Source organism: Pseudoalteromonas sp. BSi20652, from assembly GCF_000239855.1.
Classification (GTDB): Bacteria; Pseudomonadota; Gammaproteobacteria; order Enterobacterales; family Alteromonadaceae; genus Pseudoalteromonas.
On record NZ_BADT01000028.1, the window covers coordinates 1 to 57,671 of the forward strand.

The 57,671-nt window shown below is 38.6% G+C and carries 48 protein-coding genes, 1 tRNA gene and 4 pseudogenes (1 of these 53 running past the window's edge); 31 read left to right on the plus strand and 22 right to left on the minus strand.

Translation table 11 applies throughout. From position 1 onward, the window contains the following. Window positions 1–70: 70 nt before the first annotated feature. Window positions 71–709 carry a tetratricopeptide repeat protein gene (locus tag P20652_RS15435; RefSeq protein WP_008165984.1) on the plus strand — a complete coding sequence of 213 codons (639 nt, stop codon included), beginning with the start codon at window positions 71–73 and terminating at the stop codon, window positions 707–709. A 70-nt stretch (window positions 710–779) separates the two neighbouring features. On the opposite strand, the gene P20652_RS15430 is transcribed toward P20652_RS15435, so the two are convergent. Beyond that, a complete protein-coding gene (locus tag P20652_RS15430) occupies window positions 780–2,627 on the minus strand; it encodes a sodium:proton antiporter (RefSeq protein WP_008165987.1) in 1,848 nt (615 codons plus the stop codon). A gap of 871 nt (window positions 2,628–3,498) precedes the next feature. Between P20652_RS15430 and proB the strand changes: the two genes are divergently transcribed. Then, window positions 3,499–4,605: a glutamate 5-kinase gene (proB, locus tag P20652_RS15425; protein ID WP_008165990.1), complete on the plus strand. Its 1,107-nt coding sequence runs from the start codon at window positions 3,499–3,501 to the stop codon at window positions 4,603–4,605. Next, the gene (locus tag P20652_RS15420) at window positions 4,602–5,849 is read left to right on the plus strand and encodes a glutamate-5-semialdehyde dehydrogenase (RefSeq protein WP_008165991.1); all 1,248 of its coding nucleotides are present in this window, start codon (window positions 4,602–4,604) and stop codon (window positions 5,847–5,849) included. Before proB ends, P20652_RS15420 begins: the two co-directional genes overlap by 4 nt. Window positions 5,850–5,979: 130 nt before the next feature. On the opposite strand, the gene P20652_RS15415 is transcribed toward P20652_RS15420, so the two are convergent. From P20652_RS15415 to P20652_RS15405, 5 genes are all read right to left on the minus strand, one after another. Beyond that, entirely contained in the window at window positions 5,980–8,187 is a 2,208-nt protein-coding gene (locus tag P20652_RS15415; RefSeq protein ID WP_008165994.1) for an EAL domain-containing protein, read from the minus strand. A gap of 59 nt (window positions 8,188–8,246) precedes the next feature. Further along, window positions 8,247–10,583, minus strand: a complete 2,337-nt coding sequence (locus P20652_RS17295; protein ID WP_008165996.1) for an ATP-binding protein — start codon at window positions 10,581–10,583, stop codon at window positions 8,247–8,249. A gap of 74 nt (window positions 10,584–10,657) precedes the next feature. Beyond that, window positions 10,658–11,311, minus strand: coding sequence for a hypothetical protein (locus P20652_RS20675; RefSeq protein WP_237707089.1), 654 nt, complete (start codon window positions 11,309–11,311; stop codon window positions 10,658–10,660). Window positions 11,312–11,463: 152 nt separating this feature from the next. Continuing rightward, complete coding sequence (locus P20652_RS15410) at window positions 11,464–12,726, minus strand: PotD/PotF family extracellular solute-binding protein (protein ID WP_008166000.1); 1,263 nt, start codon at window positions 12,724–12,726, stop codon at window positions 11,464–11,466. Between the two features lie 171 nt (window positions 12,727–12,897). Next, window positions 12,898–12,973 (minus strand) — tRNA-Ala (locus tag P20652_RS15405). A gap of 166 nt (window positions 12,974–13,139) precedes the next feature. Here P20652_RS15405 and P20652_RS15400 point away from each other — a divergent pair. Then, on the plus strand, window positions 13,140–13,535 hold the full coding sequence (locus P20652_RS15400) for a hypothetical protein (protein WP_033017008.1): 396 nt from the start codon (window positions 13,140–13,142) through the stop codon (window positions 13,533–13,535). A 1-nt stretch (window position 13,536) separates the two neighbouring features. Next, on the plus strand, window positions 13,537–14,037 hold the full coding sequence (locus P20652_RS15395; protein WP_008166004.1) for a prolyl-tRNA synthetase associated domain-containing protein: 501 nt from the start codon (window positions 13,537–13,539) through the stop codon (window positions 14,035–14,037). On the opposite strand, the gene P20652_RS15390 is transcribed toward P20652_RS15395, so the two are convergent. Further along, complete coding sequence (locus tag P20652_RS15390; protein WP_008166006.1) at window positions 14,004–15,152, minus strand: MFS transporter; 1,149 nt, start codon at window positions 15,150–15,152, stop codon at window positions 14,004–14,006. The genes P20652_RS15395 and P20652_RS15390 overlap by 34 nt on opposite strands. A 198-nt stretch (window positions 15,153–15,350) precedes the next feature. On the opposite strand from P20652_RS15390, the gene P20652_RS15385 reads away from it, so the two are divergent. The 4 genes from P20652_RS15385 to P20652_RS15370 all read left to right on the plus strand — a co-directional run bounded on the left by P20652_RS15385 (window position 15,351) and on the right by P20652_RS15370 (window position 18,532). Continuing rightward, complete coding sequence (locus P20652_RS15385) at window positions 15,351–15,890, plus strand: DUF2058 domain-containing protein (protein WP_002957867.1); 540 nt, start codon at window positions 15,351–15,353, stop codon at window positions 15,888–15,890. Window positions 15,891–16,073: 183 nt separating this feature from the next. After that, entirely contained in the window at window positions 16,074–16,397 is a 324-nt protein-coding gene (locus P20652_RS15380) for a c-type cytochrome (RefSeq protein WP_002957866.1), read from the plus strand. Between the two features lie 165 nt (window positions 16,398–16,562). After that, a complete protein-coding gene (locus tag P20652_RS15375; RefSeq protein WP_008166008.1) occupies window positions 16,563–17,330 on the plus strand; it encodes a class II aldolase/adducin family protein in 768 nt (255 codons plus the stop codon). A gap of 26 nt (window positions 17,331–17,356) precedes the next feature. Beyond that, window positions 17,357–18,532 (plus strand): mandelate racemase/muconate lactonizing enzyme family protein, encoded by a 1,176-nt coding sequence (locus P20652_RS15370; RefSeq protein ID WP_008166010.1) that lies wholly within the window; start codon window positions 17,357–17,359, stop codon window positions 18,530–18,532. A gap of 69 nt (window positions 18,533–18,601) precedes the next feature. Here P20652_RS15370 and P20652_RS17300 read toward each other — a convergent pair whose 3' ends face one another. The 9 genes and pseudogenes from P20652_RS17300 to P20652_RS15335 form a co-directional block, all read right to left on the minus strand. Then, a complete protein-coding gene (locus P20652_RS17300) occupies window positions 18,602–19,093 on the minus strand; it encodes a hypothetical protein (protein WP_033017010.1) in 492 nt (163 codons plus the stop codon). A 1-nt stretch (window position 19,094) separates the two neighbouring features. Then, complete coding sequence (locus P20652_RS15365; RefSeq protein ID WP_008166013.1) at window positions 19,095–19,427, minus strand: hypothetical protein; 333 nt, start codon at window positions 19,425–19,427, stop codon at window positions 19,095–19,097. A gap of 99 nt (window positions 19,428–19,526) precedes the next feature. Beyond that, the gene (locus tag P20652_RS15360) at window positions 19,527–20,366 is read right to left on the minus strand and encodes an amidohydrolase (RefSeq protein ID WP_008166016.1); all 840 of its coding nucleotides are present in this window, start codon (window positions 20,364–20,366) and stop codon (window positions 19,527–19,529) included. 10 nt (window positions 20,367–20,376) lie between these two features. Next, entirely contained in the window at window positions 20,377–21,105 is a 729-nt protein-coding gene (locus tag P20652_RS15355; RefSeq protein ID WP_008166017.1) for an SDR family NAD(P)-dependent oxidoreductase, read from the minus strand. Between the two features lie 21 nt (window positions 21,106–21,126). Next, entirely contained in the window at window positions 21,127–21,615 is a 489-nt protein-coding gene (locus P20652_RS15350) for a peptidylprolyl isomerase (protein ID WP_008166019.1), read from the minus strand. Between the two features lie 66 nt (window positions 21,616–21,681). Then, window positions 21,682–23,167: pseudogene (locus tag P20652_RS17305) on the minus strand (LysM peptidoglycan-binding domain-containing protein). A 55-nt stretch (window positions 23,168–23,222) separates the two neighbouring features. Continuing rightward, window positions 23,223–24,245 carry an MBL fold metallo-hydrolase gene (locus P20652_RS15345; protein WP_008166025.1) on the minus strand — a complete coding sequence of 341 codons (1,023 nt, stop codon included), beginning with the start codon at window positions 24,243–24,245 and terminating at the stop codon, window positions 23,223–23,225. Between the two features lie 61 nt (window positions 24,246–24,306). Next, the gene (locus P20652_RS15340; protein ID WP_008166026.1) at window positions 24,307–24,612 is read right to left on the minus strand and encodes a cell division protein ZapA; all 306 of its coding nucleotides are present in this window, start codon (window positions 24,610–24,612) and stop codon (window positions 24,307–24,309) included. Further along, window positions 24,612–24,842: a hypothetical protein gene (locus P20652_RS15335; protein ID WP_008166028.1), complete on the minus strand. Its 231-nt coding sequence runs from the start codon at window positions 24,840–24,842 to the stop codon at window positions 24,612–24,614. The genes P20652_RS15340 and P20652_RS15335 overlap by 1 nt, the downstream gene beginning before the upstream one ends. A 239-nt stretch (window positions 24,843–25,081) precedes the next feature. Between P20652_RS15335 and P20652_RS15330 the strand changes: the two genes are divergently transcribed. Then, window positions 25,082–25,921, plus strand: a complete 840-nt coding sequence (locus tag P20652_RS15330; RefSeq protein ID WP_008166030.1) for a 23S rRNA (adenine(2030)-N(6))-methyltransferase RlmJ — start codon at window positions 25,082–25,084, stop codon at window positions 25,919–25,921. A 103-nt stretch (window positions 25,922–26,024) separates the two neighbouring features. Here the strand turns inward: P20652_RS15330 and P20652_RS15325 are convergent, their stop codons facing one another. Both P20652_RS15325 and P20652_RS15320 read right to left on the minus strand, forming a co-directional pair. After that, a complete protein-coding gene (locus tag P20652_RS15325) occupies window positions 26,025–26,591 on the minus strand; it encodes an alkylphosphonate utilization protein (protein ID WP_008166032.1) in 567 nt (188 codons plus the stop codon). 77 nt (window positions 26,592–26,668) lie between these two features. Beyond that, the gene (locus tag P20652_RS15320; RefSeq protein WP_050548188.1) at window positions 26,669–27,409 is read right to left on the minus strand and encodes an ABC transporter substrate-binding protein; all 741 of its coding nucleotides are present in this window, start codon (window positions 27,407–27,409) and stop codon (window positions 26,669–26,671) included. A gap of 158 nt (window positions 27,410–27,567) precedes the next feature. Between P20652_RS15320 and P20652_RS17310 the strand changes: the two are divergent. The 7 genes and pseudogenes from P20652_RS17310 (at window position 27,568) to P20652_RS15295 (ending at window position 36,874) form a co-directional block, all read left to right on the plus strand. Further along, a pseudogene (locus P20652_RS17310) lies at window positions 27,568–28,831 on the plus strand (EAL and HDOD domain-containing protein). A 2-nt stretch (window positions 28,832–28,833) separates the two neighbouring features. Continuing rightward, window positions 28,834–29,448, plus strand: a complete 615-nt coding sequence (locus P20652_RS15315) for a paraquat-inducible protein A (RefSeq protein ID WP_008166040.1) — start codon at window positions 28,834–28,836, stop codon at window positions 29,446–29,448. A 64-nt stretch (window positions 29,449–29,512) separates the two neighbouring features. Then, window positions 29,513–29,905 (plus strand): hypothetical protein, encoded by a 393-nt coding sequence (locus P20652_RS15310; protein ID WP_370587394.1) that lies wholly within the window; start codon window positions 29,513–29,515, stop codon window positions 29,903–29,905. Between the two features lie 257 nt (window positions 29,906–30,162). After that, the gene (locus P20652_RS15305; protein WP_008166044.1) at window positions 30,163–31,539 is read left to right on the plus strand and encodes a TolC family protein; all 1,377 of its coding nucleotides are present in this window, start codon (window positions 30,163–30,165) and stop codon (window positions 31,537–31,539) included. Beyond that, window positions 31,529–33,090: pseudogene (locus P20652_RS17315) on the plus strand (efflux RND transporter periplasmic adaptor subunit). The gene P20652_RS15305 and the pseudogene P20652_RS17315 overlap by 11 nt, the downstream one beginning before the upstream one ends. 8 nt (window positions 33,091–33,098) lie before the next feature. Further along, entirely contained in the window at window positions 33,099–36,218 is a 3,120-nt protein-coding gene (locus P20652_RS15300) for an efflux RND transporter permease subunit (protein ID WP_008166049.1), read from the plus strand. Window positions 36,219–36,418: 200 nt separating this feature from the next. After that, entirely contained in the window at window positions 36,419–36,874 is a 456-nt protein-coding gene (locus P20652_RS15295) for a hypothetical protein (protein WP_008166052.1), read from the plus strand. Window positions 36,875–37,050: 176 nt separating this feature from the next. On the opposite strand, the gene P20652_RS15290 is transcribed toward P20652_RS15295, so the two are convergent. After that, window positions 37,051–37,557: a glycine cleavage system protein R gene (locus tag P20652_RS15290; RefSeq protein WP_008166053.1), complete on the minus strand. Its 507-nt coding sequence runs from the start codon at window positions 37,555–37,557 to the stop codon at window positions 37,051–37,053. Window positions 37,558–37,934: 377 nt separating this feature from the next. Here P20652_RS15290 and P20652_RS15285 point away from each other — a divergent pair, with 377 nt between their 5' ends. The 7 genes and pseudogenes from P20652_RS15285 to P20652_RS15260 all read left to right on the plus strand — a co-directional run bounded on the left by P20652_RS15285 (window position 37,935) and on the right by P20652_RS15260 (window position 46,574). Continuing rightward, the gene (locus P20652_RS15285; protein WP_033017015.1) at window positions 37,935–40,169 is read left to right on the plus strand and encodes an ABC transporter permease subunit; all 2,235 of its coding nucleotides are present in this window, start codon (window positions 37,935–37,937) and stop codon (window positions 40,167–40,169) included. A 15-nt stretch (window positions 40,170–40,184) separates the two neighbouring features. Then, complete coding sequence (gene pstA / locus P20652_RS15280; protein WP_008166055.1) at window positions 40,185–41,834, plus strand: phosphate ABC transporter permease PstA; 1,650 nt, start codon at window positions 40,185–40,187, stop codon at window positions 41,832–41,834. A 27-nt stretch (window positions 41,835–41,861) separates the two neighbouring features. Continuing rightward, window positions 41,862–42,689 carry a phosphate ABC transporter ATP-binding protein PstB gene (gene pstB, locus P20652_RS15275; protein WP_008166056.1) on the plus strand — a complete coding sequence of 276 codons (828 nt, stop codon included), beginning with the start codon at window positions 41,862–41,864 and terminating at the stop codon, window positions 42,687–42,689. Window positions 42,690–42,735: 46 nt separating this feature from the next. Then, the gene (gene phoU / locus P20652_RS15270) at window positions 42,736–43,437 is read left to right on the plus strand and encodes a phosphate signaling complex protein PhoU (protein ID WP_008166057.1); all 702 of its coding nucleotides are present in this window, start codon (window positions 42,736–42,738) and stop codon (window positions 43,435–43,437) included. A 150-nt stretch (window positions 43,438–43,587) separates the two neighbouring features. Beyond that, a complete protein-coding gene (locus P20652_RS15265) occupies window positions 43,588–44,265 on the plus strand; it encodes a TIGR00153 family protein (protein WP_008166058.1) in 678 nt (225 codons plus the stop codon). A 39-nt stretch (window positions 44,266–44,304) separates the two neighbouring features. Further along, window positions 44,305–45,572 (plus strand): annotated as a pseudogene (locus P20652_RS17320) (inorganic phosphate transporter). Between the two features lie 81 nt (window positions 45,573–45,653). Then, window positions 45,654–46,574: a hydrogen peroxide-inducible genes activator gene (locus P20652_RS15260; RefSeq protein WP_008166061.1), complete on the plus strand. Its 921-nt coding sequence runs from the start codon at window positions 45,654–45,656 to the stop codon at window positions 46,572–46,574. A gap of 21 nt (window positions 46,575–46,595) precedes the next feature. Here P20652_RS15260 and P20652_RS15255 read toward each other — a convergent pair whose 3' ends face one another. Next, the gene (locus tag P20652_RS15255) at window positions 46,596–46,808 is read right to left on the minus strand and encodes a hypothetical protein (RefSeq protein ID WP_008166062.1); all 213 of its coding nucleotides are present in this window, start codon (window positions 46,806–46,808) and stop codon (window positions 46,596–46,598) included. Between the two features lie 204 nt (window positions 46,809–47,012). Beyond that, a complete protein-coding gene (locus P20652_RS15250) occupies window positions 47,013–49,529 on the minus strand; it encodes an EAL domain-containing protein (protein ID WP_008166063.1) in 2,517 nt (838 codons plus the stop codon). 195 nt (window positions 49,530–49,724) lie between these two features. Between P20652_RS15250 and queA the strand changes: the two genes are divergently transcribed. From queA to P20652_RS15220, 6 genes are all read left to right on the plus strand, one after another. Continuing rightward, the gene (queA, locus tag P20652_RS15245; RefSeq protein ID WP_008166064.1) at window positions 49,725–50,756 is read left to right on the plus strand and encodes a tRNA preQ1(34) S-adenosylmethionine ribosyltransferase-isomerase QueA; all 1,032 of its coding nucleotides are present in this window, start codon (window positions 49,725–49,727) and stop codon (window positions 50,754–50,756) included. 184 nt (window positions 50,757–50,940) lie between these two features. Beyond that, the gene (gene tgt / locus P20652_RS15240) at window positions 50,941–52,068 is read left to right on the plus strand and encodes a tRNA guanosine(34) transglycosylase Tgt (protein WP_008166065.1); all 1,128 of its coding nucleotides are present in this window, start codon (window positions 50,941–50,943) and stop codon (window positions 52,066–52,068) included. Between the two features lie 25 nt (window positions 52,069–52,093). Then, window positions 52,094–52,432: a preprotein translocase subunit YajC gene (yajC, locus tag P20652_RS15235; RefSeq protein WP_008166067.1), complete on the plus strand. Its 339-nt coding sequence runs from the start codon at window positions 52,094–52,096 to the stop codon at window positions 52,430–52,432. A 19-nt stretch (window positions 52,433–52,451) separates the two neighbouring features. Beyond that, window positions 52,452–54,311 carry a protein translocase subunit SecD gene (gene secD, locus P20652_RS15230; RefSeq protein ID WP_008166069.1) on the plus strand — a complete coding sequence of 620 codons (1,860 nt, stop codon included), beginning with the start codon at window positions 52,452–52,454 and terminating at the stop codon, window positions 54,309–54,311. A gap of 9 nt (window positions 54,312–54,320) precedes the next feature. Further along, window positions 54,321–55,268 carry a protein translocase subunit SecF gene (gene secF, locus P20652_RS15225; protein WP_008166070.1) on the plus strand — a complete coding sequence of 316 codons (948 nt, stop codon included), beginning with the start codon at window positions 54,321–54,323 and terminating at the stop codon, window positions 55,266–55,268. 259 nt (window positions 55,269–55,527) lie between these two features. Then, entirely contained in the window at window positions 55,528–56,337 is an 810-nt protein-coding gene (locus P20652_RS15220) for an ABC transporter substrate-binding protein (protein ID WP_008166072.1), read from the plus strand. A 44-nt stretch (window positions 56,338–56,381) separates the two neighbouring features. On the opposite strand, the gene suhB is transcribed toward P20652_RS15220, so the two are convergent. Continuing rightward, entirely contained in the window at window positions 56,382–57,185 is an 804-nt protein-coding gene (gene suhB / locus P20652_RS15215; protein ID WP_008166075.1) for an inositol-1-monophosphatase, read from the minus strand. A gap of 243 nt (window positions 57,186–57,428) precedes the next feature. Between suhB and P20652_RS15210 the strand changes: the two genes are divergently transcribed. Continuing rightward, window positions 57,429–57,671, plus strand: the 5' portion of a protein-coding gene (locus P20652_RS15210; RefSeq protein ID WP_008166077.1) for a VOC family protein. The gene runs 174 nt beyond the window's last position; the window shows 243 of its 417 coding nt (coding positions 1–243); the start codon lies at window positions 57,429–57,431; the stop codon falls past the right edge of the window.

A 57,671-nucleotide genomic window follows, 5' to 3' on the forward strand; every position in this document is an offset into this window, starting at 1 on the left:
GTGTCTAAAAATTCACCTTGGAACGATCTTTGTATATCATTAAATAGGTTTATTTTTATAAGTGGTGAACATGCGTTTATTTTCTCATAATTGTGTATTAAAGCTTTCGTTAATTTCGTTATCTTTGTTTATAACAACCAAGAGCTTAGCTACAGAAAGCCCAGCGGCAGTACCGCTGTATACAGAATCCGAGCTAATTGCGTTAATAAATAAAAATACGCATTTAGCGCGTGTAAAGGCAGATGATTGCCAGTTAGTGCAAGATATAGAAGCACGAGCCAATAAAATGGCATTGCCGTCTTATCAATTCTTATATGGCGATATGCTGGCTTATAACGTGTGCGTAGATCGAAATGTAGAGTTAGGTGTGTATTACATGCGAAAAGCGGCTGAGCAAGGCTTAGCGGCTGCATTAGAGCAGTTAGGGCGTTACTACGACACCGGGCGCTTAGTTCAGCAAGATAAAGCAATGGCAATCACGTATTTGCGTGAAGCATCATCGCAAGGTAATTTAAAAGCGCAACTACGTTTAGTTAAATTATTTAATGATGGCTATGGCAGTCCGCGTGATTTTGAAGATGCATACCGTTGGCTATTTAATTCTATGGTGGCAGATAAAGCGACTCATAAAAAAATTGAGCGAGCGCTAACTAAGTTAGCGCAAAAAATGCCAGATAGTGTGGTTGTTCGTGCTCGTCTTCCTATTTAATGGCCTTTAAAAAATAAAACCCTAACTTTTTAAGTTAGGGTTTTTTAGTTTTTACAGGCTGTAAAAGTATTTAACTTTCTTCTTTAGCCTTTGTTTGCGGGTCTTTTAAAACCGACATTTTAGGCGGTTGTAATGCCACGATACGTTCACCTTCTTGTGGTGGTTTTTCCATGCTAATTGTAAAAGGTCTTAGTTTGATTGGTGTATCGTCATCACTGTCTTTATCACCTTTTAGAATAAATAATGGGATAGCTTCAGGGTTCATTTCCTGATATTGCTCCCAACTAAATTCATCAGAAATACGAGTCGCACTCACCTTTCCGCCTTTTGCTATCATACTACTTAAGCGTGCGTATGAGCCTTCATCACCGAACAGTATTTGTCGTGATAAAAACGTAGCGCTATCTTTGTTTGCTTTTGCGTGTGAGGTTGAAGAACGAAGCGAAAATACATTTTTCTCATTAAGTAAATGAGAGAAGTATTGAACGCCCAGCGCGTTATGATGACGGTTTGGCGATAGCGCTAATACACTGCGAATAGTTGTTAGCGGTAAATAACGTTCGGCATGCTCTGATTGCGGATTACCGTAATAGCATGCTAAGCCATCCATACGCGCCATTCTGCAGTTTTCCCATGCAGGATCTGAAAGATGCACTGGAATATTTTGCTCTTTTAAGCCACGTCCAATTGCACGTGATACATGGTTTGCCCCAATAATTAATATTGTGTTTGGTGATGGTTGACGTACGCCTAATAGCTTGGCAACAGGAATGGCCGTTAAGCTTTGAAGCACTACTGTAATGATGATTACTGTAAATATGAGTGGCACCATTTTTTCGGCGTCGGCAACGCCAGCTTCCATCATACTGAGGGCAAATACCGACCCAACAGCTGCGGCAACAATACCTCGAGGAGCAATCCAAGCAAGTACTAAGCGCGACTTCATTGGCAAGTCAGTTCTGAAAGTTGATATCGCAATACACAGCGGACGTGCAATAAATAACACCACAGCTAAAAATATAAATACATCACTATCGAGCATCATTAAATCAGAAAGCTGTAAGCGTGCTGCAAGTAAAATAAATAGCGTTGATATTAATATCATTGATAAGTCTTCTTTAAACTCAAGCACAGAATCTATTTCTAGATCGTCTTGATTTGCAAGCCAAATACCAAATACAGTGACGGCTAATAGGCCTGATTCATGGCTTAAATAGTTTGATACAGAAAAACTAATGAGTACTAGCGCTAAAATACCAAATTTATGTAACTCAAATGGCAGCCATTCGCGGCGCATCAACAATGTTGTTACCCAGCCAGCCGCAACACCAATACTTAAACCAACACCAAGAGTCTTAACCAAAGCAATTATAGTGTGACTAAGTACTTCACCTTGACCTACAAGCATCACTGCTTCAAATACGAGTACAGCAAAAAGAGCACCAATAGGGTCAATTACAATACCTTCCCAGCGAAGTATGCGATCTATGTCTTGAGTTGGGCGCATTGAGTTTAACAGTGGGGCTATGACGGTAGGGCCTGTAACAACAAGCACTGCGCCCAGTACAGCAGCTACACGCCAATTAAGCTCAAGCAGCCAGTAGGCGCTTAAACTAATAACAATACAGGTGGTAAGCATACCGATAGAGCATAGATTTCTAACCACTTTACTAATGCCTTTTAACTCTCGGAAATGCAATGTGAGCGAACCTTCGAATAGGATCACTGCAACACTTAAAGATACAATCGGAAACAGTAAGTCTCCTAAAAGTGCATCTGGGTCTAATACGCCACTAAATGGCCCTAATAACAGTCCCGTAAGCAATAAAAAAAGAATAGCGGGCACTTTAAACGCCCATGCTACCCATTGAGCAAGCACAGAGCAAAGTGCGATACCGGCTATATAAATTGCTGACATAGATTAAGAATTCCTTATTTATGGCGATGTTTTAAAGTATAACTTTTGTTAATAATTAGTACAGGGGTATACACGTGAAACCTAAATATTACTAATGAATTTTAGCTACTTATAAAAGATTAGTGAGCTTTAATTAATACTAGAGTGATAAGGCACCTTGTTAAAGCATATAAAAGGAACTTAATATATTGATTATAAATAATAAAAACCGAAGGTTTGCACAGTATCAGTAATGCAGTTTAAATTTTAGCCTTGATCTTACCCCCCTAAATAACGTATTATACTTCGTGTTCAAACAATTAGTTATCTAAGTATCTTTATTGCTTTAAATGACGGGTTATTAATCTTAGCTTCATATTTAAACTTTATAATCATACAGTAACAGTTAAGTTTGAGCCTAAACACTCAAAATGTTATTTACCGAACTATTTGGTATGGTTTTACTAAACAAGCTTATTTATTTTTTTAAATAAGTAAAGGTTTGAGTTGAACTATTACCTTTCAATATTTGATCCCCATCGTGGCGATTAAATCTCGGTCCTTAGGTCTTCACCCTATCTGTCGGTGTATCAGACTTTAGAGGCTCTATGTATGTTGTTAATAGAAAAGCTTCACACAGCTTTTTACAGCGATACATAAACAACACTTTTTAAATTTTCTGATAATTTAGTTCCACTCAAATTTTTGAGTTGCTGCTATTTTATACTTGAGCTTAAATCTATTACCAATATTTTAGATGCGGCCTTACCGCGTGTGTAAAAAAGTGTTTCTAAATAACAAGACAAATTCGAAGCTATGTTTTAAACCTAGCTACTTAGTTTTAGCTCGTCTAATTAAGATGAGCGCAGATAAAATGGAAAGTTGAGCATTTATGCAAAAGTTAAATTGGCGACGTATCGTACTTAAAGTAGGTAGTGCATTAATTGCACCAGATCAAGATGGCTGCCGGTCGCGTTATATATTAACCATCGCACAGTTTATTGTTCGTTGTCGTGCCCGTGGAATTGAGGTGATTTTAGTATCATCGGGTTCTGTAGCGGCTGGTGCGCATTTATTCCCATCAGACAAACCTCGCTCTGTGGTCATGAAAAAAGCAATGGCAGCAGCAGGTCAAACAGAAATGATCGCTATGTGGGACCGCTTTTTTGACTTTCCATCTGCTCAGCTATTACTAACTCATGGCGATTTACGGGACCATGAGCGCTATCAGAGTATTCGAGAAACCATATTTACTTTGTTAGAACACGGTATATTACCCATCATTAATGAAAATGATGCTGTCACTACCGATGATTTAAAAGTCGGAGATAATGATAATTTATCAGCGATGGTAGCGGCTGCGTCAGATGCAGATGCATTATTAATATTTTCAGATGTTGATGGGCTATACGATAAAAACCCAAATTTACATGACGATGCAGTGCTACTGCCTGAAATAAAATCAATTGATGAATCTATTTATGCTATGGCAGGATGTGCTACAAGCTCAGTAGGCACCGGCGGTATGAAAACCAAAATAGAAGCAGCAGAAAAAGCAACGTCACATGGTATTGCAACATATATTATAAACGGTTTTAAAGAAGAAACATTTACAAGACTATTAGCTGGTGAAAACCCGGGTAGTATATTTTTACCGTATGAAAAACCAATGCAAGATTCTGTACATTGGATGACACACACAGCAAACGAGCAAGGCGAAGTTGTTGTTGATGGGTCGTTTGATAAATCATTAGAAGGTGAAACAGGCTGTATTCGCGGTGATGAAATCATGGAAGTACATGGTGAATTTGCTGTCGGTGATACTATTTTAGTACGAAGTGAAGACGGTACGCGTTTAGCTAAAGCGACCGCAAATTATAGTAGCTGTTTGTTAAACTTTATTGCAGACAACGAACAGAGTGAATTCAGCGAAAAAATGCAGGATTCAATTGGACCAGTTATATCTGAAAAACATATCGCATTATTGGAGAAGTCATGAGTTTAATTACGGACATTTCACGCCAGGCAGCCAAAGCTGCACATACACTTGCTTTACTCGACACCGAGACTAAAAACAAAGTATTAGTTGAAATGGCAGCAGCATTAAGAGAGCAAAAAGCGTTTATAATCAAAGAAAACGAAAGTGACTTAAGCGCAGCACGCGATAATAATTTAGCTGCCTCAATGATCGACCGCTTAACGCTAAACGATGAGCGTATTGAAGCAATGGCAGAAGGCATTGAAGTAATTGTAAGCCTAGATGATCCTGTTGGTCAGCTACGTGATATCACAGAGCGCCCAAATGGGATTAAAATTCGTAAAATGCGCGTACCTCTTGGTGTTGTATGTATGATTTACGAAGCACGCCCAAATGTTACTGCTGATGCTGGCGCATTATGTTTTAAATCGGGTAATAGCGTTATTTTACGTGGTGGTAAAGAAGCACTTAAAAGTTCGCAAGCTATCGCAAGTGTAATGCACAGCGTGCTTGAGAAACACAACTTACCTTTAGCACTTATTTCGGTAATACCAGATCCAGACCGTGCACTATTAATGGAATTAATGCAGCAACGTGAAAGTATTGATTTAATAATTCCACGTGGCGGTGAAGGTTTAATTAACTTTGTTACTGAAAACAGTACTATTCCAGTAATTCAGCATTACAAAGGTGTTTGTCATCTGTATGTAGATAAGGACGCAGATCTTGAAGTTGCAATTAACTTATTACTTAATGGTAAAACTCAGCGCACAGGCGTGTGTAATGCACTAGAAGGCTTGGTCGTTCATCAAGATATTGCAGATGAGTTTTTAAATCTGTGCGCGGTTGTATTACGCCAAGAAGGTGTAAAAATAAATGCAGATAGCCAAGCCGCTAAGTATTTTGATAACGCAACGGTATTAGCTGATGATGAATTTGGTGAAGAATATTTAGACTTAGAAATTGCTATTCGCGTTGTTCCAAACTTTACGGCAGCGGTTGAACACATTGCACAGTTTGGTTCAAACCACACAGAAGTAATTTGCACTAAAAACGCAGCCGCTGCAGAGTTATTTCAACGAAGCGTTGATGCTTCTGTAGTGATGGTTAATACATCTTCACGCTTCTCTGATGGCTCACAACTGGGTTTAGGCGCAGAGATTGGTATAGCCACTTCTAAGCTTCACGCATACGGCCCTATGGGACTTGAGTCACTCACCACTGAGAAGTACTTGGTAAATGGTGAAGGCCAAGTTCGCGAGTAACCGCTAAAGCTTAATTTCATTAAAAAGCCGAGTATGAAAATACTCGGCTTTTTGTTTTTTCAGACTACTCTGTATTTAATTTAATTTAATTTAATTTAATTTAATTTAATTTAATTTAATTTAATTTAATTTAATTTAATTTTTCAAGCCAATCGCTTGCAGGTTCCGGTCTGTGTAAATAATAGCCTTGAAGAATAACTTCTGGGTATTCCTGCAATAAATCAAAGTGGGACTGGTTCTCTACGCCTTCAGCTACAATCTCGAGTTCAAATAAACGGCCTAAGCTTACAATCATATCAATAATTAACTTATCGTTATTATCAGTCGGTGCTTCCAATACAAAAGAACGGTCAATTTTTAGTTCTTGTATGGGTAATTTTTTTAGATAAGTTAGACTCGAATATCCGGTACCAAAATCATCAATTGACACCCTAATGCCCAGCTTTTTGAGAAAATGAACAGCCTCAATAGCCGCTTCCATATGATTAAGCAACGTACCTTCAATTATTTCAATAGTGAGTTGCTGAGGATTAATGCTATGTTGCTTTATTTGTTGGCTAATAAAGCTTAAAAAACGCGCTTCATGAAAGTGTCTACCGCTTATATTAATCGATAAGTTTAACTCAGGGTGGGTTTTACTAAGCTGCGTTAATATTTCAAGTGCATTTGAAGTTACCCAGCAATCTAAATCATAAATTATATCTGACTCTTCGGCTATAGATATAAACTCGCCAGGGCTAATGAAGCCTTTTTGCGGATGTTCCCACCTTAATAAAACCTCAGCGCCTTTAAGGGTTTGGCTTCGGTCAAATTGGGATTGTAAATATAAGGATAACTCATTATTTGAGATAGCTTTACGTAAATCTTGCTCTATTTCAAAACGGCGTTTTGCTTGCTCGCCAAACGAAGTATCAAAAAAGGTAACTCTATTACCGCCTTTTTCTTTTGCTTTGTAACAAGCAGCCTCACAGTTACGAATGGTTTCTATAGCACTTTCCCACTGATCTTTTCGTGGAAAAATATACGTGCCAATACTTACTGTTAAGCTAACGTCTTGTTCATCAACCACAAAGGGGTGATTTACACTTACGAGCAGTTCTTGGGCTTTATTTTCAGCCATAGCTTGGGCTCTAGCTCTGCCCACACCTTTTTCAACTGTACACAGTACTGCAAATTCATCACTGCCTAAGCGAGCAATAACATCTTTTTTACTCACGTGAGAGTGAATTCGTTTAGTTAATTCTTTTAAAATGTTATCGCCAGCGAGTAGGCCTAATCCATCATTTATTGAGTGGAAGCTGTCTATGTCGATAATATAAATATAGGCATAACTATTTTCGGTATTACAAACCTGAAGCTGTTGTTCTAACTGCTTTAAAAAACCATTTCGGTTTGGCAAACCTGTAAGCTCATCATGCCATGTGAGGTAGTGAATTCTTTCTTGCGTTATCTTAACGCTCGATATATCACTAAATACACCAATATAGTGCACGTTAGTATTTTGCTCACCTTTCACCATACTGAGAGTTAGCAGCTCAGGGTAAAGCTCGCCATTTTTTCGTCTAGTTACAAGTTCTCCACTCCAATAGCCTGCTTGGCTAGCATGTTCCCATACTTGGTCAAAGCTAATGCTCGGGTGGTTATTTTGTTTAATATCGTGCAACTGCATTTGCAGAGAGTCAGATTCAGAGTAACCCGTAATGCGGCAAAATGAAGGATTTACGGCAATAATTTTGCCGTTATTGTCGGTAATAACAACGCCATCAGCGGTTCCCGTTAGGGCTTGATAGAATAACTGCTGTTTTGAGGAGAGCTCTTTTAATTCTTCTTCACGCTGGCTTAATTCTTTCGCCAGTGACTCTATTTCAAGTAGTTTGTCGTGTAAGTCAAAGTTTTTTTCTATAAGCCTATCTAGCATGCCTTGAGCGGTAATATGAGTACGTACACGCGCTCGAACTAGTGCTAATTTATACGGCTTATGGATATAATCAATTGCGCCCATAGCAAAGCCTTTTTCTTCAGACTCTTCCTCGGTAAGCGCAGTTACAAATATGACGGGGATCCCTTTAGTTTTTTGTTTCGCTTTAAGTATATTACATACTTCGTAGCCGTCCATGCCAGGCATCATTATGTCTAATAAAATCAAGTCAGGGCGAGTTGACTCAATAAAGATCAAAGCCTGCTCACCACTAGTAGAAATACGTACATCGTAGTCAGTTAAAAGTCCTTCAACTAATACGTGTAAATTACTAGGTTCGTCATCAACAATAAGAATTAAAGGTTTATGCTTTTGTTTAGTGTTTAATTCATTACTGTTTGTGAAATAATTTGAATGCACAATGTATCCTTCTCTGTATTCTTTGCAACACTAGGTCTAGTTTAGGTTAGTGGGTGTCCCTAATTATTATTATCGTTTCTATACTGGTCAATTAACTCAATGACTAACGCATAGTTAAAGTTATCTATAGCTTCTTTGAGCTTAAATAAAGAGTGGTCTTTATCATATTGATTGATTTTTAGCTGTCTAACCAAACTGCTAGCAATTGGGCGAGCCGTTGATGCTAATGAATATATATTATCAATAACCGAGTCTTCGTTTTCTAGTTCATGTATCTGTATGTGTTCTTTTTTAAACTCATTAGCTATTAAATATTGTTTTATAGCACGAAGAGTAAGAGTTAATTGCTGATTAAAATTAGATAAGTTAATACTTTTCCCATCTATCAAGCTTTTCTCAACACTTAGTGCGTTTTGTTGTAGCAGTTCCAAGCCTAATGTGCCGGCCAATCCTTTGAGTGTATGTACTAGTCGAATTAAGCTTTCTAACTCTCCATTTTTGATTAATATATCAGCTTTAACCGAAAAGTCATTGTGATCGTTGACAAACTGAGTAAATAATTTAGTTAATAATTCGTCATTGTTTTCTAGGTTTTCTTTTGCCAGAGACAGGTTTATAGTGTTCAGAGGTTCGCTACTTTGCAGATGCTTTTCTATACATTCGTAAAACGCATCAAAAATAATCGGTTTTACTAAAAAGTCATCCATACCCGATCTAAGCGCGGCTTTTTTATCATTAGGATCTGCGGCTGCCGTAATCGTAATTATGGGCGTTTTGTAGCCTCGCTCTCTTAATATTCTTGTGGCTTCTAGCCCGTCCATAACAGGCATTTGAACGTCCATAAAAATAATATCTATGTCATTTATCTCTACTTTATCTAATGCGTCACGTCCATTTTCGGCAATGATCACGGTCATATCTAATCTTGCTAAAAGGGCGGAGGCTATTTCTTGGTTAATTCTATTATCATCAACAACTAATGCATTAAAACCCGAGAATTTAGGGTGAGGCTTTAATTGCTTTTCTTTAAAATTATTTGGTGAAAGCTCTCTTAAAATTTCTACGTCACTATTTTTATTACCAATAATTATAATGTCTATATTTTCATTTTTTTCAATTGGTGCAGGGGACTCTTCATCGGTGATTAATAATATAAGGGTCAATTTTTCATTAGCGCTTTTATTTTGAGCGTACAGTTGTTGTAAAATAAAGTTATCGTTGATCTCTTTTTGTTCTATCGACATTATTACAATACTAAATGGGTTATTAGACTGAGACATTTTAGCAATGGCTCTTAATGGTTCTTGTGTTGTTTCTGTTGTTATATTTATATCACTTAGCAAGTCCGTTAATTTTTTAATTTGCTCATTATCAGGGCTAATTAATAAGGCGTGTTTTTTAAGCTTTTGTTGTTCAGATAAAGTAAAGGGTAGAGTAAAGAAAAACTCGCTACCTTGATTAATCGTGCTCCTTACTTGTATATCTCCGCCTAGCAATTTAGTTAATTGTTTGCTTATAGTGAGTCCTAAACCGGTCCCCCCGTACTTTCTTGTTGTGCTTGAATCACCTTGCGAGAAAGATTGGAATATAATTTTTGATTGCTCTTGCGTCATCCCAATACCCGTGTCTTTTATACTAAAGCGTAGGTTTATTGTTTTTTCGTGTTGAGATGTCGCTTCTATAATTAATGATATTTCACCATGCTCAGTAAACTTAATTGCGTTACCTACACAGTTATTTATTATTTGGCTTAAGTGCATTGGATCGCCAATAAGTTCAAGTCCTGCATCAACGTGTAAAGTAAAATTTAATAACAAGCCTTTTTGCTTGGCATTTGTTGAGAATAAATTTTGAACGTTAGAAACAATAGTATGTAAGGTAAAAGGGATTCGCTCTAACTGGACTTTTTCCGATTCAAGTTTAGAAAAATCTAGAATATTATTTAGAATATATAATAAATTTTGAGCACTTGAAAAAGCTTTATCTGCATAGTGTTTTTGCCTTGAGGGAAGCTCGCTGCTTTGTAAAAGTTGCAACATACCTAATATGCCATTCATTGGGGTGCGAAGTTCATGGCTCATATTAGCTACAAAATCTATTTTTGTTTTATTGGCTTTATCGGTTTGCTCTATAGCATTTGTTAGATCTGCATTCATTACTTCCATTTGAGAATTTAATACGCGGGTTTCGTTGAGTAGCTCTTTAGTTTGCTTATTTTTTAAATATAAAGCGTTAGCTGCCTCTATTACCGACGCTATTTCAGTTTGATTTTGGCTGTTATTTGAAATAGTTACTGGCTTTTCGTTATTCATATCTTTAAGTAACAAAGTGAGCTGAGTAATCGGTTTTATAACCGATCTAAAAATAAAATAGCTTAAAAATAAAATGATTAACATAATTAAAACGGCAAATATATTTGCCTGTTCTGTATTTTTTGTTAGTTGGGTGCTTAATTGCTCTCTTGTTTTGGTTAGTTCATTTTTTCTATATTTTTAATTTCATTAGTTAAATACAGCAATTCGTTTTCTGTGCCTGTTAGTACTACGTTTACAGAAAAAGTGTAGTTACGGGTGAGTAATACAAGTTGGTTATAAGCTTGTTTTAAGCTTACTGTTTTATTGGAATAGGATTCATCAATTACAGAGTTACTCGTTAGCTTTTTATGTAAGTGATTTAAGTTTTGTTTTACATTTTGTGCTTCATCAAAATTAGGTTTATAGAGGTAGCTAATAATTGCGTGTTTTAAATTACTTATTGTGAGTAAAACATCGTTAAAAATAACTTTATTATCATTGTTTGAAGACTCTTCTAAATCACTAATTTTTACTTGTAGGTCATCAATAGGCTGTTTGAACTGAGTAGTGTAAAGGTGTTCGCGTTTTTGTCTGTTTACGACAACTTGGTCAAATGTATCTTGGTAATTGTTTAAATACTCGCCAAGGCGTATTAGTGAGTTTTTGTACTCAGGGGTGTCGTTTAGCGTGTTTTCTTTTAGTTGCTTAAGATCTAGATTTGCCTTATTTGAATAAAAATTAAATTTGGTAATCGTATTTTCATTTGCATTGTCGATAAATGAAACTGCATGCCCTTGCAAAGAGATAATATCGTTTTCTAAGTTGTTCACAGCTTCACTTTGAATAAGCGCGTTATGCTGCAACTTTTGCAATTTAAGTAAAAACGTTTGCGAATAGTTAAACAAATAGCTTTGTAAAAGAAGTAATCCAATCAGCGAACACAAAGCTAATATTATTTTTGATTTAATTGAATTTATTATCATTATCGGCTAATTAACTCATACCATTTTTGCAGGCTGTAGTCGTAGGTTGGCATAACTGTATTCCATACTGCTACATTGCTAAAGCGTTTGTGGTAACTACCGCCATTACGCTGTTCACCTGCTTTTACTGATACGTCGCCATTTGTGTTGAATAAATCTATGTTAGTTGCTTTTCCGCCGTACCAGTAATCCCATTCAGCCGAAGATAGGAGTAGTTTAGAGCGTTGTGGATTGCTAATGTAATAACCTTGGCGGGCAATAAATGCACCAGGCCAGCCTGAAAGCCACCAATTCATATAATCGTAAGCTGCATCTTTTACGCTATTTTGTGTTTGTGACGATAAACACATAACACCATGCCAGCCTCGGTAGCCTTCTTTTGGGGCTGCAAAACGAACATTTATATTTTGGCTGTTTAACGCAGAGACGGCAGGTGAAAACATACTTTCTATATGGGCTCGCTTACTTTTCATAAACTCAATCGACTCAGGAACCGAGTTCCAATAGCCACTAAAGTGACCTTGGCGTTTAAAGTCGAGTAATATACTAAACAGCCTATCAAGTTCTGGGCGGGTCATCGCGCCTATATCATTAAATTTTATAAGCCCTTTACTTTGTGCAGCTAGGGCTAGGTCAAATAATCCAATGGTAGGCGCATTTACGATAGCTACTTTACCTCTATTGCCCTCATCAAGTAACCAGCTCCAGCTTTCTGTTTCGTATGCTATACCGGGCTTAATAAAATCTGTGTTGTAACCAAAAGAGTCTACATTATGCACGTAAGGTAAAAAGCTAATATGATCGCTTTCTTGTGCGCTTAATGTGCCATCGGGTTGAACATTTAATAATTTATAGGGGGCATCACCTGCACCAATATTTGCAGTTTCGGTTAGTTTTCCGGTTTTAGTAAGTGGGTTTATTTCACTAAAGTAGGTGAGTCGTTTTTTTTCTATTGGCTGTATTGAGCCTGCATTCCAAAGTACATTTATACTATTGGACCATTGCTCGTATAAATCAAAAGAACTTGGGTCCATTGATGCCTTTTGCAAAACAGCAGCGCTGCCTGCTGGAGTAAATTCTATATTAATCCCTAAGTCACTCATCGCTTGCTTGCGGATAGCCTCTTGGAGTGTTACATGTGTACCAAGTACTCTTAATGTGACTTTTTTTCGGGCAAAAACATAAGGCGCATGTGTAATAGCGCTTGCGGTTAAGCCTACAACAGCAAGTTTTTTTAGTGTCGAGCGTTTAAGGTTATCCATTCTAAACCTAAGGTTTTACTTCGTATGGTATTTTATAGCTAAGAAATCGTACAGGCACAAGTGGAATGGATAGTATAAAGGTGTGTGATGTTAATTTTCAAAATTATTATAGATGGATTGAATAAGAGAAAAATGATTAGATAGAGTGGTAATTTTATAGAAGTAGGAAAGTGGTGGAGCTAAGCAGGATCGAACTGCTGACCTCCTGCGTGCAAGGCAGGCGCTCTCCCAGCTGAGCTATAGCCCCACATTCCTAAGTTACATATAATGTAACTGCTTGACTGCTGAGTTCCAAGCGGGACGAACTTTAAGTTTTTTTATAAATTTGGTCAAGTATTTTTTCGTAAATTTTCACTGTTTACGTCAATTTTTGTTAGACTCGGCCTAATTCAAAACTAAAACGATAAAAAACAATGAAAAAATGTGTTCTAGCGCTTATGGTTTTACTCGCTGGCTGTGCGTCAAATGATGGCCCTCCATTTGAAATAAATAATAAACAGTTTCACGAAAAGCAAGATGAGAAAGGCAATAAGCTTTTCGCTTATGTTGTTTCGGTAAAAGCTAAGCATCGTGAAAACTTTAACTTAGATCGTGGTCCTAACAAGAGACCAAGTCGTGGTGAGGTTAAGCAGTATATAGAGAAAGAGCATTTTGAAGAATCGAGCATTTTGAAGTTACAGCTAGAAGACCAAGCAGTTGAATTATTAAATCAAGAGCTAAAAGATCGTAAGTATTGCGATAACAAGCATGAAGTCAATGACGTTATATGGCGAGATTTGAGTGTACAACTAAGAGGGCGTTGTTTGTAATATGTTGGCTGATAAAACTAAGTTAGCAGAGCTTTTGGCGCACCTAGATATTAATTACGATGTAATAGAACACCCGCCGCTTCATACTAGTTTAGCGGCTGATGAGTTTATGGTTGAACGCCCAGGTACTCGCCTTAAAAACCTATTCTTACGCGATAACGAAGGTAAGCGACATTTTTTAGTTATTACAGCACATGACAAGCAACTCGACTTAAAGTCACTATCAAAGCAGCAAGGACTTTCGCGTTTGGGTTTTGCATCGAGTAAGCGCCTAGCAACGTTTTTAAAAGTGGCGCCCGGATGTGTATCAATGTTGGCTCTTTTAAACGATAGGCAAAGCGAAGTGAGCTTATGGGTTGACCAAGATATTTGGGGTGGTGATTTGTTTCATTGTCATCCGTTTGAAAACACCCAAACATGGTTGCTTAGTAAAGCTGACTTAAACACATTTTTTAATCACACAAAGCATCAACCGCGCGTTGTATTTTTACCCTCAAAATAAGCCCATAAAATTAACGATAAACCACATAAGCAAACTGCAAGTAGCGTAAACATAAACGCTGTTTGCCCATGATGTTGGTATACCACACCGGGTAATAACGACCCTAATGCACCACCACTGTAATAAAACGATACATATCCGCCATTGGTTACACTTGGTGGGGCTTTACTTATTTTATTAACGAGTGGCGCTGCAGTTGAATGGATTACAAACATTGCCCCACAAAACAAAGTAAATGCGATTAAAAATAAGCTAAGCTGGTGGCTCATTAATAAAATAATACTCGCACTATAAAAACTAAATACCGCAGTTAATAAATGCCAAGGCGAAGGGACTTTTTTAAGTAACCATGGTGCAGCAATAGAGGCGAGGGCACCAATTAAATAACCACTGTAAACTAAACCTATGTCTCGAGTATTGGTAATTAAAAACGTGTTTTGTAATATAAACGGTAAGTAATTAAGTAGTGCAGCGAAACAAAAAAACATACAAAAAACGGCGCCGTAAACTTTAAGTACAGCGCCTTCTTTAAGTTGTTTAATGTAATCGAGTGGGGAGAGTTGCGACTGTTTAGCTGGGTTTGTAAAGCGAGAATGCTTAATTGTCAAAGCTAAGCAAATAAGCATAAAAGCAATTACGTAATAAAAGCTCTGCCAATTCCATAAGTCGCTAAACAAAGCTGCAAGCATACGACCAAAGTAACCGCCAACTATACTGCTACCAATATAAAGGGTCATATTTTTTTGAAGTGTATCAGCGCTATAACTCATGCTTATATAGCTTGTCATTGCTGTTAAAGCTGCGGGGAGCGTCAACCCCTGTAAAAATCTGACTAATAATAAAAGCTCAAAGCTAGGTACATAAATAAAAAGTAAGCAACTAAAGCCTAAAAGAACCATTGCAATACGTAGAATTAGTAGTGGATTTATTTTTGCTAAAAATAAACCATAAACGAGCGGGGCAATGGCTAAGGGCAACATAGTTGCAGTCATTAAGCTGCCAGCTACCGCAGGTGCTACATTAAATTCGCTCGCAAAAAGGCTAAGTAGGGGTTGTGGGGCATAAAGCACAAAAAATATAAATACCGAGCAAACGAGTAGATGAGGTAAACGCATTCTATGGCTTGTGCATTTGCTGATTGGTTGCGTGGTATTGTATTAAAAATTGCTTTTAATTCATAATTAAAACCATAGTCATTGCGCTATATCGTGGTTTGTTTTAATTAGTTTGTTAGATTAATGTCGATAGCGCTGTTATTTGAACTCGTTGGTGATTAAAATAGCGATAATATTAGTTTTTAGTGGAACAAAGTCATGGGTTCATTACAAGACCAATTGCTTCAAGCAGGATTAACAACATCGCATAATGCTAAAGTTGCTAAATCAGAAAAGCGTAAGCAACAAAAAAAGCAAAAGAAAGGGGCTACTAGCAACCCAAGTGATCTGCAAAAGCATATTCAACAAACCAAGCTAGAGCAGCAAAAAAAAGCTGAAGAGCTTAACCAAACACGCCAAGTGAGCTTAAAGCAACGCGAACAAGAAGCGCGTGTTAAACAAATTTTAGAGCACCACAACCAAGATGCTATTCGTGGTGAGCGCACATTTAATTTTACTTATCAAAACAAAGTAAAAAATATCGACGTGAACGAGAAAACGCAAAAAGCGTTATCGGGCGGTCGTTTAGCTATTTGTGTACTAGAAGGGCAATTTTACGTTTTAGACGACGAACCAGCACGCAAAGTGGCTGAAGTTGACGAAAAGTATATTGTTTTTCATGTAGAGCCAGAAAACAAACCAAAAGATGAAGATGACCCGTACGCAGATTTTGAAGTACCAGATGATATAGTGTGGTAATAAGTTATTAAGGGTAAGCTCATTTTTATTTGCTAAAGTATATAAAAGTGAGACAGAAACGAGTTAGCGTTTTTTGGTTAAGTTGATCGTCTAGCGTCGTTTCGTACGTATGCTTTTTATTTGATTGTTTACTACAATCAATAGAACAGTTTTTCTAACCGTCAAAAAAGAAGAGTAAATACAATGAGCAAGATGAAAACACTACTATTAGGTGCGGGTATTACTTTAGCCGCAAGCTTCTCTTTTAATGCAGCAGCTGCCGATGGCGCTGCGCTTTATACCGCTAAAAATTGTCAAACCTGTCATGGCGCTGAAGGTAAAGCACCAATTATGGGTATGTACCCTAAATTAAATGGTCAAAACAAAGACTATTTAGTAGCGCAAATGAAAGACATTAAGTCAGGTGCACGTAATAACGGTATGACCATGGCAATGAAGGCAATGGTTGCAACGGTAACTGATGAAGAGTTTGAAGCTATTGCAGATTACCTAGCTAACGTAAAATAATGTACGCAGTTATACCATTTTAATGCAATTGGTATTTTAGTTTTATAAACAGCCACACAATAGTGTGGCTGTTTTGTTTGGTGTTTGCTATAAAATAGAGACTGCTTTAGACTTCTAAACATCTGTTCGTACAGGTCAATAATGTACGTTTTTAAAAGGCTTATTATGTTTGATTTACCCCAACTCGATTTAAAAAATAAAGTATCAGCACAAGAGTGGCAACTGCGTATTGATTTAGCCGCGTGTTATAGACTGGTAGAGCACTTTCGTTGGGGGGATTTAATCTATACGCATTTATCGGCACGTTTGCCTGGCACCGATCATTACTTAGTAAATGCCTTTGGTTTAACCTTTGATGAAGTAACTGCGTCTAATTTATTGAAGGTCGACTTAGACGGCAACATTATTGACGATACGCCATTTAGTATTAATCCTGCCGGTTTTACCATTCATAGCGCTATCCACGAGGTACGCGAAGACGCGCATTGTGTTATTCACCTTCATACCAAAGAAACAATAGCAGTCGCTACACAAAAAAATGGTTTATTACCGCTTAGCCAGTATTCAATGTTTTCACTGCCATCGCTTTCTTATCATGGCTATGAAGGGCTTGCAGTAAACGACGACGAGCGAAAAGTGTTGCAAGATGATTTGGGCAGCACTAACCATATGTTATTGGTAAACCACGGTGGCTTAACGGTAGGCCCAACGGTAGGTGATGCGTTTATGCGCTTTTATGATTTACAGCGCGCGTGTGAAATACAACTAGCGCTACAATCAAGCTCGCAAGAAGTTATTGAAGTGCCGCAACCTATAATCGACAATATTTATAATCAAGCAAACGTAGTACACAGTGGCAGTACTGGCGGGCAACTTGCGTGGCCTGCGATGTTACGTAAAGCGTACCGACTTGACCCTAGTTTTGCAAAATAACCCATAACGGTTAATAAGGAATTTTAATGAAAGTAAATCGCGTTGAAGTATTTGATATTCACTGTCCAGATAGACCTTCTTGGACACCTGTGTTTGTACGTATTCATACTGACGAAGGTATTAGTGGTGTTGGCGAAGCGGGCCTTGCATACGATTTAGGTCACAGTGCTGCAGCGGCTATGATTAAGGAAATGGCAGATGCCTTTTTAATCGGTCACGACCCATTTCAAACAGAAAAACTATGGTCACGTATGTTACGTGAGAGCTTTTGGGGCTTGGGTGGCGGACCTGTTGTATATGCTGCAATGAGCGCAATTGATACCGCACTTTGGGATATAAAAGGTAAAGCGCTTGGTTTACCTGTATATCAACTATTAGGCGGTAAAGTTAACGACAAACTACGTACGTACGCATCGCAATTACAGTTTGACTGGGATAGCGAATTTAAAGCGCTAGTACAACCGCAAGAATATGCCGAGGCTGCTTTAAAAGCGATGGCTGAAGGCTATGATGCAGTTAAAGTCGATCCAATTCAGTACGATAAAGATGGCAATACTTATTACGACCGTACAAAAATAATTTCACGCACTGAAATGAAGCTATACCGTGCGCGCATGCAAGCTATTCGCGAAGCGGTAGGCGACGAAGTGGATATTATTTTTGAATGCCACAGCTTACCGGGTGTTACAACTGCTATTCAGTTAGGTGAAATTGCAGAAGAATTTGACTGTATGTATTTTGAAGAGCCAGTTAACTATTTAAACCACTCATTACATGCAAAAGTAGCAGATAAAGTTAATGTGCCAATTGCGGGCGGTGAACGTTTGTATAACCGCTGGGGTGTGCGCCCGTATTTAGAAGATCAAAGTATCGATGTTCTGCAACCTGACATTGGTTTATGTGGTGGTTTTACCGAAACTAAAAAAGTATGTGATTACGCTGATATTTTTGATGTGCGAATTCAAGCTCACGTATGTGGCGGGCCTGTTGCAACAGCAGCATCATTGCACTTAGAAACGGCTATCCCTAACTTTTTGATTCATGAGCACCACACTTATGCGATTAAAAAGTGGAACCGCGAGTTATGTTTACAAGATCCACAACCTAAAAATGGTTTCTTTGAAGTGTCTGAAGAGCCAGGGTTGGGTATTGAGCTAAATGACGAGATTGTTATGCGTTCTCAACGTGTAGTAGTGAAGTGATAGTTAGTGTATTTATTTGATATAAAATCCCGCAATACAATGCGGGATTTTAATAGCTTTTACTTAATTCTATAAATTCAAACTATCCATTGTGATTAACATGTCAAATGGTTTTTCTAAAGATTTAATTTTATATGTCTCTTCTTTTATTGAGTTCGGTAGCTTGTTGAACTCAATTCGTGCATCTACTAAAGATAGTGGAATATTCATAATCAGATAATTCATTTTAAATATATCTTCAGTATTTCCCCTTGCCATAAATTTTGTTGTTTCTATAGAGTAAGTTTTTAACTCGTTTTGTACGCAATCATGTAAAGATTTAAAGTAGTAATAATTTATAACTACACTTAACGCAGATTTATTAGAAAGAAGCTCCTGGGAAAAAGCTTGCGTACTTATCCCCTCATTCCCTTCTTCACATGATTTTAATTTTCTTTGAAATTCATTTATGGCGTAGGTATAGTCATTCTTTATTTCAGTGATAATTAAATTTTCATTTGAGAAAGCGGTTTTGCTATGTATCAAAGATATAACTAAAAAAAGACTTAAATATAATTTCATATTAATCCTGTTTACACCCTTTTAAAAATGCTCTCCAAAATAAACGCTCTTTATTGGTACTTGATTTCATCATTGCCTTGAATGCCTCGCGCTGAATAACAGAGTTTCCTATTTGCGGGATTTGTCTGACACCAGTTAGAAATGAATCAAAGTCAGTCTGTGTTAAATTATAGTGTGATTTTATAGGTCCATTGCCTGCAAATATGTTTGCAAATGTACCAAATACAGCAATGGCTGCTAAATAATCAGAGAATGCTTTGACGCGTCTAATCTCTTTAATTGCTTGTTTACTTGTTTCAGAGAATTCGAGGTTGTTTATAGAAGGGCACTTCATACTTATCCATGTAATATTGTTTCTGTTATTACTCACTATAATACTGCCCTTTAAAAAATGCAAACAGATGTAGCTGGCTACATTTATCAAGGTGATTATTTACAACTTGTAGTAACTTAAGGCGTTTTCGTAGCTTAATTGGCACCATAATTTATGGTTACTACACAGCGCATAATGCTGATGCCATAGGTCATTGTAATGGGTGTTTATTTGGCATACCGGAAAGTTACTAGCAAACATAATACGCTGCTCACCAAAATGCTTCAAAAGCCATTTAAAACAGGCTTCTTGCTGTGCTTGTGTCAGGTTTAATAACTCAAAGCCAGAAAACTTAATAGCAATGTTGCTATGTTGGGCGAGTAATTCAACGCTTTGTTGCCAAGTGACTAAGTCATTAGGTAACCCTGCATGATTAAGAATAATTTGTAGATGAGGTAATTGCTTTGCACAGTGAGCAATATGATTGGCTACGCTAATATTGTGTAGTTCAAATTGCGCTTCAAAATGCAGTTTATTTATAGCCAATAAATCAAGATTATGAATAAAATTAGGGCTTTTTAGCCTTATAGCATCATCTCCTTCGGTTATATCTCTAATACCACAAAGGCTTGAATGAGCCAGCGCATTTAGCGCGTTACTAAATTGCTCAGCTGGGGCATCTATCTGATTAAAACTAATTGCTTTAAATGTCACTTCACTTAAATGCTTGCTTAGCCAATTAAGTTCATTGATAGGAGCCGAATTATCAAAACCCGCTTCTATGTGTACAAGGCCTTTTAATTTAAAGTCTGTACTATTAATAAGTTGTTGTGCGCTGATAGGTCGTTTTATTTTGTCTAAATTTGGCCACGCTGGTGGGTTAGCGCCTTGTAGCCATGAGTATTGACCTTCTACTAAATTAAAAAAGTGTACGTGTGGGTCAATAATTTTTAGGCTCATTGCACATTACTCATTGGGCAGTGTAGCCACCATCAATACTTTGTAAGCTACCAGTAATAAAGCTTGCGTCATCACTTGCTAAAAAACTAACGAGGGCAGCTACTTCATCGGCTTGACCTAATCGGTTTAGCGGTTGAAGACTTGCTTCCTCGGCAACTATTTCAGCTTTGTTTGCGCCACTTTTTGCGCAGTACGCATCTATCGCGTTGTGAAATAAAGGTGTTTCTATTGTGCCAGGGCATACCGCATTTACTCTAATATTAAAGCCCGCGTAATCAAGCGCCGTTGTTTTAGCCATTGAGGCAAGGGCATGTTTTGTTAGGTTATACGCAAAAGAGTTTTGCTTACCTATAATTGCCTGATCGGAAGCGACTAATATAATAGCGCCGCTATTTTGCGCTTTCATGCTTGGCAATACGCTTTGAACTGCGGCATAGGCGCCTTTAACATTAAGCGCAAAAAGTGCATCGAGAGTTTGCTCGTCGGTGCTTTCTATATTTGCGCTTAAGTGTTTTCCAGCATTCGAAACAAGTACATCAATACGTTTGCTTTGTTCACAGATAGCGTTGATACAGCTTTGTACCGCCGATACATCACTTACATCACACTGATGAAATATACCGACTTCGCTCAGCTCTATATCAAGGTTATGTACTTCATAGCCATTGTTTAGCAAACGCTTTACTACGGCTAGGCCAATACCTTTTGTACCACCTGTAACAACTGCAACTTTAGACATACTTACTTCCTTTATTGCTACCTAGTGAGAGTGACCACAGCCGCCTTCAGCGTGCACATGTCCGTGAGAAACTTCTTCACTTGTTGCTTCTCGTACCGATATAACTTCAACGTCAAACGTTAGTGTTTTGCCCGCAAATGGGTGGTTTAAATCACAATCTGCGTTAAAACGACCAACCTTAACAATAGTAACCTGATGACGACCTTGGTTAGAGCTAACCATTGCAGTCATACCTGGTTTCCATACTTTAACATCGCCTTGTAGGTGCTTAAGCGGGATACGTTGAATTAAGTCATCAACACGCTCGCCGTATGATTCACTTGGCGCTAGAGTTACACTAAATTTTTCGCCAGCTTCTTTGCCTTCAAGTGCTTTTTCTAAACCAGGAAGCATGCCTTCGCTGCCATGAATGTAAGTAAGTGGCGCTTCGTTTGTGCTACTTTCAATTTGTTCGCCCGCTTCGCTAAGGGTGTAATGAAATTCAACTGCTGAATTTTTGCTAATTTGCATGCTTGTCTCTTCAAATAATAACTATGTTAGGGCGCAATTTTACGCGAAATATACTTGTTTATAAACTTAACGTGGCTGATTTAGTGTTTTTTGTAAATTTAGCAGAAAATCTTTTTTTGTTGGGGCTGCTTTTTGCTTTTCAGCCTGTGGTATAAACAGCACTAATTGAGTGCCTGGCTTTAAAATACTTGATGCAGAGAGTTTGTTCCATTTTGCCAAGTCGCTATGGGGTACATCATAAAGCTGACTTATACTCCAAAGGCTATCGCCTGATTTAACTTCGTAATCTATTTCAATGGTGGGAATCGCAATCTCTTGGTGTTCTAAATAAGGGCTAATTTTGTAATCAACAGTTAATGTGCTTGGCAGAGTTTTAGGTTGTCCAACTAATAACTTTTCTCCAACGCCTATTAAATTATTATTTTTGTTATTAAGTTGTTTTAAAGCTTTTACCGACATACTAAAACGTCTAGCAATACCGTAAAGCGTGTCGTTTTGTTTAACGATGTACTCTCCAGCAAAGTTTGATTTAAAAAACTGACTTTTTAATAAAGCCTCTTGCCCTATAGGAAGCAGTAAAGTATGCGGCCCGTTAGGTGAGCTTTGATTTTTTAAATATCCCTGATTAATCGCGTGTAACTGCTTTGAACCTATACCAGAGAGCTTAGCGATGACTGAAAAGTCAAACTGCTGGCCTATGTTCATTTGTGTGGTAAATGGCTTATATGCAAGCTTTGGGCGTTTAATGCCCTTTTGTGGGTGCTTAACTAAATAGCTTAAAGCGAGTAACTTGGGTACGTAGTCAGCGGTTTCTTTTGGTAGACTGAGAGACCAGTAATCGGTGCTTTTACCGCGTTTTTGTTTTTTCGATTGCACGTTTAACGCGGCCTTCACCACTGTTATAAGCGGCCAAAGCATGCAGCCAATTACCATCAAAACGTTTATGTAAGTAGCTCAAGTAATCAAGTGCTGCATCGGTTGAAGCAAGTACGTCTTGACGGCCGTCATACCACTGGTCTGATTTAACACCAAAGTGATGCGCCGTTGCGCCAACCAACTGCCAAACACCAACAGCTTGCTGTGATGAAGCTATTGTCGGTCTAAAATCGCTTTCAACAAATGGCAACAACGCAAGCTCCATAGGTAGCTTTTTTTGCTCTATTTTTTTTATTATGTGATACAGATAGGGGGCTGCACGTTTACTTACAGTGCGTAAATAATTAGGTTGTTTTAAATACCAGTTTATACGCTTTTTTAAAGCGCGATTTTGATAAACCGTAAAGTGTAAATTGTTAGCTATATGCACCCACAGATCAGTGGTTTTTGGTGGACGCTTTTTTACGATTGTTTTTTTGAATTGAAGTGATGCAACGTGCTCATTAACTTGGGGTGTATGAACTGCTTCATCATTCATACCATCGGTATCATCAATACCATAAGTATAATTAGGCTCAAAATGAGTAAATATTTGTGGAGCTTCTTGTAAGTCTTGCTCCGTCGATTGACAACCAAATAACAAAACACCCAAAAAACATAAAACCAAACTGCGCATAGCGATCACTTTTGTAAATTCCTTTTACTACTTTAACACAATCCGCTGTATTGAGTTATTCTGCGCTTTTTGCGCGATTTAGGCCTGCTTGTAAAAAAAAATTACTCGATTTTATATTAAGCGCTTCTTGTTTATAAGGCTCAATAACTGATTCAGGAAACGATAGCATTAACTGCTCAATACTTTGATCTTTATTATTTTTAACGTGCTCTGTTATGGCTGTTAAAAATGATAGTGGCTGTTTCAGCTGCTCTTTTGTTAATATGCCGCCGTGCCCAGGTATAATAATGGTGAGCTTTTCGTCGTTAATATATTGCTTAATCAGCGCTTGCCAATTTTTAAGTTCACCGTGTCCAGGGTAAGGAAGCCAGTCAACGATATCGCCACCAATCAGCACATTGCCATTATTAGTGGTAATAGTTAAATCGCCGTTAGTATGGGCTTGATGTGGCTCAATCGTTATCTCAAAACCACCAAGGTCGATAGTTTTACGATTATCTATTGTTATTTTCGGTTCGCCAAGTTGATATTCTTGCCAGCGAAAAAGTCGTTTTTTTGCAAGTTCTAACTTAGTTCGCCATTTAGCTTGCTCTTCTTTAGGTACATTTGCTAATCGTTGGTAGCTCAGCTCAATACTCTTTTCATAGGTGTCTAGCTTGTCGGTATATGCTGTTTGATAAAGGCTAAAATTTTTATTTACTTGTTGATGAACAATGAGCTTGGCATCAGGATAAAAATTTTGCATAACCGCCATACCTAGCAAATGATCATCATGGTAGTGGGTAGCCACTAAATAGCATAAAGGTGTTTTAAGGCGTCTTTTTAAATCTTCAGCAAGTTGTTCAACTGCAGCAAAATTGGCGCTCGTATCAACAAGTAGGGCACATTTTTCGCCTTCAATTAATACTTGGTTAGAGTCGTAAAAGCGAAGATTGTCTTGTTGCTTTAAAAACTGAATATGAGGGTTTATTGTATTCCAAGTAACGGCAGCATAGGTGCTAGGTACGTTTGATAATAATGTACATGCTAATAGTAAGTACTTACATGAAGTGATTGTGTTGATATTTTTTAACTTCATTTATTATCTCTACACTGATTTAATGACTTAATCATAAATAAAAAGCGCATACTGCGTCTTTTTATTTTTGGTGTTTGGGGTCGCTTGCCAAATGCTGACTTAGCTTATCCATCAATTGGTCTTGATGATGTTGTTCAATTGTGGCCTGAGTCTTTGCTTCTAGTAATTCATGGCTTAAGTTAAGTGCAGCCATTAGTAGGGCTTTTTGATCATTTCTAACCGTTGAACGTTTTTTCATTTGTTCAACTAAGTCATTTAGATTTTTAGCTGCTGCTATTAATGCTTCTTCTTGTCCTTCAGGGCAAGCAAATTGCTGCTCTTTACCTAGCAACTCAACAGTGACCCGCTGGTTTTGCAGCTCAGACATTAGCTAGCCTGTTGTGCGCTTTGTAGTTTATCAAGAAGACCAGATAAAGTGGTGCTGGCATCTTTTTGTTTTTCTTCATTTTCTAAAGCTTCAAGCTGAAGTAATTCATTGTCGTCGATTAGTTTAGTGTTTTGTTCTTTCAAGGTAACAACATCTGTTTGTAATTGGTTGTTGCGTTCGATTAGAGAATCGATCAGTTCTTCGAGTTGTTGAAGAGTAGTGTTATTCATAAAGGCGCTCATATAACTGTAATTAATGTCATGCAAATGTAAAGCAAAGTGTGTTGATTTGCCAGTATTTATGGTGGTTTTAGATGATTTATCTTCTGCATTAAGGGATAATTCAGCAAATGGGCTTTTTCATTCAGAATTGGTTCATTTAAACACTCTCTTATAATAGCGTAAGTTGCCAAAGCCCAGTGCTTATGGTTCACTTACGACAATTAAATTGCGCATGGCGAAAATAAATAATGCTTAGTTACAGACACTCATTTCACGCAGGTAACCCTGCAGATGTACTTAAACATTTAGTGTTAGCACAAGTGTTAGGCTATCAAGCTGTTAAAAATAAGCCGCTTGATTATATAGACACACATTCAGGTGCAGGTTTTTTTGAATTAGCGGCGGCTGATGCACAAAAAACGCAAGAGTATCAAGAGGGTATTGAAAAACTGTGGCAACATAAAAGTGAGCATATTGCGCTTAATGAATACATTGAATTAATTAAGTCGTTTAACGACACAGATGAACTGGCTTTTTACCCTGGTTCTCCAAAAATAGCCGAGCATTTTTTACGTCGTCAGGATAAAGGTTGGTTTTTTGAGCTGCACCCACGTGATTTATTACTACTTGAAGAAAACATGCAAGGTAAGCGCTCTATTCGTGTGCGTGGTGAGAATGGCTTTGCTGGTTTAGTGGGTTTATTGCCACCTGTATCTCGTAGAGCGTGTGTGTTAATTGACCCCCCATACGAAATTAAAGATGATTACGAAACGGTTGTACAAACCTTAGTTAAAGCGTATCAACGCTTTGCTACAGGTACCTATATGGTTTGGTACCCAGTAGTAGACAGAGCGCGCATTGATAATATGGAGCAAGGCTTAATTGACTCCGGCATGCGTAATATTCAGTTGTTTGAATTAGGTACCGAGGCCGACACAGATGTACATGGTATGACCGCATCGGGCATGATTGTGATAAACCCGCCATGGAAGCTAAAGCAAACCATGGATGCCGTAATGCCTGAACTGGTTGAGCTTTTAAGTGAGCCAAGTGGTTTTTATAGGTGTGAGCAACTTGTTGATGAGTGATAGCGCTTTGTTACATTGAAAAATGCCCAGCGAGTCTGGGCATTTTGTTATTTTACATGCTATCGAATAGCAAAAGCATGTAAGTATAATCAAATATTAAACGCTACTTTTTAACAAATTTGGTTAAAATAACAATGCGCTGACCGTCAACTCGCCCTTCAATATGTTCAGGATTGCTCGTTAAGCCAATATTACGTACTGCGGTGCCACGCTTAGCGGTAAGGCTACTGCCTTTAACGTCTAAGTCTTTAATAAGCGTAACAGTATCGCCTGCTTGAAGTACTACACCGTTGCTATCAACATGTTTAACGTCATCATCTTCTGCAAGCGCTTTTTTAGCCCAAACGAGTGTGTCTTCTTCAAGGTAAATCATGTCTAGCGCATCTTGTGCCCAGCCATTATCGGGCGCCAAACGCGAAAGCATTCTATAGGCGACAACTTGTACTGCGGGAATTTGGCTCCACATGCTGTCGTTTAAACAATGCCAATGTGTTGGTGTTAACTCACTACTAATTTCTATTTGATCTTTACAAGTTTGGCATGTGTAAATGCATTTGTCTGAATGGGTTTCGTTTACAGGAGGTACTTCGTAAACAGAGAGGTTTTCTGTTGCTGCACATAATTCACATTGATTACTACTGCGTTCAATTAAGGCTTTTTCAATACTCATGGAGGCTCTTTGATTCTATTCGAGTTAACATTTGCTGCTATTATACCCCATCACATTTATTTTGCGCCATTAATCCCTTAATTTTGTATGGGTATATCTGGTATGTATTTATCGGCAATTTGTTGAATAAAACCCTTATTGTGGAGAGTGTTAATCGCTTTGTTAATTGCAGGTAATAATGCTTTGTGTTTGCTCAATAAGCGAATTTTTAATAACCCATGTGAATACTGCTGACTAAAAGCAATGTCGACATTAAATTGCTTAGACCAGTGAAGAGCGGCCAGCTTTCCAATAATTGCTACATCAATGCGTTTACGAGAAAGTGCAATCATAAGCTCTTTTTCGGAAGGAAAATCTATGCGATTAAATAAGTTGTCGTCGTGATAGTAGTAACCTAATACGGTACCGACGTTTTTATTATATAAACTGTTAGCATTTTGCCAGTCATTAATATTTTCAGGTAGGCTTACAATCATTTCTGTCGCATTAATTAACGGCTCAGAGTAAATGTATTGAGGGCTATTTTGCTCACTTTCGGACAACCATTCAAGCGAGATAACATCAAAATCGATGACTTCATTTTGAAGGTATTTTGTAATTCGTTTTGTAGGTAAAGTTACGTGTGATGCGGATATGTTCGCATCATTTAGTATTTTTTCGATGATTTCAGGCAGTACGCCTGGCTTGACAGGGTTATTTGTATAATAGGGGTAGTAGTTTCCTGAAGAGCTAATACTATATTTCAAAGGCGTGGCATTGATACTCGCATAGGTAGAGAATATAAATAGCAAGGGACATACTTTAAAAAACTGAATCATGTTACTCAAATCCCATCCTTTATAATTAAAACTTTAACCTCAATGTTATGTATTTTTGGCATTTTTGCAATGATTACTATACTTATTTTCGGCAATTTGCATTAAAGTAAGCATATTATTGGCTGTTTTGCCATCTCTTACTACGGGTTTAGAGCCAAGTGGAATTAAATAATTTGCCAGAAGAGGCACAAAAAATAACTCAGTTTGTTGCGCGACAACCTATTTTTGATATAGACCTAAATGTCTTCTCGTATGAGTTGCTCTATCGGGACTCAGCTAATAACGCGTTTCCAGCAGGCACTTCTGACGTGCATGCGACAAGTCGACTTTTTTTAATGCATTAATGTTGGTAGGTTTAGATAGACTAACCGCGCATCATTTGGCTTTTATAAACTTGTCATCAGAAACTATTTTAGATAACTTCCCTAAACTTTTATTGCCAGAAAATAGTGTTATTGAAATAGTAGAGCGAACAGGTAATATTCCTGCGGTTGCTGAGCGTGTACAAGAACTCAAAAAAGAAGGGTATGTTTTTGCGTTAGATGATTACGATGACGATCCAAAATGGGAACCTTTATTAGCGCATGTTGATTATATAAAAATTGAAATAGACGATGCGGTAATAAAAACCAATATGCGTATCAAAAAATTAAACGTGCAAATCCACATGCAAAAATAATTGTTGAAAGAATAGAAACTCATGAGCAGTTTAATTTATTAAAATTGGCAGGCTGTGACCTATTTCAAGGATACTTTTTTTCACGTCCTGAAATGATCACTTACAAAGGTGTCGAACCTTCAAAATTAACCGTATTTGACCTGTTGCGCTTAACCGCCAAACAAACACTTTGCTTTAAAGAAATTAATCAACGAGTAGCAAGAGACGTAGCAATAACAGCGAGGGTTTTAAAGCTTGCTAATGCTCGTTCAGGCAAAGCAAATTTAGTAATTACTTCTATTTCACAAGCGGTTATTTATTTAGGTGAAGACACAATAAGGCAATTTGTTCGTGTATTGGCTATTAGCGAGTTAGGAATAGAAAAACCGACTGAGCTTACCAAGCTTGCTTTAACTAGAGCGCAATTTATGTCGCTTGTTTTAGATCAAAATAATAAAGAACTTAGTGAACAAGGCTACCTAGTGGGTTTGTTTTCTGTTCTTGATTCTATTTTAGATGCTGACTTAAAAGACATAGTTAAAGAGTTTGCTTTAGATGCAGCAATGTCAGATGCCTTGTTACACGAAAGTGGCATATTAGGTGAGTGCTTAACTTTAACAAAAGAGTTTGAAGTCGTTAATATAGATACGGCAATGATTCAATTAGCTAAAATAAATCCAGAGCTAGGTGTCGGGGATATATTTAATTTTTTACTGGATGCTATTTTATATAGTGATGACATTATTGAGGCGATAGCAGAATAAATATGCGTAATTGGTTATCGGTAATAAGTGTAGTGGTTGCTCTTTGTTTATTGTTCCCTGGTATTACAAAACCAGTATTAACAATACAGGGCAACATAGATAAATCAAAACTAGCGCAAGCGGGTATTGAAATGCTGGCTGAAGAGGGTGATGGTCGAACTCGCAGCATGCTAATGATGTTCTCGAACATGCTAGGGCTTGATAAGTTAGAAGGCGAAATTAGCGCTTATAACAAAACACAAAGTATTTTAGGCACAGTTAAAGAGCTCGCTAGCAATAATAACTTATTTGTAGCCGCTTTAGTGGGGTTGTTTTCTATTGTTATTCCAAGCTTGAAGCTGCTATTACAATTGCTTTATTGTTGCCTACCTTTGAATGGGGTTAAGCAAAAGCTCGGTCTGGTTATTTGTGCATTAAGTAAATGGAGCATGGTTGATGTATTTGTTATTGCATTAATAGTGACTTACCTAGCAGGTAACGCCCATGGTAAAAGTGGTGAGCTACTTGTTATGAATGCACAATTTGGTGAAGGGTTTTGGTATTTTAGCGCATATTGTATATTTGCAATTATCGCGAGTAACTTAATTAAAACACCTGCTAAACCGCAGTCTACATAATTAAAGTATTTGTGGTTGCCGTTAGGTTACCTTACAATCATTTTAAAGTTTATTAAAAGGCATAATGTTGCAACGTTTTTACTCTAGTTTACTCATGATAACTTTGCTGCTCACTTTTGTGGGTCAGGCAGTTGCGTCTGTAGCTATGGTATGCGAAATGCCACATATGCCAACTAAAACAGCAACGCATGCCCAAATGCCAATGACACACAGTAGTGATGCAACCGCTGTCGTTAGTATGTCTGAAAATATGATGCAGATGGATTGTTGCGACGACGAAAGTACGCCACAAAATGACTGTAAATGCCCTATGAGTGGCTGCGCTGCTAACTCAATGCTTAATGTTGATACTTTATTTAGCGTTACTTTACTTGAATCTGAAAAAGTAAATGTACGTGTATTTACTACACAAATTAATATACCTCGTTCACTCTATCGCCCTCCTATGTCTGCTTAATAGCAGGATAGGTGTAATATCAATTTTATTGAAAACATGCTCATTCTAGCGAGTTAAATACCTCTCTAACTGCGTTAAAAGTTACTTATATAAAGCAACTATACTGCGTAATTTTTTCCTTGTTATAGAGCTATTTCCCTACCGCAATAATAGATCATTAATTCAATGCAATTGATATAAAAGGTTTTGTAAAACTCCTAAACACCTTTTTTGCTTCCTAATTTAAGAATTTCTTTTATTTTTAGATGGAGCAGGTGATGAACCACGCTGTAAGTATTAAAGTCGTATTATGTAGTGTTGTGTTATTTAGCACAGCTGTTAATGCGCAAAACAATTCAAATAACCCAAATATCGATACGCTAAAGCAAGCCCGCAATGAGCAAACGCTTAGCTTAACGCAAGCGCTTAATTATGCACTAACGCATGAGCCATGGTTAAAAGCGAGTAGCTACCAAGAAGATGCCGCAATAGCGCAAAGTATTGCCGCAGGCACCTTGCCCGATCCTGTTTTAACGGTTGGCTTACTTAACTTACCTACTAACGGTTATGCGTTTGATCAAGAAGGGATGACGCAGCTTAAAGTTGATTTGAGCCAAAAGTTTAGCCGAGGGAATAGTTTAGCGCTTAAACAAAAGGCATTAGCTCAGTCTGCTCAACAATATCCTTGGCAGCGCGCCGATCGCTTAGCACAAGTGAAAGCAATTGTGATTGAGTCGTGGTTAAACGCGTATCGTGCTCAGCGAAGTATTGCTTTAATTGAGCAAGATAAAGGGCTATTTACTCAGCTTATTGAAATTACCGAAGCAAGCTACGCAAGTACTTTAGGTAAAACACGCCAGCAAGATATTATTCGTGCGCAATTAGAGCTCACTCGCCTTGAAGATAAGCTGGTTATGCTTGAGCAGCAATTTGAAAGTGCTAAAAACCGTTTAGCACAGTGGTTACCGATGAATATGCTTATGAATCCTTTAAACACCGAGTTTACTAAAACAACAGGGCTGGTTGATTTTGCAAACCTTGAATTTGATAAATTAATACAGTTGCTTATGGCGCATCCCGCAATTATTGCGATAGACAAAACCGTCACCGCAAAGCAAACCGAAGTTGCGCTCGCCAAGCAAAGCTACAAACCTCAAATGGGCGTTAATGTGGGTTATGGTTACCGAGATGATACGCCTATGGGGGAGTCGCGAGCTGATTTACTCTCTGTTGGATTTAGCATTGATTTGCCATTGTTTACTGATAACAGACAAGATCAACAGGTTAAATCGGCTATTGCTAGTGCAGAAGCTACTAAAACACAAAAGCTGGTGGCGCTTCAAAAACTCAAAGGCATGTACTTTAAGGAGTTTAGCCAACTCGCTCGTTTGCAAAAACGCGATGCGCTTTATCAAAATACGTTATTACCGCAAATGTCAGAGCAATCTCAGGCAACACTAAATGCTTATACACGCGACGACGGGGATTTTTCTGATGTGATGCGCGCGCGCATTGGTGAACTTAACGCCAAAATAGACGCGCTTAATATTCAAGTAGATCAACATATTATTACCGCCCGCCTTAATTATTATGCAAGTAGCTTAGACACCCAAGTAATGAGCGATAAAACTGGAGAATTGCACAATGAATACTAATTTAAAGTTACTTGTTGCCGCCTTAGTCGGTGCGGGCGCATTTGCGTTAATTGGCGGCCTAGTGATGCAGTTTTTACCTAGCAGCTCGCCAATGCATGAACAGCAAAGCGCTGACAAACAGCCCTTATATTGGGTAGCCCCTATGGATAGTAATTACAGGCGTGACGCGCCAGGGCTTTCGCCAATGGGAATGGATTTAGTCCCTGTGTATGAAAGCGATAGCAACGCACAGGATGGACCAGGAGCTGTAACTATTTCGCCTGCAGTAGTTAATAACTTGGGTGTAAGAACTGCCAAAGTAGAGCTTAAAACACTTCACAGCGATATAAATACTGTGGGGTATGTGCAATATAACCAAGACCAACTTATTCACATTCATCCGCGTGTAGAGGGCTGGATTGAAAGTTTATATGTTAAAGCACAAGGTGCACAAGTTAAAGCCGGTGAGCCTTTATATACTTTGTACTCACCACAACTGGTGAATGCACAAGAAGAGTTTTTATTGGCGGTGAATCGTAATAATACCGTGTTAATTCGCGCAGCAAAGGCGCGTTTAGAGTCGTTAAATGTGTCTGATGGATTTATCGAGCGCTTACAAAAAATAAAAAGATAATGCAAAATATTACTTTTTACGCAAAGCAAAGTGGTGTGGTAGATGAGCTAACAGTACGAGAAGGCTTTTACGTTAAACCAGGCACATCTATGATGAGTATTGCCCAGCTTGATGAAATTTGGGTAGAGGCACAAGTGTTCGAGCGCCAATCAGAACAGGTGAGTGTTGGGTTGCCCGTTACAATGACGCTTGATTACTTAAAAGGTCAAAAGTGGGAAGGTAAGGTTGATTACATTTACCCCGCGCTTGATGCCAAAACCCGGACGCTGCGTGTAAGACTCAGGTTTGAAAATGCAGATCATCGGTTAAAACCAAATATGTTTGCACAAGTGAGCATTCACGCTAAAGCGAGTAAGGCGCAATTTATAGTCCCTAAAGAAGCGGTAATTCGCACGCAGCACCAAAATCGTGTGGTTATTGCATTAGGTGAGGGTCGTTTTAAATCGGTAGAAGTCGAAGTTGGGCAAATTAATAGTAATGAAGCGGTTATTTTGTCAGGTGTAATGACAGATGACACGGTAGTGACTTCAGCGCAATTTTTAATAGACTCTGAGTCGAGTAAAAGCTCTGACTTTAAACGAATGGAAATGCCTAGTTCTAGTATTAGCTCAGGCATGAGTTCGGATTCTGGTTCCGGCTCAAATATGAACATGGATATGCAGCCACAAAATGCGACTGTTAACGGCACTATTAATGCCATAGATACACAAAACCGTATTATTAATATTAGCCGAGAAGCCATTGAAAAATGGAATCGAGAACCCGCTACAATGGACTTTGTATTAGCGCCAGATATTGATATTAGTCAGTTTGAAAATGCCCAGTATATTAATTTTACTTTTAGCATTATTAATGATGAATTTGTAATCACTAAAGCGCAAAACGCAGAGCCGATTGATCATTCTACTATGCAACCTATGCAACATAGTTCTCACTAGGAGCCATTATGATAACTGCCATTATTCGCTGGTCTGTTGGCAATCGCTTTTTTGTGTTGTTGCTTACATTAATTTTACTGGGCGGAGGATTGTTTGCACTAAAAAATACGCCCGTGGATGCCTTGCCTGACTTATCTGATGTTCAGGTCATTATAAAAACCACTTACCCGGGGCAAGCGCCGCAAGTAGTGCAAGACCAAGTTACATTTCCGCTCACCACAGCAATGCTTTCTGTGCCAGGTGCGCAAACAGTAAGGGGTTTTTCGTTTTTTGGTGACTCGTATGTTTATGTTATTTTTGATGAAAAAACCGATTTGTATTGGGCGCGTAGCCGAGTACAAGAATACCTAAGCCAAGTAGCGAGTAGATTACCCGATAGCGCTACGCCAGAGCTTGGTCCTGATGCAACAGGCGTAGGTTGGATTTACTTATACGCACTGGTTGATAAAACAAATAAACACGATATTAGTCAGCTACGAAGCTTACAAGATTGGTTTTTAAAGTTTGAGCTACAAACCGTACCAGGAGTCTCTGAAGTGGCTGCTGTTGGTGGCATGGTTAAGCAATATCAAGTTAATGTTGAGCCTGATAAATTACGTGCATATGGTATCCCGCTTAGCCTTATTCAAACGGCTATTCAACAAGGCAACCAAGAGATGGGTGCCTCAGTAGTTGAAATGGCTGAAGCTGAATACATGGTAACAAGCACCGGCTACATTAAAAGTGTTGCCGATTTGGAAGCTATTCCGCTTGGTGTAAACGCCAACGGTACTGCGCTGCAATTGCGTGATGTAGCTGATATTCGAGTCGGACCGCAAATGCGCCGTGGTATTGCAGAGCTTAATGGCGAAGGCGAAGTGACCGGCGGCATCGTTATTATGCGCTATGGCGAAAATGCACAAAAAACTATTGAGCTGGTAAAAGCAAAATTAGAATCACTTAAAAAGGGATTACCAGAGGGCGTTGAAATAGTCCCTGTGTACGATCGCTCCAACTTAATTAATAACGCGGTAGATAATCTAACAAGTAAGCTAATTGAAGAGCTGATTGTAGTTGCTTTAGTGTGTGTGGTGTTTTTGTTTCATGTGCGCTCATCGCTGGTGGCGATTATTACATTACCGCTTGGGATTTTAACGGCATTTATAATTATGTATTGGCAGGGGATTAACGCCAATATTATGTCTTTAGGGGGAATTGCAATAGCGATAGGCGCAATGACTGATGGCGCTATCGTCATGATTGAAAATATGCACAAACATATGGAAAAAACGCCCCTTACCAACGAAAACCGCTGGGAGGTTGTGGCTAAATCGGCGAGTGAAGTGGGTCCTGCATTATTTTTTAGCTTATTAATTATTACCGTCAGTTTTATGCCGGTATTTATTTTAGAAGCGCAAGAAGGACGTATGTTTGCGCCACTGGCTTACACTAAAACCTATGCTATGGCAGCGTCTGCTGGGCTTGCGATTACCTTAGTGCCGGTATTAATGGGTTACTTTATTAGAGGTAAAGTGATTTCGGAGCAAAAAAATCCAGTTAACCGATTACTCGTCGCAGCGTATCGTCCACTACTTAACTGGGTGCTTAAATTTCCAAAAATGACATTGGTACTCGCGGTGGTTGTTTCTGTTATTGGCTTTTACCCGGTAAATAAAATAGGCAGTGAATTTATTCCGCCACTCGATGAGGGCGATTTAATGTATATGCCCACAACGTATCCTGGTTTATCGGTAGGTAAAGCGCGCGAAATACTACAGCAAACCGACAAGTTAATAGCCACAGTACCCGAGGTTAAAACAGTATTTGGTAAGGTTGGGCGAGCTGAAACTGCAACAGATCCTGCGCCGCTTACAATGATAGAGACGTTTATTCAGCTAAAGCCAAAAGACGAATGGCGCGAGGGCATGACTCTTGAAAAACTTAAAAAAGAACTCGACGGTTTGGTTAAGTTTCCGGGGCTGACTAATGCGTGGGTAATGCCAATTAAAACGCGTATTGATATGCTTGCAACGGGTATTAAAACCCCTGTGGGAATTAAAGTTGCGGGACCAAAGTTGAGTGAAATTCAAAAAATTGGTCAGCAGATAGAAGTACTATTAAAAGATGTGCAAGGCACTGCATCGGTTTACTCAGAGCGAGTAGCCGGTGGACGTTATATAAAAGTAGATATAAATCGTGAAAAAGCCGCGCGTTATAGCTTAAACATTAGCGACGTACAGCAAGTTGTATCTACTGCAATAGGTGGTAAAAATGTAACACAAACGGTAGAAGGGCAAGAGCGTTACCCTGTTAATTTACGTTATCCGCAAGCATACAGAGACTCGCCAGAAGAGCTAATGTTGTTACCCATCGTAACGCCTACAGGGCAACGTATAGCACTTGGTGATGTAGCCGATGTATTTATTGAAGATGGACCGCCTGGTATAAAAAGCGAAAATGCACGTTTAAACGGTTGGAGCTTTATTGATATAGATGGCGTTGATATTGGTACCTATGTTGAGCACGCTCAGCAAGTACTCGATAAAGACCTAATACTGCCAGCAGGTTATTCAATTACGTGGGCTGGGCAGTATGAATACATGCAGCGAGCTAAAGACAAACTGACTTATGTATTACCACTTACATTAGCAATAATTATTGTATTGCTTTACCTTAATTTTAGAAGCTTTGCTGAGGTCACTATTATTATGGCTACGTTGCCACTGGCAATGATTGGTGGCGTATGGCTAATGTATTTAGAGGGCTTTAACTTTTCAGTTGCAGTAGGTGTCGGCTTTATTGCCTTAGCTGGGGTAGCGGTAGAAATTGGGGTCATTATGTTGGTGTATTTAAACCAAGCCTATCAAGAAAAATGCCTCGAAGCAGAGCAAGCCGGAAAACCGCTCAGCTTAGTGCAATTACAGCAAGCTATTATTGAAGGAGCAGGGCTTCGAGTACGCCCGGTTATGATGACTGTCGCGACAATTATTATTGGCTTATTACCTGTACTTTATGGCACAGGCACCGGAAGCGAAGTCATGAGCCGAATAGCAGCGCCTATGGTTGGCGGTATGGGCAGTGCAATTGTACTCACCTTACTTGTTATTCCTGCGGTTTACCTACTGTGGCGCAAACAAGGACTTAAATAGTATAAAGCAACAAAACGATAGAGCAGTGCCGTTACTCCCCACGCATTGCTCTATAAAAATTACCTATAATTTGTAAGTTGTTCTATTAAATAGCTAGTTATTACTCACATTTATATTAACCAACTGTTTTTTAAATGATTTTTAATTGGCACGCTTTACGCAATGTATTTCCTATACAGTCAACTAAGTAAGGAATGCACATGCAAGTTAAAACAATTAAAGAGGTATACGATTGGACCGTTTTGTTTCATACGCAAATGGCGGCTAATTTTCATAGCGTAAAGGATTTACTCGATGAGCATAACGCGATGCTGGTGGACTACTACCTAAATTACGAAAAAAAACTCGCTGAAGATCTCGTTGGATTTAAAGCGATAACCGAAATAAATACACTCGATACGTACAGTTATGAATACTTTGCTAAAAACCCAGAGTTAATTACTTTTGAAGATATGAGTAAAGATCAGCAATTCGATGAGCAAGTCATTCAAGGCTATTTAGCACAGCAACATCAAAAAGTGATTGAACTATATGAATACTTACTTGAACGTGCCGAGACCCAAAGCGCTCAAGAAAAGCTTCAACAAATACTAGAGCTTGAAAAGCAAGGTATAAAGCAAATGATGCAAAGCACTAATCGTCATATGGATATGTAGCTTTATGAAAAAGCAGGATCACTGAGTTTATCTTGCTTTTATTAGCTTTAAGGTGATTATTTAAATAGCTGATGCTTGCATCGGCTTATTTTATGTCTGCGTTAAACAACCTGCAGAGTATTTTGAAGGGATAAAAATGACATGCGTGTCAATTGTATGGCACGCATAGATGGAGGTTAAACTTCTTCTGTATCTACAATTAAATCACTTGTGATTGATTCTAGTGCTTCAATAACTTCGTCTTTATCCATACCATTTGGCAATGTGACGGTAGCGACAGCACTGAAAATAGGCACTCCCCAATTAGGTGCGCTTTGTTGCCTTGAATTAAAGTGAGTAATATTGGCGCCTTTATGGCGTATTACACTTGCCAACTCTTGAACAATACCAGGACGGTCGTTACCCGTTATGACTAAATTAATTTGTTCTAATGTTGATGGTTCAATTTCTGTATTTCCGGTTTCAATACGAACATCTAACTTTGGCAGTGTATTTAAAGCGCTTTGTAATGATTGAAAATGTTCCTCTGCAACTTCAAGCTGAATAATACCTGCAAAGTGCCCTAATAAGTGGCTAAGGTTACTGCTTAGCCAGTTGCCTTGATTCTGTAATACGACTGACGAGATGCTCTCTACTAAACCAGGGCGATCTTGCCCTAAAATGGTTATAACCAACTGCTTCATAAATAATTCTCTTTTTTAAGCCCAAAGAAAGTAAATGCGTAGGCATTAAGTATTTTTATTTAATCTATATTTAAAGGACAAAGGTTGTTGTTACAAACCGGAAATTAAAATTAAAAGGCTATTTATAACCACAAAGCGCTTAACTCATTGCTATTACTATCCATTAATTACTTTGTGAGTATTGACCCCGATAAATACTTTGTCCAATTATTTTATAGTTTAGTTCATTTAATAATTATCAATTTGAGTCAAAATATACGCAATTACTCAAACTACTTTATTTACCTGCCTTTAAAAGGTTTATTGTTACCGTTGTAACATTACTGTCATCTTGATGAAATATAATTTATACAACATTAAGATTTAAGGGTGTTTTGATGACTTCAAGTCCGAATAAACCGACTTTTAATACGGATCGAAGCCGTCTATTTAAAGATCGGTTTGCCAAATTTGGCATAACCGCAGGTGGGATAATGGTATTAATAGCTTTGCTACTAATATTCTTTTACCTTCTTTATGTAGTACAGCCGATTTTTGAATCAGTAAAAGTAGAAAAGCGCGATAGCTTTCATGTTGCTAATTCACAGCAAATAGCAGGCTTAGGTGTGGAAGAACAAACTGAAGTTGCTTATTTATTAAGTCAGCAAGGTCAGGTTGATTTTTATAGTGTTGAGTCGGGCAGTTTTGGTAAAAAGCTCAAAACAATTAATGCAGAGTTACCAAGTGATGCAATAAGTTTTGCAACTAGCGCGCCTTTTCAGGGGCATTATGCGTTTGGTTTAGAAGATGGCACCGTAATGGTTGTTGCGCCTAAATTTTTGGTAACCTTCCCGAATAATGAACGTAAATTAACGCCTCGTCTAGATTTCCCTCTTGGGGAAATGGCTTTAGAGGTAGATGAACAAGGTGCAGCAATTAAACGCTTTGCATTTAGCCACTATGAAGATAAAACAGCGGTTGTAGCGCTAACAGAAGATAAGCGTGTACTTTTTAGCAGTTTTGTTGCTGAAGAGAATATGTTTACCGGTGAAGTAGAGTGGGTTGTTGAACGCACTGAGCTTGATGTTGATGGACGGGTAGACGAGTTATTAATGTCGCCAGATACAACACGTACTTTTGTACGTTCTGCTAATCAAGTGTATGTATACGATACGCGTGACCCAAGTGATGTAGAGCAAATTCAGTTGCTTTCGGCTAACGAAGAAAACGCAAATATTGTATCTGCACAATTACTGGCAGGTGCAAATTCATTGATGCTTGCTAATGATAACGGTGAGGTTTCACAATGGTTTGAAGTCAATACCGATACCGGTCGTGAATATCAAAAAATACGTTCATTTGAAACAACTAAGCAAAGTAAGCTAAATATATTTACGGAATTTTATCGTCGTACTTTTTTTACAACTAGTAGCAATGGTGAGCTAGGTGTTTACTACACAACCAGCGAAGCAAAACTTTGGCAGGGTAAAGTAAGTGAAGGCGCAATAGAGAGCTTTGCTATAGCACCACGTTCAAATGCTGCGTTAATTTTAGCGGATAATAAGCTTACCGTATTAGAAATTCATAACGAGCACCCAGAAGTTACTTGGTCAGCACTTTGGCAAGAAGTGTGGTACGAAGGTTATCCAGAGCCAGGTTATATATGGCAGTCAACATCAGCCAGTGATGACTTTGAGTCTAAGTTTTCACTCGTGCCAATTTCGTTTGGTACATTAAAAGCTGCGCTTTACGCGATGTTATTTGCAGTACCTATCGCGCTCTCGGCGGCTATTTATACCGCTTACTTTATGTCGAGCAAATTACGCAAAGTGGTTAAGCCTACCGTTGAAATAATGGAAGCATTACCAACGGTTATTTTAGGATTTTTAGCGGGTCTTTGGTTAGCACCGTTAATTGAAGAGCATTTACCGGCTATTGTTGGATTACTTATTTTATTACCTTTAGGTATGTTAGCGACAGGTTTTGCTTGGACTAAATTACCTGCAAAACTTCGTCATAAAATTCCTGAAGGTTCTCATTCAATTATTCTTATTCCAGTTGTTTTATTTATTGGTTGGCTTTCGTTTGCTATGAGCGGGTTCGTTGAGCTTTGGATGTTTGATGGCAATGTACGTCAGTACTTAACAAATGAGCTTGGTATGACATTCGATCAACGTAACTCACTGGTTGTTGGTATTGCGATGGGCTTTGCGGTTATTCCTACGATATTTTCTATTGCAGAAGATGCGGTATTTAGTGTTCCAAAGCATTTATCAAATGGTTCACTAGCATTAGGTGCAACGCAGTGGCAAACACTGGTAAGTGTTGTATTGCTCACTGCAAGCCCGGGTATTTTCTCTGCTGTAATGATGGGGCTTGGTCGCGCTGTTGGTGAAACCATGATTGTATTAATGGCAACAGGTAATACACCAATTATGGATTGGAGCATTTTCCAAGGTATGCGTACGCTTGCAGCAAATATTGCGGTTGAAATGCCAGAGTCAGAAGTCGGCAGCTCGCACTATAGAATATTGTTCTTGGCAGCATTTGTACTATTCATATTCACATTTATTTTTAACACTGCAGCTGAGTTTGTTCGTCAGCAACTGCGTGAAAAATACAGTTCAATGTAAGTGGAGAGACACGACATGGTAAAGCAGTGGTTTAGGTCTGGTTCTCCTTGGATTTGGATGACCGGTGGTGCGGTAAGCATCAGTTTAATTTCGGTTTTGGGTTTATTAGCAATGATAGCCTGGAAAGGATTAAGTTTTTTCTGGCCTTCAGAAGTCATGCAGTATGAGCTTGAAGGGTCAATTTCAAAACAAACCGTTATTGGGGAAGTATACGACCGCGAAATGGTGCCAAAAGATCGCTTAGCCGCAACTGGCGTTGATGTTTCGGCATTTGATAAAGAAGAGTTTGAGCGCTTATTAATTAAAACAGGTAACCGTGAATACGTAGATTTAGATTTTCGTTGGATATTAGAAACAGACATAAACGAAAAATCGGCTCCAGCAGCACTTGCAGTGTTTGAACGTAGTAAAAATGGTAACTTTTATGGTTATGTGCAAAGCGTAATTAAAGATGGTCAACCCGTTATTGGCGATAAAATAGAAGCGCTACATGAGCTTGTAGATCGTGCTGTTGATTTAAATGACGAGGCACTTGATTTGCAAAATGGTGATATTGGGCATATTAACTATGAGCTTGAACGCCTTCGTTTAAAAGAAAAGGGCTACTTACTTGATAACGCACTCACTGATGAGCGTGTTGCAGAGCTTGCTCAAGCACGTGCTGAATTACGTGCGCAGTATGGTGTACTTGAAAAAGATTTATTTGCACTACGCAAGCAAGCTAAACGTGACCATGTAACTGTAAAAGATATGCGCGGTGAAATCGTTACTATTCCAATGTATCAAGTACTTGATGTTTGGTTTCCAAACGACATGGGCTTTTTTGCAAAACTAGGGCACTACTTTGTGCAGCTAGGTAAGTTTGTATCCGATGATCCACGTGAAGCAAATACAGAGGGCGGTGTTTTCCCTGCTATATTTGGTACTGTGTTTATGGTTATGTTAATGGCTGTAATAGTGACGCCGTTTGGCGTTGTTGCTGCTATTTATTTACATGAATATGCTGCTAAAAATGCAATCACCAAAATGATACGTATTGCGGTGATTAACTTGGCAGGTGTTCCTTCAATTGTATACGGAGTATTTGGCCTCGGCTTTTTTGTATACATGTTAGGTGGTAGCTTAGACCAATTATTTTACCCTGAATCGTCACCAACCCCAGTATTTGGTACGCCAGGTGTTATGTGGTCAGCGTTAACGCTTGCTATATTAACGTTGCCCGTTGTTATTGTATCGACTGAAGAAGGTCTATCGCGTATTCCAAGTACAGTACGTGATGGCTCGTTAGCGCTTGGCGCAACAAAGATTGAAACCTTATGGCGTATAGTAATTCCAATGGCAAGCCCTGCAATTATGACCGGTTTAATACTGGCTGTTGCTCGAGCTGCAGGTGAAGTTGCACCATTAATGTTGGTGGGCGTTGTAAAAATGGCCCCAACATTACCGCTTGATGGAAACTTCCCGTATTTTCACTTAGATAGAAAGTTCATGCACTTAGGTTTTCATATATACGATGTTGGCTTCCAAAGCCCGAATGTTGAAGCGGCGCGCCCGCTGGTATACGCAACGGCCTTTTTATTGGTGTCGGTGATTATTACCCTAAACATAACGGCCATTGGTATACGTAACCATTTACGTGAAAAATTCAGATCGCTTGAACACTAATTAGTAAAGATTTTATAGGTAACAAAAATGATTACAGTCGCTCCACAAGTAAACCAAGCTAATAAAGGCTTGAAGTTAGACTTAGATAATTTAACGGATGACCAAAAAGCACTAGAGATTAAAGATCTCGATCTTTACTACGGTGATAAGCAGGCGCTTAATAAAGTAAATATGAATATTCCTAAGGGTCAGGTAACGGCGTTTATCGGTCCATCAGGTTGTGGTAAATCAACATTATTACGTTGTATAAACCGTATGAACGACTTAGTGGATATTTGCCGCATTGAAGGTGAAATATTACTTCATGGTCAAAATATTTATGATAAAAGCGTAGATGTCGCTGCACTTCGTCGTAATGTCGGTATGGTGTTTCAGCGCCCAAATCCATTTCCTAAGTCAATTTATGAAAATGTAGTTTATGGTCTACGCTTACAAGGTATTAAAGAAAAGCGAAAATTAGATGAAGTGGTAGAGCAATCACTTCGTGGCGCTGCTTTATGGGACGAAGTAAAAGACAGATTACACGATAGTGCATTTGGTCTATCAGGTGGTCAGCAACAGCGTTTAGTTATTGCTCGCTCAATTGCAATTGAGCCAGAGGTTCTTTTATTAGATGAACCCACATCGGCACTCGATCCTATTTCTACGTTAGTAATTGAAGAGCTAATAAACGATTTAAAAAATAAATTTACCGTTGTTATTGTTACACATAACATGCAGCAAGCAGCGCGTGTATCTGATCAAACAGCCTTTATGTATATGGGTGAGTTAATTGAGTACTCAGACACAAATACCTTATTTACTACACCAACGAAGAAAAAGACCGAAGATTACATTACTGGTCGTTATGGCTAATTAGCTTTTTAGAATATGTTGTACAAGATTAATTGAGAAGGTAATTATGGAACATAATATTAATAAGCATATTTCTGGTCGTTTTAACCAAGAGCTAGAAAATGTACGCAACCACGTATTAAGCATGGGCGGTTTAGTAGAGCAGCAACTAAACAGCGCGCTTGATGCGGTTAGCCGAAACGATGCAGAGCTTGCACAAAAAGTACGTGAAAACGATTACAAAGTAAATGCAATGGAAGTGAACATAGACGAAGAATGCACGCGCATTATTGCTCGTCGTCAACCTGCTGCTAGCGATTTACGATTAGTTGTAGCTATTGCAAAAACGATAGCTGATTTAGAGCGAATAGGTGATGAAGCAAAACGAATTGCAAAAGTTGCACTCGATTCATTCACTAAAGATCAACAAGACTTACTGGTAAATATTGAGAATATGGGGCGGCAGGTTTTAAAAATGCTTCATGATGTTCTTGATGCATTTGCCCGTATGGACGTACAACGTGCATTTAGAGTTCATAAAGAAGATGCCAAAGTAGATCGAGAGTATGAAGCGATTACACGTCAAATAATGACCTATATGATGGAAGATCCACGCTCAATCCCGAAAATTATGGACTTAGTTTGGTCTGTTCGTTCGTTAGAGCGTATTGGCGATCGTTGCCAAAATATTGCTGAATACATTATATATTTTGTAAACGGCAAGGATATTCGTCATACATCTCAAGAAGATATAGAAAAATCGTTATAAATTTATCAATGTTATTCTTTTGTATCAAAGCGGCTATGTGTCGCTTTATGCATTATTAGAATAGGTAGGACAATAAAAAGCGTTCACAAACCTGGTGAATGCTGTAAAATTCGTGCTGCAAAGCATATCAATTTGATTAAAGGGTCAGTTATGCCTACAAACGCGTTTTTAGGAGTATTTGCAAAATCTCCTATCAAACCAATGGAAGAACACATCAAGAAGGTTCATCAAGCAAGTAAAGCTTTGATACCTTTTTTTAATCACGTATTTAAAGAAGAATGGGTACAAGCTGAAGAGCTTCGCATCATTATTCGTAATTTAGAGCGTGAAGCCGATGACATGAAAAGAGACATACGTTTACAATTACCGCGCGGTTTATTCATGCCGGTTGAACGTACAGATCTTCTCGAATTAGTAACCCAACAAGATAAAATTGCTAACAAGGCAAAAGACATTGCTGGGCGTGTGATTGGTCGCGAGATGACCATTCCAAAAGTTATGCAAGCTGATTTCTTAGCATACTTAACTCGTTGTGTCGATGCGACTAAACAAGCATCTAAAGCAATTAACGAGTTAGAAGAATTGCTAGAAACGGGTTTTAAAGGTCGAGAAGTGACCTTAGTCGAAAAAATGCTAGTTGAATTGGATGCGATAGAGCAAGACACGGATGAAATGCAAATAAAAGTACGCCGCCAACTACGAGATGTAGAAGGCGAGTTAAACCCAATTGATGTGATGTTTTTATATAAAATCATTGAATGGGTTGGCGAGCTTGCAGATATTGCAGAGCGCGTAGGATCACGTCTTGAGCTGATGTTAGCTCGTTAATTTACAATCAGTTCAAACACGAAAGATTAAGGTTTTACAATGGATATCATTGCATCTTACGGGACGATATTAATTTTAATAGCCGCAGCAGTCGGCTTTTTTATGGCTTATGGTATTGGCGCGAATGACGTAGCTAATGCCATGGGTACATCTGTAGGTTCAAAAGCGTTAACAATCAAACAAGCTATTTTTATAGCGATGATTTTTGAATTTGCAGGCGCTTACTTAGCGGGTGGTGAAGTAACATCGACGATTCGTAAAGGAATTATCGACGCCGCACCATTTGTAGATATTCCGGAGCTAATGGTTCTGGGTATGATTGCTTCTTTGTTTGCAGCAGGAACATGGCTATTAATGGCTTCGTTCTTAGGGTGGCCTGTATCAACAACTCACTCAATCATTGGTGCAATCATTGGTTTTGCTCTTGTTGCTGTAGGCACTGAGGCCATTCAATGGGATAAAGTAGGTGGTATTGTTGGTAGTTGGATTATAACGCCTGCTATATCTGGCTTTATTGCATATTTAATATTTATGAGTGCGCAAAAACTTATTTTTGATACTGACGCACCCCTAAAAAATGCTAAACGTTATGTACCGCTTTATATGGGCTTAGCGGGCTTTATTATGGCTTTGGTTACAATTAAAAAAGGCTTAAAGCATGTTGGTGTAGACTTAGGCGCTGTTGAAGGTTATGCACTTTCAGTGGCAGTTGCGGTGGTTGTTGCTGTGATTGGTAAAATTGCTATTTCTCGCTTAAATATTGATCCTAAAGCAGATAAACAAATGCAGTTCAATAATGTTGAAAAAGTATTTGCTGTATTAATGGTATTAACTGCATGTTGTATGGCGTTTGCTCATGGTTCTAACGACGTTGCTAATGCAATCGGTCCACTTGCTGCTGTTGTGAATATTGTTGAAAACAACGGTGAAATTGCTAAAAAAGCAGCTATTGCTTGGTGGATACTACCTTTAGGTGGTTTTGGTATTGTTGCCGGTCTTGCTATTTTAGGTAAAAAGTAATCAAAACAATCGGTGAAGGCATTACACATTTAACGCCTAGCCGTGGTTTTGCTGCTGAATTAGCTGCTGCATCAACGGTTGTTATTGCATCGGGTACAGGTATGCCAATTTCTACTACTCAAACCTTAGTTGGCGCGGTATTAGGTGTAGGCATGGCACGCGGTATTGGTGCACTTAATATGGGTGTTATAAGAAACATAGTAGTTTCTTGGGTAATAACGTTGCCAGTTGGTGCTGCCCTTGCTATTGTTATTTTCTACTTATTAAGAACCGCTTTTGGGGTTTAACAAAAAGTAATTAAAGACTTTTAGCTTGAAAAGATCTCAACGCCCTAGGTGTTGGGGTCTTTTTATTTGTGGAAAGAAAAAATGACTAATCTTCCAAGTATTAAACAACTACAGTATTTATTAGCTGTTCATCAGCATCAACATTTTGGTCGCGCTGCGAGCGCGTGTTTTATTGGGCAGTCAACCTTAAGCAGTGCTATTCAAAACCTTGAAGAGACATTAGGTTGTCAGCTTATTGAACGAGAAAACCGTAGCCTTATGTTTACCAGTATTGGTGAAGAGGTTGTTGAACGCTCTCGTAAAATAATTAACGATACAATAAGTTTAAAAGAACTGACTAAAAGTTTTTTAACACCGTTAAGTGGAAAGTTAACCGTAGGTGTAATACCAACTATAGCAAGTTTTATAGCTGCGCCGCTTTACCATTTTTGCAAACAAACCTTTTGTGATTTAGAGCTTGTGTTGATAGAAGATACTAGCGATAAACTGCTAGATAAGCTTGAGCATGGGCATATTGATTTGGCGTTATTGGCTTTACCGTATGCAACTGATAAGTTTCACACTCAAATTTTAGCTAAAGACCATTTTAGTTTAGTACATCACAAAAACTATACCGCAGCAAAAGGCGTAGTAGACTTTAATCTATTACCAGAGGCTAGCGTATTCTTATTAGAACGTGAGCACTGTATGACGGGTCATGCGCTCAGTGCGTGTCATTTAAACCGTTCGAGTTGTATTAATCCATTTGAAGCTGCAAGTTTGCATACTTTACTTAGCATGGTTGAGCATGAACTTGGGGTAACTTTTTTACCACAAATGGCGATTAATGCCGGTATTTTAGAAAATAAAAATATGATGGTTACACCTTCACAAAGTGATGCATACCGAGATATTGGTATATTGTGGCGCAAAACAACAGGGCGTATCCGTGATTTTAAGCTATTTAGTCAGCAACTGGAGGTGTTTTTAACGCGTCAGTGTAGCTTAGATTTCAAACAATAAAAAAGTAATAACCAAAGCAGCCTACAAAGGCTGCTTTTGATTTTGAGGATGACTTTCAAAAGGTTCTAGTTCAGGTAAAAATAATAGGTAAATCCACACCACTAAATTAAAGTAAGGCACACAGCCTAATACAGTGAAAACCTTAACAGGGTAGCCTTTAACACTTGCATACCGATAGCATTGATATGTGATTGAAAAGTGAATAATCAGTAATAAAATAACTAATTGCATCATATCTTTCTCCTTAAAATCCTAATAGCTTAAAGTCCACCATAATTACCACCTATGGCTTACTGATAGGTAATGTCATGTTTATTAAGTGTAATCCGTTAAATTGCATGACATTCTTAATGTGATACAAAAAGTATAGGCAAGAAAGAAAATAATGGTAGTAATAAAATACTTAAAATTGTTCAATTTTGTTTATTGTGAGCTAGGCTATTGTTGGTAAAAATTTTTATTATTTAAAATCTTTTCAAGTTCATCCTTAACTTTTTCAACAGGTACTGGACGAGCTATGAAATAGCCTTGCCCAAAATCTACGCCAATCTCTTTTAGTGCATAAAATATTTCTTTATTCTCAACATATTCAGCGACTGAGCGCTTATCGAGTGAGCGACTTATATCGTTGATTGCTTTTACTAGGGCTAAGTCGATAGGATCATTAAGCATGTCGCGCACAAACGAGCCATCAATTTTTACATGTTGTGCGGGGAGTTGTTTTAGATAGGTAAAAGTACTAAAGCCCGTACCAAAATCATCAATCGAAAAGTGGCAACCTAAACTATTGAGCTTTTCAATCATTTTACGTGTTGCTTTTAAATTATTAAGACTTGCTGATTCAGTTATTTCAAAAATTATCCGCGAAGGGGGCACGTTATACTTTTCAAGGTTTGATTCAATTAATGGCAATAAGCGTTCATCTAAAAATGATTGTGCCGAAAGATTAATGGCCACTTGGTTTAGCTCTGGGTGTTTTGCTACACATGCAATGGCGTTGCGAATAACACATTGATCCATTAAAAATGTATCGTTTAACATCTCTAATGAAGGAATAAATTGATCTGGAGATATTAGTTTACCATTAAGCTTTAAGCGCAAGAGGGCTTCAAAGTAAGCAACTTTACACTCTTTAAAGTCCCAAATAGGCTGATAATGAAGTTCTATATTATTTTGTTTTAGTGCTTGGCGAATTTCATGCCCCCACTCAAGCCCTGCTTGAAGTGTATTATTTTGAGCGTCTTCTTTAGAATAGCAGTGCACTAGATTACGCCCTAAATTTTTAGCAATGTATAGCGCTATATCTGCTTGTTTTAAACATTCATTAGGGTCGCAATTTTTTGATGTTATTTGGGCTAAGCCAATAGAGCAACTTATTGTATAGACTTGATCTTCCGATTTAAAAGCATGTTTTTCAATTGCACTGCAAACACCCTCAGCAACTAGGTGCGCCTCAAGTAAGTTCATGTTAGTTAAAATAACAGCAAACTCGTCTCCACCAATTCGACAAACTAAATGCTCATGGCTGATATTTTCTATAAATAACTGAGCGACTTCTTTTAAAACAAGATCTCCTTGATGATGACCTTGACTGTCATTAATTATTTTAAAGTGGTCAAGATCAATATATATCAAGGCGTGTTCAATGTTGGAGTGAGTATGTTTGGGTTTACAAATACGGCTTAATTCTTGATCAAAGTGATAGCGGTTGTGCAAACCAGTTAGCGGATCATGCAGCGCGAGATGACGTAATTGTAATTCGGCTTGTTTACGCTCGTGGATATTATCAATGGTGGCAGTAATAGTGGCATTATTACTGCTATTTATGATCAGCTGTAGTCTACACTCGACCCAAATTTGCCCACCTTTTTTGTGTTGTAATTTAATTTCTATTTGTTGATGGTTTTCTCCACCATCAAGAATATCGTCAATAGTACTTTGCAGTTTTTGTTGGCATTCGTCGGTGCAAAATTTAGTTATTTTTTGGTGTAAGCTCGATTTAACGCCAAAACCACTCAGTGTTTCCCAGGCCGGGTTTATAAAGCGAATTTTGCCAAGTTGATCGAGCTCAAGTACAACCGTATTTAAATGCAATAGTATGCGTTGGTGGGCTGAAAGTAACTCTTTATAACTTACTTCACTTAGGCTTAGTTGTTCTACTTTTTGAGCGAATTCTGCGTAACTCACCATAAAATCTTCACGGCGTGCGGCATGATCACATATTTTATTTAAAAATGAAGGCTCGTAAGGAATGCGTATAAAATCAGTTACACCCGACAATAAAAGTTGCTCAGCGTAGTCAGCATCTGCATTATCTATAATCGTTACAATTGCTTGCTTAGGGTTGTGTTGTAAAATATGTTCAACTAACAGACTTGAAGCTTCAGCTCTATCTTCGGTCGCATCAAGGAGCACTATCGAGAACTTCTGTTGGTTATATTGATCAAGTGCGTCTTTGCACGACGTTACATGTGTTATTGCAAAATTGAGTTTAAGTTCTTCGCATATATCGTTTACTTTATTTTCGTGTGGTTCTAGTAACAGCAGGTTTAATCGACTGCTTTTTTCTAAATGCGTAGAGAGTATATTTGCGAGGACCTGGGGCAGCGTATCTTGGTTTTCGAATGGCAATACGGCATCAATACCATAACTACGTGCAGTGGTTTCTGCAATTCGCTCACAATAGGTAGGAGGCATAAGTAGTATTGGGGTGTTTTTTGGTGTTTTTAATAACCCAGAGCGAACCATCCGAGAAAAGCGCCACCCATCAATTTTACCTACATCTAGCCCCGTGATAATAATATCAACAGGATGCTGCTTAAGTGTTTTTAATGCTTCCTGGCTATCTTGCGCTTCTATAATGCTAAAAACATCCAGCTTGTGCAAAGTACTACAAATAGCTCTTCGCTCAGCACTGCTTGCATTTAAAATTAGCAGTTTTAATTGTTCCGCCACCGAAGGTTCCTACCGAAATTTATAGTTATTTCTAATTACTAAGAGTAATGATATTTACTAATAAGAACAAGTACATTTATGTAATCAGACTAAGGAATAGATTACTTAGGCTGATAGAAGTTTAGCTGTCTTCTTGAGCTTAATACACGATAGTTATACACTTGCCGCGATTTTAAATGATGTGGATAACCGATTATGCGCGTGGCTGATTTTAGCTTTGACCTACCCGATGAATTAATTGCTCGTTTTCCTAAGCCGGATCGAACGAGTAGTCGCTTATTTTGCCTTGATGGGCCAAGTGGTGCAGTAGAGCACAATGTTTTTAGTGATATACTTGAATTAGTAAATGAAAAAGACTTATTGGTTTTTAACAACACCCGAGTAATACCTGCACGTATGTTTGGTCAAAAAGCATCGGGAGGCAAAGTTGAGGTGTTAGTAGAGCGAGTGCTTGATGAGCATCGTGTACTTGCGCATGTACGTGCAAGTAAATCACTAAAATTAGGTAACGAAGTTATTCTTGAGGGCAAGGCAAAAGCCGTAATGGTTGCGCGTCACGATACGTTATTTGAGCTTGAGTTTGATCATAGCCAAAATGTTCTCGACATATTAAACGATATAGGGCACATGCCATTACCGCCGTATATAGATCGCCCAGATAATGAGGCAGACCGAGAACGCTATCAAACAGTTTATGGTGAAAAGCCAGGTGCAGTTGCTGCGCCCACAGCCGGTTTACATTTTGACGAAAAATTAATGACCGCACTTAAACATAAAGGCGTTCAAATGGCTTTTGTTACTTTGCATGTAGGTGCGGGTACATTTCAGCCAGTGCGAGTCGATAGTGTTGATGAGCATATTATGCATTCAGAATACATAGAGGTACCTGATGATGTAGTTAATGCGGTAGCACAAACTAAAGCGCGAGGTGGTCGAGTTATTGCAGTGGGCACAACGTCTGTTAGGTCATTAGAGTCTGCAGCAAAGGTGCATGGTGGTAAATTAGATACTTACTTTGGTGATACCGATATATTTATCTTTCCGGGTTATCAGTTTAATGTTGTTGATGCCATGGTCACTAATTTTCACTTGCCAGAATCTACACTCATAATGCTTGTGAGCGCTTTTAGCGGACAAGATAATATTATGAGCGCGTACAATACGGCAATTGATAAAAAGTATCGTTTTTTTAGTTATGGTGATGCGATGTTCTTAACACGTAAATAGCAACGATGCTAAATTATTAGTAAATATGATTATAAACCTCAGCTAAGTTACTGGGGTTTTTTATTTTGAGTAAGATTATCAGTGTTGAATTTATCGCAGTTAATAGTATTGGTTGGGCAAAAAGGGTAGAATCGAGCGGTTAAATTATAGCTTGTTGGACTGTTTTTCTGACATTGAGGATGATATGAAATTTGAATTAGACTGTACCGATGGAAAAGCGCGCCGAGGCCGCTTGATTTTTGACCGTGGTATAATAGAAACTCCTGCATTTATGCCTGTTGGTACTTACGGTACTGTAAAAGGTATGACGCCAGATGAAGTAAAAGCAACGGGTGCACAAATATGTTTAGGTAATACCTTTCATTTAATGCTTCGCCCTGGTACTGAAATCATTAAACAACATGGTGATTTACACGACTTTATGAATTGGGATTTTCCAATCTTAACTGACTCAGGCGGTTTTCAGGTATTTAGCTTAGGTGCAATGCGTAAAATCACTGAAGAAGGCGTTTTATTTCAATCTCCAGTAAATGGTGATGAAATTATGATGTCGCCTGAAAAGTCGATGGAAGTACAGCGCGATTTAGGCTCAGATATTGTAATGATATTTGACGAATGTACGCCATACCCTGCTACCGAAAAAGAAGCGAAAGACTCGATGGAGTTATCTCTTCGTTGGGCTAAGCGCTCTAAGGAAGGGCATGGTGACAATCCTTCCGCTTTATTTGGTATTATTCAAGGTGGTATGTACCCAGAATTACGTGCACAATCGCAAGCTGGTCTTGAAGAAATTGGTTTTGACGGTTATGCATTAGGCGGCCTATCAGTAGGTGAGCCTAAAAACGAAATGATGAATATCCTTGATCATTGTGCGTTTAAAATGCCAGAAGACAAGCCTCGCTACCTTATGGGTGTAGGCAAGCCAGAAGACTTGGTCGAGTCGGTCCGTCGTGGTATTGATATGTTTGACTGTGTTATGCCAACACGTAATGCACGTAACGGCCATTTATTTATTACCACGGGTGTGGTTAAAATACGTAACGCAGTGCACAAAACAGATACAGGGCCACTTGATCCTGAGTGTGATTGCCATACGTGTGGAAATTATTCACGTGCTTATTTACATCACCTTGATAAATGTAACGAAATTTTAGGTGCGCGACTAAACACAATTCATAACTTACGTTATTATCAACGTGTTATGGAAGGTTTACGTAATGCAATTAGCGAAGGTAAATTAGACGAATTCGTAAAAGATTTTTATGCTCGCCGAGGCCAAGATGTGCCAGAGTTAGTAGATATAAAAAATTAAACTTTAAAATTAAAGAGGAAGTATCATGAGTTTATTTATTTCAAATGCACAAGCAAGTACAGGCGCAGCAGCTGCCGGCGGCGGTACTATGCAAATGCTAATTATGTTAGCTATTTTTGGTTTAGTTTTTTACTTTTTGATTTATCGCCCACAAGCTAATCGTGTTAAAGAGCACAAAAGCTTAATGAGCGCGATGGCTAAAGGTGACGAAGTACTTACTCAAGGTGGTTTAGTAGGTAAAATTGTTAAAATTTCTGAAGATAAAGATTTCATCGTTATCTCTTTAAACGAGCAAGCAGAAGTGACAGTACAAAAATCGTCTGTATCTGCAGTATTGCCAAAAGGCACAATGAAGTCGCTATAAAAATAATAAGGACGACCCCGTGTTAAACAAGTTTCCAGTTTGGAAGTATTTACTTGTTTTAGCTGTGGTAGCCATTGGCCTTTTATATGCCTCTCCAAACTTGTATGGTCGCGATCCGGCTATTCAAGTTTCAGGTGCTAAAGGCGCTGATGTCGATCTCAGTGTTGTAGACAAAGTAAACGCAATCTTAGAGAAAAATAATGTAACCGCTAAATCGACAATACTTGAAGATGGACAAATTTTAGTTCGTTTAAAAAATGTTGAAGAGCAACTTAAAGCGCACGACTTACTGCGTGATTCGCTGAGCGATGATTACATTTCTGCTATTAATATGGCACCTGCTCAACCAGCTTGGTTAAAAGCGGTTGGTGGTAACCCTATGAAGCTAGGTCTTGATTTAAGTGGTGGTGTACATTTCACCATGGAAATCGACATGGCAACAGCGGTTGATAACCAGCTTGAGCAAATGGAACAAGATTTTCGTAGTGACCTGCGTGAAGAAAAACTACGTTACCGTAGTGTTCGTCGCGTCGCTGGTTCTGATCGTATGCGTGTAGAAATGCGTACCGAGGAAGACAAAAATGCCGCAGAGAGTTTCTTAGAAACTCGCTACCCTCTAAATGTCTACATTGATGACAGCAGTAACGATAACGCATTTTTTGCGACAATGAGTGAGCAAAAACTCAAAGAAATTCGTGACTACGCTATAAAGCAAAATGAAACGATTATTCGTAACCGTATCAACCAAATTGGTGTAGCAGAACCTAACGTACAACGCCAAGGCGCTGAGCGTATTATTGTTCAACTACCAGGCATTCAAGACACAGCACGCGCTAAAGAAATTTTAGGCGCTACGGCAACACTTGAATTTCGTGAAGTAGATGAAAATGCTGATGCAAGCGCTGCTGCTCAAGGTCGTATCCCTGCGGGTACTGAAATGATTATGAGCCGCGACGGTTACCCTGTTGTACTTAAAAAACGCATTATTCTAGAAGGCAGCCATATAACTGGCGCTCAATCTGGCGCTGATGAATACCAACGCCCGCAAGTAAGTATTACGCTTGATAGCAAAGGGGGGGCAAAAATGAATGCCTTTACCAAGCGTGCTATTGGTAAGCGTATGGCAACGGTATTTATTGAGTACAAGCCATCAGGTAAAAAAGATGCAGACGGTAAAGCACTTCCGCCTATTAAGGTTGAAGAAGTTATTAACGTAGCCACCATTCAAGCTCGTCTTGATCGCTCGTTCCGTATTACAGGTATCGATAACCCAGCTGAAGCACATAACTTAAGTCTGCTACTTCGTGCAGGTGCGCTTGTAGCACCAATTCAAATTGTTGAAGAGCGCACAGTAGGTCCAAGCTTAGGTCAAGAAAATATTGAAGCGGGTATGACTGCGGTAGCCCTTGGTTTTGCGTTTGTACTTGTGTTTATGCTTGTGTACTACAAAGGTTTTGGTATGGTTGCAAACCTTGCGCTTGCGGCTAACTTAGTACTCATTGTTGGTGTTATGTCTTTAATTCCGGGCGCTACACTTACGCTACCAGGTATTGCCGGTATTGTACTAACTGTAGGTATGGCGGTTGATGCTAACGTACTTATTTTTGAGCGTATTCGTGAAGAGCTGGCCGATGGCCGCAGCCCTCAACAAGCGATTCATTTCGGTTACGATAGCGCATTTAGTACTATATTTGATGCTAACATCACCACGTTAATCGCTGCCATTATACTGTTTGCAGTAGGCACCGGTCCGATTGCGGGCTTTGCAGTGACACTTGCGATTGGTATTTTAACTTCAATGTTTACAGCCATTGTTGGTACCCGTGCGGTAATCAACTTGTTTGTCGGTGGTAAACGTATTGATAAACTTTCAATTTAAGGAGCAGACATGCAAATTTTAAGTTTGGGTAGTAGAACCCTTCGTTTCATGTCTCTTCGTAAAGTGGCTATGGGTTTCTCTACGTTATTAATTGTAGCGTCGCTTGTGTCAATGTTTACGAAAGGCTTAAATTTTGGGTTGGATTTCACTGGCGGTACAGCGGTAGAGGTCGGTTTTTCTCAACCAGCTGACCTTAAAAAAGTGCGTAACGGACTTGCCGAAAACGGCTTTGCTGATGCATCGGTACAACTATTTGGATCAAGCCAAGAAATACTAGTACGACTAGCGCCACGTGGAAGTGACGTAAAAGCAGAAGTAATTGGTAACCAAGTAATCGATGCACTTAAAAAAGCAGACGACAGCGTAGTAATGCGCCGTATCGAGTTTGTTGGTCCAAGCGTAGGTGAAGACTTAAAAGAGCAGGGTGGTCTTGCCATGTTAACTGCACTTATTTGTATCTTAATCTATGTTGCATTTCGTTTTGAATGGCGATTTGCTGTGGGCGCAGTAGGTGCGTTATTACACGATGTTATTATTACACTAGGTTTGTTTTCGATATTGGGTTTAGAGTTTGATTTAACTATATTAGCGGCAATACTTGCGGTAATTGGTTATTCACTTAATGATACGATTGTGGTATCTGACCGCATACGAGAAAACTTCCGTAAAGTGCGTATCGACGATACCGTAGAAATTATTGATATTTCACTTACGCAAACACTTAACCGTACCCTTGTAACATCAATCACCACTATTTTAGTATTGATTGCTTTGTTTACATGGGGCGGACAAACCATTCATGGTTTTGCAACTGCTTTGCTGTTTGGTGTGTTTATTGGTACTTATTCTTCGATTTATGTTGCCAGCTCTGTTGCCCTTGCAATGGGTGTAAGCAAAGAAGACTTAATACCAGAAGTTATTGAAAAAGAAGGTGCAGACCAAGACGCAATGCCGTAATGGTTTTTAACTGCCCTAAAAAACCGCTCATTGAGCGGTTTTTTATTGCCCGTAATATATTTATGTTCACGATTACTTTAGCTTTACTGTGCATGCATGAATAAACAGTGCTAGCTTTATAGGGCGGTTATTAATAAGTATATCTATATGGTATTGCTATAATCGTAGTTATTTTATTGCTCTTTTATATTTAGGCGCAAAGATCAACAGACCCTAGTAATAACTGTTAAAACTATCGACAATAAATAAGGTGATAACTATGTTGCCACTAAAGTATTTCGTTAACGTAGTAAGTTTGTTTATATGCAGCGCTTTAGCAAGTGACGTAAATAGAGTAAATGTAGCACAGGAGCAACGTGTACAATATGCTCGTGACGACTACCTTAACGAGCTATTAGAAAAAGCGTTAGTTAGTGCGCAATATCCCGCAGAGATTCATACTGTTCTAATTCATCCCCACCAGCAACGTACCTTAATTGCACTTGATACAAAAAACTTAGATTTATATTGGAGTATGAGTAGCCCAGAGCGAGAGTCGTTAGCCATTGCAATTAAAGTTCCGCTGTTTAAAGGCTATATAGGAAAAAGAGCATTATTAACAAGCAAAAATAGCATGAATAGGTTTAAAGACATTTCGACTTTAGAGCAGTTGAGTAAGCTTTCTGCAGTGCAAGGTCATGATTGGCCAGATACAAAAATAATGGCGTTAAATGACTTGCATGTAAGACCCTTTGCTAACTATCAAGCTATGTTTACGTTAACGGGTACAGGGCGTATCGATTATTTTCCACGTTCATTCATTGAGGTAAATTCAGAATTAATGGCAAATAAACAAAGTAACTTAGTAATAGTACCTAATTTATTTATAAGCTACTCAACAGGCTTTTATTATTTTGTATCAAAGAGTAAACCAGCGCTTGCAGCAGCAATCGAAAAAGGACTAAAAATAATGCAGAACAATGGTGAATTTGATGCATTATTTAATGAATATTTCGCAAAAGATTTAAACTCGCTGCCATACGAAAAAGGGAATACGGTGGAGCTTAAACTCAAAAACCCTTATTTTTAGACACAAAAAAAGGAGCCTTAGCTCCTTTCTTATTATGCTCTGTATTAGCGGAGTAACGACTCAGTAAGTACTGGACGAATTTCACGAATAATCGCTTGGGTCAATTTTGGTGAACCACAGATAATATTACCGCTGTGGTTATAGTTATTACCACCAGCAAAATCTACAACCATACCGCCAGCTTCTTTAACCATAAGCTCGCCTGCAGCAGAGTTCCACGGTTTTAAGCCAATTTCAAAAAAGCCATCAATACGGCCAGCTGCAACATATGCCATATCTAGGGCAGAACAACCTGCACGGCGAATATCGGCAGTGTGTACAAATAACGCTTTAAACGCTTCAGTGTATGCCTCTGTGTGGTTTTTGTTTTTGAAAGGGAAACCAGTTGCTAAAACTGTACCAGCTAAAACCGTTGTTTTGCTTACGCGTAAACGTTTACTGTTAAGTTGTGCGCCTTGACCTTTAGATGCAGTGAACAGCTCACCACGAATTGGATCGTAAATAACGGCTTGGTCTAAACGACCTTTAACTTTAAGTGCAATAGAGATTGCGTAATGAGGGATACCTTTGATGAAGTTAGTTGTTCCATCGATAGGATCTACAATCCATTGGTAATCATCATCCTTGCCTTTATGCTCACCTAATTCTTCACCAACAATAGAGTGAGTAGGGTAAGACTGTAAAATAGTGTCACGAATTACGGCTTCGGCTTCTTTATCAATGTTAGTTACTAAGTCGTTAGCGCCTTTTTGTTGCACTTCAACTTTTGATAAATCTTCACTTGCGCGAAGTAAAATTTTGCCTGCGTTGCGCGCAGCGCGAACCGCAATGTTTAACATTGGATGCATGGTATTACCTTTGGGTTGTAAAAGAACGTTTATATATTTCAGCCGGCGTATTTTAGCGACTTTTGCCATAAAGTAAACAATAAACCCCAAATACTTATGTTTGTTTTTTATACAAGATTGAAAAGTGTATATATTTTTAAAAAATAATTATCTGCATTTAAATAAATTAATTTTAAATAACACTTTACCTAAAGTTAACTTGAGGTTTTATCGTGCTCCTAACTTAACTGATAGGGTAACATTATGTATTTAGAGCACGTAAACTTAGTCGCGAGTGATATAGATAGTATGCTTACATTTTATCGCGCTGTATTTCCGCATTGGTCAATCAGAAGTGAGGGCAGAGGTGACTGGCATGGAAAACCAAGACGCTGGGTACACTTTGGAGATGACACGCATTACATTGCGATAAGCAGTCATGGTGAAGGTGAAAACAGAAACTTATCGGGCCATCAAATAGGTTTTGCGCACTTTGCTTATGTAACC

Bases quoted from the DNA above. Each gene is read 5' to 3' on its own strand.
- P20652_RS15435 (WP_008165984.1), top strand. From the start codon at position 71: ATGCGTTTATTTTCTCATAATTGTGTATTAAAGCTTTCGTTAATTTCG.
- P20652_RS15430 (WP_008165987.1), bottom strand. From the start codon at position 2,627: ATGTCAGCAATTTATATAGCCGGTATCGCACTTTGCTCTGTGCTTGCT.
- proB (WP_008165990.1), top strand. From the start codon at position 3,499: ATGCAAAAGTTAAATTGGCGACGTATCGTACTTAAAGTAGGTAGTGCA.
- P20652_RS15420 (WP_008165991.1), top strand. From the start codon at position 4,602: ATGAGTTTAATTACGGACATTTCACGCCAGGCAGCCAAAGCTGCACAT.
- P20652_RS17295 (WP_008165996.1), bottom strand. From the start codon at position 10,583: ATGTTAATCATTTTATTTTTAAGCTATTTTATTTTTAGATCGGTTATA.
- P20652_RS15410 (WP_008166000.1), bottom strand. From the start codon at position 12,726: ATGGATAACCTTAAACGCTCGACACTAAAAAAACTTGCTGTTGTAGGC.
- P20652_RS15400 (WP_033017008.1), top strand. From the start codon at position 13,140: ATGAAAAAATGTGTTCTAGCGCTTATGGTTTTACTCGCTGGCTGTGCG.
- P20652_RS15395 (WP_008166004.1), top strand. From the start codon at position 13,537: ATGTTGGCTGATAAAACTAAGTTAGCAGAGCTTTTGGCGCACCTAGAT.
- P20652_RS15390 (WP_008166006.1), bottom strand. From the start codon at position 15,152: ATGCGTTTACCTCATCTACTCGTTTGCTCGGTATTTATATTTTTTGTG.
- P20652_RS15385 (WP_002957867.1), top strand. From the start codon at position 15,351: ATGGGTTCATTACAAGACCAATTGCTTCAAGCAGGATTAACAACATCG.
- P20652_RS15380 (WP_002957866.1), top strand. From the start codon at position 16,074: ATGAGCAAGATGAAAACACTACTATTAGGTGCGGGTATTACTTTAGCC.
- P20652_RS15375 (WP_008166008.1), top strand. From the start codon at position 16,563: ATGTTTGATTTACCCCAACTCGATTTAAAAAATAAAGTATCAGCACAA.
- P20652_RS15370 (WP_008166010.1), top strand. From the start codon at position 17,357: ATGAAAGTAAATCGCGTTGAAGTATTTGATATTCACTGTCCAGATAGA.
- P20652_RS17300 (WP_033017010.1), bottom strand. From the start codon at position 19,093: ATGAAATTATATTTAAGTCTTTTTTTAGTTATATCTTTGATACATAGC.
- P20652_RS15365 (WP_008166013.1), bottom strand. From the start codon at position 19,427: ATGAAGTGCCCTTCTATAAACAACCTCGAATTCTCTGAAACAAGTAAA.
- P20652_RS15360 (WP_008166016.1), bottom strand. From the start codon at position 20,366: ATGAGCCTAAAAATTATTGACCCACACGTACACTTTTTTAATTTAGTA.
- P20652_RS15355 (WP_008166017.1), bottom strand. From the start codon at position 21,105: ATGTCTAAAGTTGCAGTTGTTACAGGTGGTACAAAAGGTATTGGCCTA.
- P20652_RS15350 (WP_008166019.1), bottom strand. From the start codon at position 21,615: ATGCAAATTAGCAAAAATTCAGCAGTTGAATTTCATTACACCCTTAGC.
- P20652_RS15345 (WP_008166025.1), bottom strand. From the start codon at position 24,245: ATGAAGTTAAAAAATATCAACACAATCACTTCATGTAAGTACTTACTA.
- P20652_RS15340 (WP_008166026.1), bottom strand. From the start codon at position 24,612: ATGTCTGAGCTGCAAAACCAGCGGGTCACTGTTGAGTTGCTAGGTAAA.
- P20652_RS15335 (WP_008166028.1), bottom strand. From the start codon at position 24,842: ATGAATAACACTACTCTTCAACAACTCGAAGAACTGATCGATTCTCTA.
- P20652_RS15330 (WP_008166030.1), top strand. From the start codon at position 25,082: ATGCTTAGTTACAGACACTCATTTCACGCAGGTAACCCTGCAGATGTA.
- P20652_RS15325 (WP_008166032.1), bottom strand. From the start codon at position 26,591: ATGAGTATTGAAAAAGCCTTAATTGAACGCAGTAGTAATCAATGTGAA.
- P20652_RS15320 (WP_050548188.1), bottom strand. From the start codon at position 27,409: ATGATTCAGTTTTTTAAAGTATGTCCCTTGCTATTTATATTCTCTACC.
- P20652_RS15315 (WP_008166040.1), top strand. From the start codon at position 28,834: ATGCGTAATTGGTTATCGGTAATAAGTGTAGTGGTTGCTCTTTGTTTA.
- P20652_RS15310 (WP_370587394.1), top strand. From the start codon at position 29,513: ATGTTGCAACGTTTTTACTCTAGTTTACTCATGATAACTTTGCTGCTC.
- P20652_RS15305 (WP_008166044.1), top strand. From the start codon at position 30,163: ATGAACCACGCTGTAAGTATTAAAGTCGTATTATGTAGTGTTGTGTTA.
- P20652_RS15300 (WP_008166049.1), top strand. From the start codon at position 33,099: ATGATAACTGCCATTATTCGCTGGTCTGTTGGCAATCGCTTTTTTGTG.
- P20652_RS15295 (WP_008166052.1), top strand. From the start codon at position 36,419: ATGCAAGTTAAAACAATTAAAGAGGTATACGATTGGACCGTTTTGTTT.
- P20652_RS15290 (WP_008166053.1), bottom strand. From the start codon at position 37,557: ATGAAGCAGTTGGTTATAACCATTTTAGGGCAAGATCGCCCTGGTTTA.
- P20652_RS15285 (WP_033017015.1), top strand. From the start codon at position 37,935: ATGACTTCAAGTCCGAATAAACCGACTTTTAATACGGATCGAAGCCGT.
- pstA (WP_008166055.1), top strand. From the start codon at position 40,185: ATGGTAAAGCAGTGGTTTAGGTCTGGTTCTCCTTGGATTTGGATGACC.
- pstB (WP_008166056.1), top strand. From the start codon at position 41,862: ATGATTACAGTCGCTCCACAAGTAAACCAAGCTAATAAAGGCTTGAAG.
- phoU (WP_008166057.1), top strand. From the start codon at position 42,736: ATGGAACATAATATTAATAAGCATATTTCTGGTCGTTTTAACCAAGAG.
- P20652_RS15265 (WP_008166058.1), top strand. From the start codon at position 43,588: ATGCCTACAAACGCGTTTTTAGGAGTATTTGCAAAATCTCCTATCAAA.
- P20652_RS15260 (WP_008166061.1), top strand. From the start codon at position 45,654: ATGACTAATCTTCCAAGTATTAAACAACTACAGTATTTATTAGCTGTT.
- P20652_RS15255 (WP_008166062.1), bottom strand. From the start codon at position 46,808: ATGATGCAATTAGTTATTTTATTACTGATTATTCACTTTTCAATCACA.
- queA (WP_008166064.1), top strand. From the start codon at position 49,725: ATGCGCGTGGCTGATTTTAGCTTTGACCTACCCGATGAATTAATTGCT.
- tgt (WP_008166065.1), top strand. From the start codon at position 50,941: ATGAAATTTGAATTAGACTGTACCGATGGAAAAGCGCGCCGAGGCCGC.
- yajC (WP_008166067.1), top strand. From the start codon at position 52,094: ATGAGTTTATTTATTTCAAATGCACAAGCAAGTACAGGCGCAGCAGCT.
- secF (WP_008166070.1), top strand. From the start codon at position 54,321: ATGCAAATTTTAAGTTTGGGTAGTAGAACCCTTCGTTTCATGTCTCTT.
- P20652_RS15220 (WP_008166072.1), top strand. From the start codon at position 55,528: ATGTTGCCACTAAAGTATTTCGTTAACGTAGTAAGTTTGTTTATATGC.
- suhB (WP_008166075.1), bottom strand. From the start codon at position 57,185: ATGCATCCAATGTTAAACATTGCGGTTCGCGCTGCGCGCAACGCAGGC.